Here is a 55,590-nt window from a genome sequence, read left to right on the forward strand (position 1 = left end):
GGGGCGGCTGGGGGGCGGCTGGGTAGAGTCGACTGTTAGTCGACTATCGCGCGCAGCGCGGGGATTTTCGCCGTCGGAACGAAGAGCAGTCGACTGACAGTCGACTCTACCCAGTCGACTATCGCGCGCAGCGCGGGGATTTTCGCCGTCGGAACGAAGAGCAGTCGACTGACGGTCGACTCTACCCAGGCGACGCCAACCCGCTTGCAGGGCGCCGGAATGGTCCGGCGCCCCACGCACCTGCCTACATCCAGCCCGGCACCACGAACACCAGCCACGCCAGCAACGGACCGAACACCACCACCAGCCCGCTGTAGACCAGAAAGCGGCGGAACAGGGTTTCGCGCTCTTCCTTCGCTGCCGAGGCCACCACCAGGGCGCCATTGGTCGAGAACGGGCTGACATCGACGATGGTGGACGACACCGCCAGTGCGCAGATCACACCGGCTGCACTGAGATGGCCCTGCATCAGGAACGGCACGGCCAGTGGAATCGTGGCGCCCAGTACCGCCGCCGACGAGGCGAAGGCAGACACGATGCCGCCGACGTAGCAGACCAGCAGCGCGCCCAGCAGCGGGATACCAATACTGGAAACCCCATGGCCGATGAAGTCCACCGCGCCGGCGTGTTCCAGCACACCGATGTAGGTCACCACGCCACAGATCAGCAGCACGGTGGACCAGCTGATGCCATCGACCGCGCCCTTCTGGCTCTGTGGCGACAGCAGCGCCAGCGCCACCGCCACGGTGATCGAGACTAGGCCGACGTTGAGGTTGTAGATCAGCGCGGCAACGCCCAGGCCCAGCAGGCCGATCAGGGTGAACAGCCGCTCACGGGTCAGGTTCACCGCATCCAGCGCCACCGGATCATTGGACAGGGTGCCTCCGCCAGCGGCAACCAGTGCGCCGTGGCCTTCGATGGCGAACTGGCGCAATGATGCCTGCGGGCCACCGGCCATTGCCAGCTCGGCATTGCCGATCGTTCCGGCCGCGGTGATCGAGCCGCGCCGCAGCAGAGCGATGCCACCGAAGGCGAAGAAGCAGATCGTGGCCATCATGAAGTTGAAGCCGAGACTGGTCAGGAACACCGCCATTTCAGTTACTTCCAGCCCGGCTTTCTGCACCACGCCGTTGGTGATGCTGCCGTACACGCTGATCGGCGAGAAACCGCCGGCCTGCGCACCGTGGATCACCAGCAGGCCCATCATCAGCGGGTTGATGTTGTATTGCTTGGCAAAGCGCAGCGCGACCGGCCCGATGATCGCCACCGCGGCAGGGCCGAGTGCGCCGAAGGCGGTGAGGACCGCGGTGATCACGAACATCACCCACGGAATGGCCACGATATGACCGCGCACCGCTTTCACTGCCCAGTGCACCAGCAGGTCGATGGTGCCGTTTTTCTGCGCGATGGCGAACAGGTAGGTGATGCCGACCAGGGTCAGGAACAGATCGCCGGGGAATCCGGCCAGGACCTCCTTGCCCCCCATGTCGACCCACAGGCCGCCAATGATGAAGGCCAGCGCGAAAGCGACAGCTCCCATGTTGATCGGCATCGCCGTGGCGACGATGAACATGATCACCAGACCGATGATCGTTGCGATTTGTGGACTCATGCGCCCTCCCAGACACGTGACTCACGTACAGCGCGGATGGAGACCCGCCATCCCGGGGTAAGGCGACGTACTGCGTGTTGCGTGATACGTACTGCTCGAACCCGTTACTGCAGCCGCTCCAGCGCGCTGCGGACCCATGCCGCGGCGCCTTCCAGGCTCTGGAACTCTTCCACCGCGCGAACTTCGCAGCACGGGTAGGACGGCGCGACCATGCGCGCCAGTGCATTGCCCGGGCCCAGCTGCAGGAACACCCGCGCGCCGCGCTCGAAGGCCTGGCGCATCACATGCGCCCATTCGATGGTCTGGGCCAGCTGTGCCGACAGGGTGTGCACCGCTGCCGCGCGATCACGTACCGGCCGTGCATCGATACCGGCCAGCAGCGTCAGGCGTGGGGCCTGCAGCGCAGAGGCATCGAGGGCCGCAGTGAACGGTTCGACTGCCGCTGCCAGCAGCGGTGTGTGCGCCGGCACGTGCACCGGCAGCGGACGGATGTCCGCACCCTGTGCACGTGCCGCATCGGCCAGGCCCCGCAGCGAGGCATGGGTGCCGCCCACGATGAAATGGTCCTGGCCGTTGGCAATGGCCACGTATGCGCCCTGTGCATCGCACAGTGGCTGCAGGCTGCGGCGGTCCAGGCCGAGCACCGCCTGCAGGCCTGCATCGGCGGGGCTGGCGTTGTCCATCAGCTGTGCGCGCCGAGCGGCGAGCGCCAGGCAGGTGGCGGCATCAACGCTGCCGGCGATCGCATGCGCGGCCAGTTCACCGATGCTGTAGCCGGCCACCAGCACCGGTGCAGGTACCACTTCGCGAAGTCCCTGCCAGTGTGCCAGCGTCGCGGCACACAGCAGGGGTTGCGCGAGTGCATTGTCGAAGCGCGATGCATCAGCGGCTGCCGCGAAGACGTCGCGTCCAAGCACCGCGCTGGCAGCCTCCAGTACGTCGCGCGTGGCCGGCAGGTCGCGCACGCGATCAAACATTGCTGCATGCTGCGCGCCTTGCCCGGGGCAGAGCAGGGCAAGGCTCATACGCCCTCCTGCTGCAGCAGGAACCAGCTGCAGGCGAGCAGATCGGCACTGCCACCGGGGCTGAGGCGGCGCGCGACGAAGCGCTCGCCGACGCTCTGCAGGCGTGCTTGCCAGCCGACTGCGAAGACGCCGCCGGTCCGCAGAAAACTGCGCGCCTGCTGCTGGGCCCAGTGCAGGCCATCGGCGCCGCCACGGTGCAGCAGGTTGAGGTCATCGATGTGCGCGACCAGCTGCATCAGGGTCTGGCACAGGGCCGCATCGCGCGGCAGGCCTTCTTCCAACGCTTGGCGCAGCGTGGGCACCGCCAGTTCGCGCAGCACAGGGTAACCGGCAGCGGCCTGTTCGCGGACACCCGGCACGCCATGGCGCACGCGTGCCCGCTGGCCCGGGCTCTGCGCATCCAGCGGTGCACCGGCGAAATCGTTGGCCCAGTGCTGCACGCCCAGGCAGACTCCCACAGCGGATACAGGCTGGCCCCGCTGGCGTCGGCAGCGGGCAGCGGACGCGACCAGCAGGCCGAGGCTGAAGATCGCACCCCGATGGGTATTGATGGCGCCGGTGGCGCGCAGCATCGCGGTTTCGGCGGCAATGCCGTGTGTGCGCAGCCGTGCGAATGGCGCATCGTTGGCACCGGCGTGGGCGATCGACGTGAAGTAGTGGCGCAGGGCAAACAGGCTGCGCAGGAATGTGCCGGCGTCCATGTCGTCATGGCTTCCGGTATCAAACGGAGTGACCAGGCCCGGTTTGGGAGCCAGTGCCAGTTCCACATGCAGGCTGGCGATGGCCAGGCGGCCCAGTCGCGCGCTGTCGACCGCATCTGCATCCGGCGGGTGGGAAGGCAAGACCGCACTCACGCTACCACTCCGTTTGCCTCGAACAGGCGCTCACGGACGTGCAGTGCAGCACCCTCCAAGCGCTTTACCAGTACCTGGCGGCTGTCACCGGCAAACTCGCGCCAGTTCACCGCGCCGCCATCAGGCAGACACAGTTCGCCATCGACGCGACGGGCATGCTCGTGCTCCCAGGCGTTCAGGTGTGCGGCAAGTGCATCGGCCTGCGTACGGCTCTCAACCTGCCACAGCAGGTCGATGTCCGAGCGTGCGTGCACATAGGGCAGGCCGCTGAGGTGCTGCCATGCGAAGGCGCCGAACACGCGTGCCGGTGCAATGCGCGCCACTGCGCGCAGGGCCCTTTGCCAATCGGTTGGCACACCCGTGGTGAGTACCGCGTCCAGTGCCGGTGGCAACTGCAGGCGCTGCACATCCTGCAGCGGCACACGCAGCGCAAGGCGCAGCTTGCCCTCGTTCGGCGGCAGCGGCACACCTAGGCGCAGGCGCGGGTCGGGGTCATCCGCGGCGCGGCGCGCCACCATCGCCGGCAGGCCCTGCGCGAACCACGCTGCCAGGCGCGGTTCCTGCGCAGCCACGTCGGCGCGCCAGTCGGCGTTGGCCGACAGCCAGGCCAGCGTATGGCGGGCGGGCTGCTCAGGCATCGCCGCGGGCCACGGCAGCGGAAACGCCCGCCGTCAGCACTCGGCCGCCACGAAGCGCCCCCAGCGCCGCACGCGCATCGCCTTCGGCAGGCGTGCGCAGCGCCTGCAGCAGGTGCTGGGCAAGATCGCCGTCCCACAGTGATTGCACCGCACCCATCGCAACGTAGTTGGCCACGCCCGGCGCGAATACCGGCGAGCTCTGGCTGAGCGCCTGCAGCTTTTCCAGCGGCTGCTTGGTCACTCGCGCCATCGCACGCAGGTCCATCACGCGTACCTGTGCATCGGGCAGGGCATGGATGTGGTCGGCCATCAGGCCGAAGGACAGGAAGCCACCACTCACCGATTCGCCGTACACCAGGGTGACCAGGCGCGCACCACGGCGGCGGGCCAGATCGAGGGTCTGCGCGAGGTGCGCGAAGTAGCCGTTGATGCCCAGCAGTTCATCGCGACGGGCCAGGCGCTGGCCGGCGGTGTCGGCCAGCATAACGATCGGCCGTTGCGGGTGGGTGGCGGTGCTGGCCAGCACGGTGTCGGCCAGCGCAAGCGCGTGGTCGACACCGACCTCGATGCGGTCGGTGGTGCCGATCACGGTCACCTCGCCATCGTCGGTGGTCGCGCTGCCGGTCAGCACCGAATCGTTCACGGCAATGGCGTGCCCACGCGGGAACAGGGCGTCGAGCAGGGTCTGCAGCGGGGCGGTCATGGCAGTCTCCTGTCGGCGGTGGCGGCAAGGAAGGCGTCGGTGTCCAGCAGAGGCAGTCGTTCGGGTCCGGCGATGCCCTGGCGGGCCCAGATCTCCAGGCCATCGCGGCAATCGCCCCAGGCCTGCACGCGGGCTTTCAGCGCGGCGTGGCGTGCCTGCAGGGCGGCCAATGCAGTCTCGGTATCGCTGCTGGCGGCATCGGGCTGCAGCGCATCGCTTGCGGCCTGTGCGAACGCTTCGATGGCGTCGGGCACCAGCACCTGCACCTGGTCGATCAGATAGCGGTGCTTGCCGCCGGTCACCCGCCAGACCAGCGCGCGGTCACGCGAGTCGAATTCCTCCACGCCGCGTACGGTCTCGATCACTTCCGGCCCGGACAGCGACAGCCGGCCTTCCTCGGACATGATCACCGTGGTGCAGCAGCGCGCGACGATGCCCATGCCGCCGAATGCACCGTTGCCGCTGCCGATCAGCGCGACGACCGGCACGCCGGCCGCGCGTGCGCCCAAGGTGGCACGCATGATTTCGGAAATGGCGATCAGCCCGGCGTTGGCTTCATGCAGGCGCACACCGCCGGTATCGAGCAGCAGCAGCACGCCATCGGGGCGGGTTTTCTCCGCGCGACGCAGCAGGCCGGTCAGCTTGGCGCCGTGCACTTCGCCCACGCCGCCGCCCATGAATTCACCCTGCTGTGCGGCCAGCAGCACGCGTCTGCGCTGCAGCGTGGCTTCGCCGACGACGATGCCATCGTCGAAGGCCGCCGGCTGGTCCAACTGGGCCAGGTGCGGGCTCATCATCCGCCGCGCTGGGCCGAGGAATTCACGGAACGAACCGGCGTCGACCAGGCCGGCGATACGCTTGCGCGCATCGGCTTCGTAGTAACTGTGGCGCTGCGCCCGGTTCATCGTGGATCTCCAGCAAGCAGGGTTTCCACGGCCTGGTCCAGGCGCAGGCTGACCACGGCCGGGGTCGCGCCGGCATCGTTGATGGATACGCGCACGTCGCGCAGCGGATGGCGCTGGGCGAAATCGCTGATCACTGCCTGCCAGATGGTGCCGAAACCCTGCGCGGCGGTGATGATGCGCACCGTCATCGCACCGTCCTGCGCTGCCGGTTCCAGCAGGATCTCCAGGTTGCCCGAGGCCAGCACGCCGACCAGCACCGCGTCGCGCGGGAACTGCACGGCGGTGCGGCCTTCGAAGCGATAGTCGAGGGTTTCCATGCTCTGTCCCTTACCAGTTGCGGAAGCGTTTGGGCGGTTCGTACAGGCCGCCGGACCAGCGCACCAGGTCCTTCACCGAGCGCGCTGCCAGCAGGTCGCGGCTGGCATCGCGCGGCGAAATGCCCAGGTCTTCCGGGCGGCGGATCACACCACGGTCGCGCAGGTTTTCCACCATTGCGCGGTCACGGCCAAGGCCGACGGCGGTGTAGCCGGACACGCCGCGTATCGCCTGTTCGCGTTCTTCCGGCGTGCGGCACAGCAGCAGGTTGGCGATGCCTTCCTCGGTCAGCACATGGCTGACGTCGTCGCCGTAGATCATCACCGGCGGCAGCGGCATCTGTGCGCGCTCGGCCAGTTCCCAGGCATCCAGGCGGTCGACGAAGGCCGGCGCCATGTGTTCGCGGAAGGTTTCCACCATCTGCACCACCAGCTTGCGCCCGCGCGGCATCTCGCCGGGCCGCGCGGCCTGCTGGCCGGCCTTGATCCAGGCCTCGCTGGCATGGCGGCGGCCGCGTGCGTCCGAGCCCATGTTCGGTGCGCCGCCGAAACCGGCGATGCGGTCGCGGGTGGCGGTGGAGCTGTTGCCCTGCAGGTCGATCTGCAATGTGGAACCGATGAACATGTCGCAGGCATACAGGCCGGCGGTCTGCGAGAAGGCGCGGTTGGAACGCATCGAGCCATCGGCGCCGGTGAAGAACACATCGCCTCGCGCGGCGATGTACTTCTCCATGCCCAGTTCCGAACCGAACGAATGCACTGATCTGACGAAGCCCGATTCGATGGCCGGAATCAGAGCCGGGTGTGGGTTCAACGCCCAGTGCTGGCAGATTTTTCCCTTCAGACCGAGTGACTCGGCGTAGGTAGGCAGCAGCAGTTCGATCGCCGCCGTGTCGAAGCCGATGCCATGGTTGAGCCGGTTCACGCCGTACTCGGCGTAGATGCCCTTGATCGCCATCATCGCCATCAACACCTGGATCTCGGAGATCTGCACCGGGTCGCGGGTGAACAACGGTTCGATATGGTTCGGCTTCGGTGCCTGCACCACGAAGTTGACCCAGTCGGCCGGGATATCGACGCGGGGGAGGGTATCGACGATCTCGTTGACCTGGGCGATGACGATGCCGCCGCCGAACGCGGTGGCTTCGACGATCACCGGGGTGTCCTCGGTGTTCGGGCCGGTGTAGAGGTTGCCGTGGCGGTCGGCGGCCTGTGCCGCCACCAGGGCCACGCGCGGAGTCAGGTCGATGAAGTAGCGGCCGAACAGTTCCAGGTAGGTGTGGATGGCGCCGATCTGGATGCGCCCTTCGGCCACCAGGTTGGCAAGCCGCACCGACTGCGGGCCGGAGAATGAGAAGTCCAGTTTCGAGGCGATGCCGCGCTCGAACACATCCAGGTGCGAGGGCAGCGACAGCACCGACTGCACCATGTGCAGGTCGTGCACGCGGGCCGGGTCAAGGTCGGCCAGGGCCTGGGCGAGAAAATCGGCCTGCTTCTGGTTGTTGCCCTCCAGGCAGACCTTGTCGCCTGGCTCCAGCAGTGCATGCAGCAGCTCGCCCACGTCGCCGGCAGCGACCTCGCGTCCTCGAGCCCACGGCGCGGCACGTTCCAGGCGCGCCTGCCGGCTGCGTTCCAACGTATCCCAGCTCGGGTTCATCGACCGGCTTCCGATTGGTGTCAATGTAATTACTGCATAATTATGAAGATGGCCGCAACCTGCAGTGCAGCAAAAAAAGAAGGGCCCGCGCGGAGGCGGGCCCATTCAGGTTGCAATGCAGGGTGACCCGCATCGATCCGGGTAGTTCCGGCCGCKGGCCGGCTCCACGCGATGCAGGGTGTTGKAACCGGCCWGCGGCCGGTTCTACCGTTTGCAGTTGCTCAGAACTTCCAGCGCAGGCTGGCCGACACGAAGCGCGGCTCGCCGAAGTTGTTGTAGTCCAGGTTGGCCCAGTAGGTCTTGTCCAGCGCGTTGCGCACGCTCAGCGTCGCCGTCCAGTTGTCGCTGATGCGGTAGTTGGCGTTGAACTGCACCAGCGAGTACGCCGGCTGGTTCACCGTGACCGTGCCGCCCAGCGGGTAGGCGATGTTGTAGCCCTGCACCTTGCTCTGCCACTGCACGCCGCCACCGATGCTCAGTCGCTCCAGCGCGCCGCGCAGCTGCAGTTGCGTGTTGAGCTGCAGCAGGTCCTTGGGCGGGTTGGCGTACAGCAGGTCGGTGGCGGCGCGGGTCACCTTGACGTGGGTGTAGCCGGCGTTGACCGTCCAGCCCGGCAGGATCTCGCCGTTGACGTCGATTTCCCAGCCACGCGCCTTGGTCCCGTTGACGCCGATGAAAGCCGAGGTGCCATCGCTCAGCGAGCCTTCCGGCACGCCCATGTCACGCACCGCGTAGTTGTCCTGCTTGGCTTCGAACACCGCTGCATTCGCGGTCAGGCGCCCATCGAACCACTGCGTCTTGACGCCTGCCTCCAGGTTCGAGCCCTGCACCGGTGCCAGCAGGTTCTCGTTGCGGTCCTTGTAGTTCTGCGGATTGAAGATCTCGGTGTAGCTGGCGTAGGCCGACACGTTGGGGGTGATGTCGTAGACCAGGCCCACGTACGGGGTGACTTCATCGCTCACCTTGTAGGCGCCGCTGGTACCGGTATAAGCGCCTGCCGCGTTGTAGGAGCGGCTGAGCGTTTCCCAGCGGCTCAGCCGCGCACCGGCAATGAGCGACAGCGGATCGGCCAGGCGCAGGCGGGTGGCCAGGTAGACGCCGCTCTGCGTGGTCTTGGCTACGCGGCGTGCGCCGGTACGGCGGTAGGTCACCTCGGAGATGTCACCGTTCCAGGTGTAGACGTTGGGAATGTAGTAGCAGCGTTCGCTGCCACAGCGCGCCCAGTCGGTCGGGAAGTTCAGTGCCAGGGTATTTGTCGTGCCTTCCAGGTCCGACCACTGCGCGCCCACGGTGAGGTCGTGCTCGCGGCCGAACAGGTCGAAGCTGCCGGTCAGGTAGGCATCGACGTTGCGGCGGGTATCCTTGGAATCACCGGCGGCTGCACGCAGGAAGATGCCCGAGCCGGTGACCGGGTCCGGGTTGCCGGTGCCGTACAGCCGCACGTTCTGCACGTTGCCGCGGGTGTAGGCGGTGTTGATCTTCAACAGCCAGTTGTCGCCGAAACGCTGTTCCAGGTTGGCGAAGGCGGTGTTGCTCTCGCGCTTCCAGTAGCTCCACTTCGGCGACAGGTTGGTCGAGCGCGGCAGGTGCGCGAAATTGCCGCGGTTGTCGAAGAACGGCACGGTGCCCCAGGTCGAGCCGGTCGGGTTGTTGTCCTGGCTCTGGTAACCCAGGGTGATCGTGGTGCTGTCGGTGACGTCGCCTTCCAGTACCGCCATGCCGGCCATCTTGTTCTCGTCGTAACGGTCGTAATACAGGCCACGATCGGTGTAGGCGGCGACCACGCGGCTGCGGAAGCGGCCGTCGGCGGTCAGCGGTGCGGTCACGTCGGCTTCCATGCGGCGGTAGTCCCAGCTGCCGGCGCTGACCGCAAACGACGCATCGAACTCCTTGCCCGGGCGCTTGCGCAGCAGGTTGACCGTGGCCGACGGCACGCCAGCGCCACTGAGCAGGCCGTTGGCGCCGCGGATCACTTCGATGCGGTCGTAGAAGGCGGTGTCGTACTCCTGGTTGGTCGAACCGCTGTAGGTAGGAATGCCGTCGACCTGGAAGTCGGTGATGGCAAAGCCACGTGCGTAGTACAGCGGTCGCTGGGTGTCATAGAAGGACACGCTGACGCCGGTCACATTGCGCATCACGTCATTGATGCTGAACAGCGATTCGTCCTGCAGGCGCTTCAGGCTGATCGCGGTGGCCGACTGCGGGGTCTCCTGCAGGGTGATCGGCAGGCGCGTAGTGCTGGATGGCGGAGCGGACTGCTCGGCACGGACGCTGACCCGGTCCAGGGTCTTGGCATCGGCGGCGCCATCGGCAGCGGCAAATGCGCTGGGCGCGGCCAGCAGGGACAGCGACGAAAGCAGGGCAGCGGGCAGCAGCGCGCGGCGGGGCAGGCGGTCATGCAGGGGCGGGGACATGGTGGGCTCGAGGCTCGGAAGCGGGGAAGGGCGGCAACAGTCGTCCAGCACCCGGGCGGCGGCTTCGGGCACATCAGGTCCATCTGGGAGGGGCGCGGTCACTGCGCAGGGTGCAAATGTAAATAATTCTTAACAACATTACAATTCGCGTCATTGTGCAGCGGCTTTCCGGCACCGAGCATCGCCTCCTGTAGAGCCGAGCCATGCTCGGCTGCTTTTTGCTGCAGCGGAGCATGGGCTCGGCTCTACAGCAGGGAGCGGCCCAGACGCGAACGGCCACCCGAAGGTGGCCGTCCGTCAGCATCGCAGGGAACGAACAGGCTTACAGCGCCTGCAGTTCCTCGTTGGCGTTGCGCTTTTCCTTGGCCGGCGCCGGAGCCGCTGCCGGCACCGTTGCCGGTGCCGCCGCATTGGCGTCCACCGGTACCTCCAGGTACGGCAGCTTCAGGGTCTGGCTGGTCAGCGTGCGGATCTCGTTGACCAGCGCTGCGTTGTCGTTGAGCTTGCGCCCGTACGACGGCACGATCTCGCGCAGGCGGGTTTCCCAGCCGGCCTTCATCTGGCCCGGGAAGGCCTTGGCCATCAGGTCCAGCATGATCGGCGGCGAGGTCGACGCGCCCGGCGAAGCGCCGAGCAGCGCGGCGATGGTGTGGTCCCTGTCAGTCACGATCTCGGTACCGAACTGCAGTACCGGGCCCTTCAGCGGATCACGCTTGATGATCTGCACGCGCTGGCCGGCGGTGACCAGCTTCCAGTCGCCCGGCTTGGCATTGGGGAAGTACTTGACCAGCTCGGCCTGGCGGTCGGCATCGTTCAGGCGCGCCTGGCCCATCAGGTACTGCACCAGGTCCAGATTGTCCTTGCCCACTTCCAGCATCGGACCGACGTTGTTGTGGTTCACCGACGAGTACAGGTCCCACCACGAGCCGTGCTTGAGGAACTTGGTGCTGTACAGCGCGAACGGCCCGAACAGGACCACCGGCTTGCCGTCCAGCTTGCGCGCATCCAGGTGCGGCACCGACATCGGCGGCGAACCGGTTTCGGCCATGCCGTAGGCCTTCACGCCGTGCCGCGAGGTCACGTCCTGGCCCTGGAACGCGAGGAACTGGCCACCGACCGGGAAGCCGGCGTAGTCCTTCGATTCCGGAATGCCGGACATCTGCAGCAGCTTCAGCGCGGCGCCACCGGCACCGATGAACACAAAGCGGGCGTGGGTGGTGGACTCGGTGCCGGCCTTGAGGTCCTTCACCGTCACGTTCCAGCTCTTGTCGGCGTTCTGCCGCAGCGCGCTCACCTCATGGTTCAGGTGCAGGCTGAAGTTCGGGCTGCGCTGCAGGCCGGTGGTCAGCTGGCGGGTGATCACGCCGAAGTTGACGTCGGTGCCCAGCGGCATCCAGGTCGCGGCCACCTTCTGCTTCGGGTCACGGCCTTCCATCAGCAGCGGTGCCCACTGCTTGATCTGCGCCGGATCCTCGGAGTACTGCATGCCGTAGAACAGCGGGTTCTTCACCAGAGCCTGCTGGCGCTTGTGCAGGTAAGCGATGTTGTCATCGCCCCAGACGAAGCTCATGTGCGGGGTCGGGTTGATGAAGTCGCTGGGCTGGCTGAGCCGGCCTTGCTTGACCTGGTGCGACCAGAACTGGCGCGAGACCTCGAACGATTCGGCGATGCCGACCGCGCGCTTGGTCTCGATGCTGCCATCGGGCAGTTCCGGGGTGTAGTTCAGTTCGGCGAACGCCGAGTGGCCGGTGCCGGCGTTGTTCCAGCCGTCGGAGCTTTCACCGGCGACGCCGTCGAGGCGTTCGTAGACCTGGATGTTCCAGTCCGGCTGCAGTTCCTGCAGGTAGGTGGCCAGGGTGATGCTCATGATGCCGGCGCCGACCAGCACCACATCGACGGGCTTGTCGTTGCTGGCGGCGGGCACCGAGCGCTGGGTCAGCGGCCAGTACAGGAACAGCGCGGCGGCCAGCAACAGCAGCACGAGCAGGGCGAGCAGGGCCTTGCCAAATTTCTTCATGGGGGCGGGATCGTTGGCGGAGGGGAGGAGTTCAGGATGCGCATGGAGCAGGGAAAGGGCGTGAAGAAACAACGCTTTGCAGCATCCCGGGGAAGATTCTAACCGGAACAGGTCCTGTTTTTGTGCAATGCACCATCCTGTGGCCGTGCTGGTCAAGGTAGACTTGTCGGCTGATTGCGGACAACCACAGGCCACGGAGGGGCCGCGCGACGATGTCACGGATGCTGATCGTGGTAGGAGACGCCCTGCAGACGGGCGGTTCGGTGCTGACAGGTTCCCCGCATACGGACATCGAAGGCCGCGCCGTCGCGCGCGTCGGTGACCGGGTGATCTGCGCCCGCCACGGACCGGGTTCCATCGTCTCCGGCGACAGTACCCTGATCATCGACGGCCAGCCGGTTGCCCGCGACGGCGACAAGGCCAGCTGTGGCTGCGCGCTGATGGCCGGCAAGCAACAGCGCGCGCACGTGGCGGGTGGCGGCGGTGGTAGTGGGAGCGGTGCCGTGATGACCGCGGTAGCCGCGGCAGCCAAGGCGTTGCTGAAGACGCCACAGCTGCAGACGCCGGGGTTTGCGCCGCCAGGTACCCAGGCGCCGCAGTGCTGGGTAGACGATCATTCGTTGCGCGTATCCTGTGACGCCGATGGACGCTACTTCGAGAGCTATGCGCCGGAGGGAGATCGCTACGAGTACGATCTGCCGGTGAATTACCAGCTGGAGGTTCCGTTGTCTGCTGGCGGCGACATCGTGGTGAGGCTGAAAATCCGGCTCGTTGCGCAGGAGCGGATCAGCGCTGCCGAGGTCGCGGCGACGAAGCGCCGCATGACCGAAGGACTTGATGGATTCTGGAATGGGCAGTTCCGCCTCCAGATCACTGACGCGCCCTGCGGTTCGCGCACCTTCCCACTCCGGTTCGTTGCCGAGTTCGTCCCCTCCGGCGAGGATGTCGTCATGGAGCTCTACCGGCATACCACGCGTGCAGAAGTCTTTGCTGGACGCATCGCGATCGGCCTGAATTCAAGCGCGTGGGTCCACGCCCATGAATTCGCGCATTGCCTGGGCCTTCCCGACGAATACATCGACGAAGGCACGGAAAGCGGCACGATCAAGTACTTCCGGCCCGACGGCATCCTGGACAGCGCGGTTGTCACCACCCAGGCAAGCCGCACCGAGGACGATCCGGAGGCGACGATCATGTTCGCCCTGGACAGTACGCTGACCAAGCCCCGTCATGCGTGGGGGATCGCGCGTGAAGTGCGGGAACTGCTCACCGAAGCGATCGGGAGAGAGATCGTATGCGCCGTTTCGTAATCATCGTTGCCCTCATCCTGGCCCTGTCGCCCATGGCCGCTCACTCCCGGGAAGTACCAAGCATGATCCAGCTGTCCGCCCACTGCGCCGGTGGAGTACCGTGCCGTTTCAACGGCGAGCGTCTTGAAATCGAACTGGTTGTGCGCAACGCCGGCGCTGCCCCCGTCCCGTTCCCGGTGGACTATTACCTTGACCGGGGGCCGGTGTTGAAGCTGGTGGACAACCATTCGGGGAAGGAGCGTTCGCTGAGCAGAGGCCCCTCCAATCTGGCACTGATGGAAAAGATGCAAGCGCTGCAGCCGGGGCAGTCGATACGGATTCCGTGCGAGATTTTCCCGGCGGACATCGAGCGGTTCGCGCTGCGGCCGATCGACGTGAACGCGGTGCTCAGCGTCACGCCGACGCCCTCGCTTCCTGCCGCGCAGCTGCAGATGCACAGCGTCCAGCTGCGGATCGTGGATGCAAGGTCGGAAGCCGCTCGTCCCTGAGGCCGGAACGGACGGGCTGACATTTCCTCATCCGGTCCCCGGCGTCATCCTGGCGTTCACGCCCGGGTCGCTTGCCGGTCAATGAGCTGGAGCCGTTGGCGCCGGAGCAGCCTGTCCGGACGACCTGCACGGTGATGCCGGACCTGCTGCGCCCGGGCTCTTTCAGGGACCCGGTTCAGCGCAGTTCGAGAATCTCATCGCCGGCCTCGTCGATTTCACCGGTGGGGCGCCAGCCCAGACGTCGGTAGAATCCATGCGAGCGGGAGCACGGATCGGCCGAGCAGGCCAGGAACAACCGCTGGTGACCGGCATCACGGGTCAGGCTGACCACCTCCTGCAGCAGCTGGCGACCGATGCCGCGGCCTTCGTAGTCCGGCAGCAGGGCCAGTACCAGCACCTCACCGCTGTCGCGGTCGGCGAAACAGTAGCCGGCCATGCGCTCGCCCTCCCAGGCGATGCGGCCAATCGAATCGCCCTGCGCGATGCCGGCTGCCCAGCTTTCCTCGGTGATGCCCAGCACCTCCAGCTGCGCGGCGCTGAAGGCGTTCTCGCGGGTGCGCCCGCGCAGGTCGATGCAGGCGGCGGCGTCTTCGGGACGCGCATCGCGGAGGGATACAGGCATGCAAGGCATCCTTGCAGTGATCGGCCGGCCAGTATCCGCATCCCGCATGGACCCTGTGTGGAGGCTGCGTGGAGATTGGATGGAGAAAAAGGGGACGGAGGGGATTAAGTCGTTTAAGGCCCAAACGTCATACAGGGCAGAGACGACTTAATCCCCTCCGTCCCCTTTTTCAGCGCTTGCGCCGGATCAGCGCGGAGGATGCGTCCAGCACCGCGCGGGTCAACAGCGCCATGGTCTGCACATCGCCCTTCCAGTGCTGCCAGTACAGCGGCACGTCTTCCCATGCGCGCTGACGCACGTAGACCAGGCGTCCTGCGTCCAGGTGTCGCTTGACCAGCGGCAGCGGGTTCATGGTCCAGCCCATGCCACCGAGGTTGGCCTGCACGAAGGCGCGGGTAGACGGAATCCACCAGGTCGGTGCGGTACTGGGCAGGTCGCCGCCGGCCATGCGCCGCGCAAAGCGCGACTGCATGTCGTCCTTGCGGTTGAACACCAGCACCGGTGCCTGCGCCAGCGCCTGCGCGGTCACGCCCTTGGCGAAATGACGCTCGCGGAACTCCGGGGTGCAGGTGGCTGCGTAGCGGATGCTACCCAGTGCATGGATCTGGCAGCCCTGCACCGGCTCGTCGAGCGTGGTCACCGCGCCCAGTACCGTGCCCTGGCGCAGCAGCTCCACGGTGTGGTCCTGGTCCTCCACGCGCAGGTCCAGCGTGGTGCCGGTGGTCTGCGCGAACTGGTACGCCGCCTGGGGGAACCAGGTTTCCAGGCTGTCGTGGTTCACTGCCACCGGGATGCTGGCCTGCGGCAGGTCCTCGTCGGCCAGGCCCATCCGGTGCAGCGCATCGTGCTCAAGAAGGGCCGTCTGCTCGGCCAGTTGCACCAGCAGCTGGCCTTCGGCGGTCGCCGTCGCCGGGGTGCCGCGCTTGACCAGCAACCGGCCGATCCGATCCTCCAGTGCCTTGACCCGTTGTGAGATGGCCGAGGGGGTGACATTCAGCGACTGTGCGGCGCGGTCAAAGCTGCCTTCGCGGATCACTGCGGCCAATGCGCGCAGCTGGGCGTGGTCGATACGCATCGAATTAAGTTCCGCTAATGTTGGTTTAGTAAGTTTAGCTCGTCTTTTCCATGTTGCGGCGCGACAATGGCGACCGTTCCGGTGCTGTCCGCCTTCGCGAGGCACCGTCCCCCCAAGCAAGACAAGGCAGTGAATCCCATGTTCTCGGTCATCTCCGCCAGCACCGGCCTCGGTGCCTGGTTCTCTGGTGCAGCTACCGGCATCGGCCTGTTCGCCGTGGTCGGCGCCCAGAGCGCCTTCATCCTGCGCCAGGGCATCCTGCGCAAGCACATCGTGCCGGTGGTCGCCACCTGTGCGGCCATCGATGCGATCTTCATTTTTGCCAGCGTGGCCGGCCTGCGTACACTCACCTCGGCACTGCCGTGGCTGACCACTGCGGTGCTGTGGACCGGCGTAGCGTTCCTGGCCTGGTACGCGATGAAGTCGGCGCGCCGCGCGATCGCCGGTGGCGGCGGCATGGGCGAGGCTGACAGCGATGACGGCAGCCGCCGCGCCGTGCTGATGGCCGCTGTCGGTTTCTCGCTGATCAACCCGCACTTCTGGCTGGACATGATGGTGATCGGCTCGATCGCCGAGAACTTCGGCAACGCCCGCATGGCCTTCGCCGCCGGCGTGGTCACTGCCAGCTGCCTGTGGTTGACCGCCCAGGGCCTGGGCGCACGCCTGCTGGCGCCGCTGTTCACCAAGCCCAGTACCTGGCGCGTGCTCGACGGCACCATCGCGGTGATCCTCAGCATCCTGGCCCTCACGTTGGCGGTGCGCGGGGTCCACTGACCCGGCGCACGCCCCCCGAACCCACGTCCTGACTCTCTCTCCAAGGTAGTGGTAACGACGGCACCGGCAACGGTGCCGTCGTTTTTTCTGCCCTGTGGCGCAGGCTGCCTTCACGTGCCTAGAATCGTGCATCCGGACAGGGTGTCCGGTTTTCCATGGGGGAAGGATGCGCAGGATTGTGCTGGCCGTGCTTGCGAGTGCGGCCATGGGAGCGGCGTCGGCCGCCACGCTGGACCTGGACCGCTATCTGCGGCAGGAATCGTTCACCGATATCAAGATTTCACCGGGGGGCGAGTACGTTGCCGCCACGGTACCGCTGGAGGCCGGGACGGCACTGGCGATCTATCGCATCGCCGACATGAAGATGGTCGGCAGCTTCCGTCCTCCCCGCAACGATCACGCCCATACGTTCGACTGGGTCAGCAACGAGCGCTTGCTGGTGGGCATGGCACAGAAGCTGGGCGTGCTGGACCGGCCGACGCCGACCGGCGAGCTGTTCGGCATCAATGCCAACGGCAAGGGCGGTGAACTGCTGGTGGGCTACCGGGTTGCCGACCAGAGCCTGGGCACCAACATCAAGGTCAAGCCGGCGGGCATGGTGGCTGCTTACCTCAGTGATGAACTGAAGGACGATGACCGCAATGCACTGGTGACGGTGATCCCGCTCGTGGGAAGTTCGCATGCACAGATCGAGCGCATGGATGTAATCACCGGTCGCCGCAATGCGGTGGCGCGGGCTCCCGTTCCTGATGCCGATTTCATGACCGATGAGCAGGGTGAGGTACGCTTCGCACGTGCTGTCGTCACCGATGGCACGCAGAAGCTCTATTACCGTGCGGGCAGCAGCAGCGAGTGGATCCTGCTCAACGATGAGTCCCTGAGCAGGCACATCGAAGTGCCTCTTGGCTTTTCGGCCGATGGCAGGCTCGCGTATCTGCAGGTAGAGCAGGACCAAGGGCCCGACGCCATTGTCAGCTGGGATCCGCGGAGCAATGAGCGGCGTATCGTACTGCGCGATGAGACCGCCGATCCGGCGCGCATCATCCGCCGCCCTGGCAGCCGCGTGCCGGTAGGCGCACTGTTCCTCGGTGCGGCCCCGCGAACCGCGTTCTTCGATGACGCCTCGGACGAAGCGCGCCTCTATCGCAGTCTGGAGGCAGGTCTGAAAGGGGCGGTCTACATCACCTCCAGCACGCGCGATGGCAGGACGGTGCTGGTGGAGAGCTGGTCCGGCCGGAACCCGGGTGACTTCTACCTGTACGACACCGTCGGCAAGCGTGCGCAGCATCTGATCAGCCGAAGCGACTGGATCGATCCGGATCAGGCAGCGGAGGTCCGCCCGATCAGCCTGAAAGCGCGCGATGGGCGTCCGCTGCATGGCTTCCTTACGGTCCCGCACGGACGCGAGGCCCGTGCGCTGCCGATGGTGGTGCTGCCGCATGGCGGTCCGATCGGTGTCGCCGACGATGGCGCCTATGGCACCGAGACGCAGATGCTGGCGGCGGCGGGCTACGCGGTGTTGCAGGTGAACTTCCGTGGATCGTCCGGCTATGGTCGTGCCCACACCCAGGCCGCGCGCAAGCAATGGGGGCTGTCGATGCAGGATGACGTCACCGATGCCACGCGCTGGGCGATCGAGCACGGCGTGGCCGACAAGGATCGCATCTGCATCTATGGGGCAAGCTATGGTGCCTATGCTGCAATGATGGGACCGGTGCGCGAACCCGGGCTCTATCAGTGCGCGGCAGGCTACGTCGGCATCTACGACCTGCCATTGATGTATGCCCGTGGGGATATCCAGAGTGACGAGTCAGGCCTGGCCTACCTGCGCAACTGGTTGGGGTCGCCCAAGGATCTGGCCGAGCGTTCCCCGGTGAACCTGGCCGCGCAGGTGCGGGTGCCGGTGTTCCTGGCTGCCGGTGGGCAGGACCAGCGTGCACCGATCGTGCACAGCGAGCGCATGGAGGCGGCGCTGAAGAAGGCCGGGTCGCCGGTGGAAAGCCTGTACGTCAAGAACGAAGGGCATGGCTTCTACAACCCTGCCAACCAGCGCGCGTATTACAGCCGGTTGCTGGCATTCCTTTCACGCAGCCTGGGTGGGCAGGTGGCCGGCCAGGCCACATCCGCCGAGAAGGCCAGCGCACCCTGAGGATACAGCGGGTGGCGGATGATCGATCCGCCGCCCGCTGTTGCCATCTGCAGGGGCTACTTCACCCCGTGCATCATCCGCTTCAGCAGCGGCGCAGCAATGAACGCCGCCAATGCACAGCCCAGGCCGATCCACATCAGCAACCAGAACAGGTGCGCATAGGCACCGGCGGCGGCGACCATGTCCAGCGATTCGCCTTCCGGTACCTCGATCGCGGCCAGCTTGCCGAACAGCGCGGCCAGCGTTTCCGAAAACGCGGTAGCAAGGAACCAGGTGCCCATCATCAGGCTCATCACCCGTGGCACCGCCAGCTGGGTCACCGCGGACAGACCAACCGGCGACAGGCACATCTCGCCGCTGGCCAACAGGAAGTAGGCCAGCACCAGCCACCACACGCTGGCCATCTCGCCGGTGGCACCGACCTGCTGCGCCGCCAATGCCAGCGGCACGAACGACAGTGCGCCGATCACCAGGCCCCAGGCTGACTTCACCGGCTTGCCCGGCTCCCAGCCACGGCGGTCCATCCAGGTCCACAGCGCGGCGAACGCCGGTGCCAGCAGCACCAGGAACAGGCCGCCGAGATAGGTCAGCGAACCGGCGGTCTGCGGAATCACCAGGCAGTCGCGCACCAGCAGCACCAGCATCAGCACGACGATGGCGGCGAAGAAGGTGCGCGGCGCAGATGAGCCTGGACGGCGGTCGGACAACCGCGCGCTGACTACGAAGCCCAGCGGTGCCAGCAGCAGCGAGAGGATCGACCACGGCAGCGGGGTGCCACCGGTGATCACCAGCGACGGCACGATGTCCTTGGTCAACAGGCGGTCGGTGAAGGTCACCCACGAGCCATAGGACTGCTCGTACATCGTGAAGAACACCAGCGCCATGAAGATCAGCACCATCAGCGCGACCATCTGCTGGCGCTGTACCGGCGTGCACTTAGTGCCGGTGAACCAGGCGAACCAGACCAGCACGCCGCCCAGCACCACCAGCATCAGCATCAGCGCCAGGCTGATTTCACCGCCCAGCGCGAACGCGCCGTTGCCGGCGGCCCACATCAGCCACGCCACCGGCAGCACACCGAGCATCGCGCACAGATAGATGAGCCATTCGCGGGGCAGGCCCAGCACCTTCTGCCTCAGTGCTGCCGGTTGCGGCGGCTCGGCGTGGCCCTGCAGGTACTTCTGGCCCCACAGGAACATCGCCAGGCCGGCCAGCATGCCGATGCCGGCAGCGCCGAAACCGTACTTCCAGCCGTAGGCCTCGCCGAGGAAACCACATACCAGCGACGAGAACAGCGCACCCAGGTTGATGCCAGCGTAGAACAGCGAGAAACCGGAATCGCGGCGCGGATCGTCCTTGGCATACAGCTTGCCGACGATGGTGGAGATGTTCGGCTTCAGGAAGCCCACGCCCATGATGATCAGCGCCAGCGACACGTAGGTCACTGCCAGTGCCGAGGTATCGCGCACCACTTCACCGTTGACCCGGTACGCCGCGTGGCCCTCGAACGCCATGCCCAGGTGGCCGAGCACCAGCAGGATGCCGCCGAACAGCACCGCCCGGCGCATGCCCAGCCAGCGATCGGCCAGCATGCCGCCGAACACCGGGATGCAGTACACCAGGCCGCCATAGGCACCGAGCAGATCCAGGCCGGCCTTGTCGCCGAACAGGTGGTACTTGGTCAGGTACAGCAGCAGCAGCGCCTTCATGCCGTAGAAGGAGAAGCGCTCCCACATTTCGGTGAAGAAGCAGACGTAGACGCCCTTGGGATGGCCCAGGAAGTCGTCGGAAGCAGGAGCGGCAACGGTCATCGACGGCGGGAACGACGGAAAGGGCGCGATTATAGGCCCCCGGGCCAGTGCTGGCGGGCCGGGGATTCCCCCCACGCGTGGAGCGTGCTCACCCGCCGCTGCCGCTTACAGGTAACGCAGCCACGCCAGGTCCCGCCGCCTCGCCTTCAACTGCGCGAACGCCAGGGTTGGCGGGTACAGCACAACGGCCAGTGCACAGGCCACCAGCAGCAGGCCGCTGACCGAATCCAGCGCGTACAGCTCGCCATGGGTCGGGCCCCAGGTCGCCAGTGCCGCCAGGTAGAGCCCTTTCAGGACATACAGGTGCAGCAGGTAGAAGAACATCGGTGCGGCACCGATGTCGGCCAGCGGCCGCAGGCCACGCGCCAGCGGCGGCCATTCGTACAGGCGCAGCAACAGCAGGCCAGCGCCGAGGGTCAGCAGCAGGAACTGCAGCGACGGCGGGTACTTGGTGACGTTGAAGATGCTGAGCCAGGTGCGCAGCGCGGAGGTCTGGTACTGCCAGGACGCATCGCCGTACTCGTTGGCGAAGCGCAGCAGGGCGAACAGGGCCAGCGCACCCAGGCCGGCCCACAGCAGCCTGCGCTGGCGCCGGGCAGGATCGCGGTCGCGGGCAAACCACGGACCCAGCAGGTAGCCCAGCGCGATCACTCCGATCCAAGGCAACACCGGATAGGACGTGCGCAGGCGCAGGGAGCCGGCCTCGATCCAGTCACGCTGGTGCAGTACCTTCCACAGCACCGCCAGCAGGCCGTTGCCTTCCACGCGCAGGCCGTCGAACAGGTTGTGCCCTGTCACCAGCGCGACTGCCAGCCCCAGCAGGGCAGCGCGCGGCAACCACAGCAGGCCAGCCAGCGCGATCATGCTCAGGCCAATGGCCCAGATCACCTGCAGGTACAACGTGTCCGGTGGGAACTGGAAGGTCCAGGCGAAGTTCACCAGGGTCAGCTCCAGTACCACCAGGAACAGCCCACGCTTCAGCAGGAAGGCGGCCGTGGCCCGGCGCGGGTCGGCCTGGCGCTGGCCATACAGCCACGCCGACAGACCGGTCAGCAGCACGAATACCGGGGCGCACAGATGGGCCAGCAGGCGGCAGGCGAACAGCGCAGGGGAGACCGTCGCCGCGTCCATCGGGTCGCTTACCTGTTGCTGCAGGAAGAAGGTTTCGCGCACGTGGTCCAGCAGCATGAGCAGCATCACGGTGCCGCGCAGCTGGTCGATGGAGGCCAGTCGATGGGAGGGGGAGGGGGCCACGTGAGATGCTCGACTGGCGTGACAGGATATAACATAACAATGACGCATTTCCATCACGCACCGAGAGGTCCCGTGAGCGCGCGTCGGCTCAGGGCAGGCAGACCGAGGGACTCCAGCCCAGCGCCTTGTCGTAGTGGACCTCGATCGCTCGCAGGCTTCCGTCGGCGTTGGCCTTCACGCAGAACCGGGCGTTGTAGAACTGGGTGGCGCCGGTCCTGGTGGCCGACATCGAGACGTCGTACAGGCGTCCAGGCTGCAGCGGCATGGCCGTTTGCCTTGCAATGGCGTTGGCCGGCACTTCTCCATAGAGCACGCAGGCTCCGGGAGGAAGCGGGAGTGAGGCGGGATGGGCAAACCCGAAAGACCATTGCCGCCGTAACGGTGGACTGATCGCGTCATGCACCTCCACACCAAACACTTGGGGAGTCCCACCGATACGCTTGCGCTCTTTCCTGGGGAGTCCGAAACAGGGCTTGCCGGCGTGATCGGTGACCTCGACCGCGCCAACGCGGCTCCAGGCCGATGCGTAATCGCACAGCGGCATCAGGCAGAACAGGGTCACGATGGCCGTGACTGGCGACTTGATCGTGCGGAACTGCAGTGGGTTGTTCATTGGGCAGCTCAATGACATGCGTTCAGTTCGTGAACACGATGCACGGGAGTTGAGGCACTTCAAAGCATGTTGCCCGGAGTGCTGCAGTGGTGGCGGGCCTGCTGCATGTAGACCGCGGCATCCGGCAGCCCCCTGGGATGTACCGGAAGGGTTTGATGCATTGGCCGAGTTTGGCTGAAAGCGGCTATCCCACCGGCTGCCCGGCCGCAACCCTCCCGAACCGCACTGGACTTGCCGCCCCCTGAACGCTAGCGTGACCAGGATTTTTTGCCAGCAGGGGCTTCCATGAACCACGACGCTGCGCCCAAGCAGCTCACCTTCCGCGCAGTGGCCCTGGCCATCGTGCTGGCGGTGGTGCTGTCGGCCGCAAACGCCTATCTCGGTCTGTTCGCAGGCCTGACCATCGCCACCGCCATTCCCGCCGCGGTGATCTCCATGGGCGTGCTGCGCCTGCTGGGCGGTGGTTCCATCCTCGAAAACAACATCGTCCAGACCGGTGCCTCGGCCGGCTCGTCGATCGCCGCCGGTGTGATCTTCACCATTCCCGCGCTGGTGATCATGGGCTACTGGCCGGACTTCAAGTACTGGTGGGTGCTGGGCATCGCTGGCCTCGGTGGCCTGCTGGGCGTGCTGTTCTCGGTGCCGCTGCGCCGTTCGATGATCGTTGAAGACCCGCTGCCGTTCCCGGAAGGCAAGGCCGCGGCCGAAGTGCTCAAGGCCGGTGAGAACCCGGGCCCGGGCCTGAAGATCCTCGGCCTGTCGGCGGTGATCGGCGCCTTCGTGAAGCTGGCCGCGGAAAGCGGCATGCGCCTGATTCCGGATGCCTGGGCCACCTCGGCCTATGTCGGCAGCTCCAAGGTCACCGCCTTCATCGGCACCAACCTGTCGCCGGCGCTGCTGGGCGTAGGCTACATCGTCGGCCTCAACGTCGGCATCGTGGTGGTGTCCGGTTCGATCCTGACCTGGCACATCGCCATCCCGATCTACCAGGCGTTCTTCATGAACACCGATCCGGCACTCGCCGCGTCGGTCGCCACCGCTTCGTCCACCGAAGCCGCGTTTGCCATCTGGGGCGCGAAAATGCGCTACCTGGGCGTCGGCGCGATGCTGATCGGTGGCATCTGGACCCTGATCTCGCTGCGCAAGTCGCTGCTGAACGGCGTCAAGAGTGGCTTTGCGGCTGCCCGCAAGAGTGGTGGCCCGGTGCTGGCGCACACCGAGCGCGACCTGCCGATGAAGTGGATGCTGGTGGCGCTGGTGGCCTTCGTGCTGCCGCTGCTGGCCCTGTACCAGGCCATCGTCGGCCAGTGGCACGTGTCGATCCCGATGACCCTCATCATGATCGTCGCCGGCTTCCTGTTCGTGTCGGTGTCGGCCTATCTGGCCGGCCTGATCGGCTCGTCCAACAACCCGGTCTCGGGCATCACCATCTCCACCATCCTGTTCGCCTCGGCGGTGCTGGTCGTGCTGCTGGGCGCCGATGGCCTGAAGCCGGTCGGTGCCGGCGGTGCGCCGCTGGGTGCGGTGGCCGCGATCATGATCGGCGCGGTGGTGTGCTGCGCCGCTGCGGTCGGCGGTGACAACCTGCAGGACCTCAAGGCCGGCTACATCGTCGGCGCCACGCCGTGGAAGCAGCAGCTGATGCTGGGCATCGGTGCGTTCTCGTGCGCGCTGATCATGGCCCCGGTGCTGAACCTGCTGGCCACCGCCTACGGCATCGGCGTGAAGTCCGAGCTGCATCCGAACGCACTGGCTGCGCCGCAGGCCAACCTGATGGCCTCGGTGGCCAAGGGCCTGTTCGGAGGCGAACTGCCGTGGACCTTCATCGGCATCGGTGCCGTGGTCGGCGCCGCCATCATCGCCTTCGACAGCTGGCTGAAGTCGCGCAACGCACGCTTCCGCGTGCCGGTGCTGGCGGCCGCCATCGGCATCTACCTGCCGCTGGAACTGATGGTGCCGATCTTCCTGGGCGGCCTGATCGCCCACCTGGTCGAGCGCTTCCACAAGGTGCGTGCCGACGATGAAGAAGGCCGCGACCGCGTGCACAAGCCGGGCGTGCTGTTCGCCGCTGGCCTGATCACCGGCGAAGCCCTGATGGGCATCGCCATCGCGATTCCGATCGTGGTCAGCAGCCGCGCCGACGTGCTGGCCGTGCCGTTCCACCTGCCGGGCGCACAGTGGATCGGCCTGGCCGTGCTGTTCCTGGTCGGCTGGCTGATCTACCGCACTGGCAAGTACGCCAAGGCGTAAGCAATGGGGGCCGATCCCTTCCCGTAGGGAAGGGATMGGCCCCCAGGTTCATTGGGTAGTGCCGGCCTCWGGCCGGCGGCCACGGAATGTCCAAGGGCCTTGGCGTTGCCGGCCAGCGGCCGGCACTACCGCAAACCGCGCTACGGCGCGGTTTGCTGTTTCTGGCGATTGCCCGCCCGCAGGCATGACCGATGGCCTTGGCAGCCCCGGCCGCACGGGCCTAACATCGGTTTTTTGCCGTCCTGCGGAGACCCCGATGAAACTGCGTCATGCCCTGCTGCCACTGAGCCTGCTGGCCGCCCTGCCCAGCGTTGCCGCTGCCCGTGGCCTGGAAGTCCGCGACATGGTGGCCATGGACCGCGTCTCCGCGCCGGTACTGACCGCTGACGGTGGCACCGTGGTGTTCGCCAAGCGCAGCGTCGACGCCAACCTGAAGGCCTCCACCGCGCTGTTCGCACGCAATCTGCGCACCCGCGACGCGGCGCCGCCGAAGCAGATCACTCCGGCTGGCTGGAGTGTCAATTCCGCTTCGCTGTCGACCGATGGCCAGACCGTGTACTTCCTCAGCGCCAAGAACGGCAGCCAGCAGCTTTACGCGCAGCCGCTCAGCGGCGGTGCTCCGCGCCAGCTGACCGACTTCCCGGTGGACGTGGACAGCTACCACGTGTCGCCGCAGGACGACCGCGTGCTGTTCAGCGCCGGCGTGTTCCAGACCTGCGCCTCGGACCTGGCCTGCACCGCAGCGAAGCTGAAGGAAAAGAAGGACGCCAAGGCCAGTGGTCAGGTGTGGGATTCGCTGTTCGTGCGCCACTGGGATACCTGGAACGACGGCCGTCGCAACACCCTGTTCGTGGCACCGCTGCCGGCGGCCAAGGCCGGTGCCGTCAAGGGCGCTTCGGCGCTGAGCGCCACCATCGACGGTGATGCGCCGTCAAAGCCGTTCGGTGGCAATGATGATTTCGTGTGGTCGCCGGATGGCGCCAGCGTGGTGGCCAGCATCCGCGTGGCCGGCAAGCAGGAACCGTGGTCGACCAACTTCGACCTGTACCGCTTCGACGCTGCCGGCAAGCAGGCGCCGGTCAATCTGACCGCGTCCAACCCGGCCTGGGATGCCGGCCCGGTGTTCAGTGCCGACGGCAAGACCCTGTTCTACCGTGCGATGAAGCGCCCGGGCTTCGAGGCCGACCGCTTCGGCCTGATGGCGATGGACCTGGCCAGCGGCAAGACCCGCGAGATCGCCCCGCAGTGGGATCGTTCGGCCGGTGGCATCGCCCTCTCCGCCGACGGCGCCAGCATCTACACCACCGCCGATGACCTGGGTGAGCACCCGTTGTTCCAGATCGACGTGGCCAGCGGCAAGGCCACCAAGCTGATCGGCGATGGCAGCGTCACTGCGGTCAACGTGGCCGGCAACAGCGTGGCCATCACCCGCAACAGCCTGAAGAGCAACGACCAGGTGCTGGTCGGCCTGCTGCCGGCCGCGGGCGAAGCCATCGGCGAGCTGCGCGCGCTGACCCCGGCTGCTGGCGACGTGCTGAAGGATGTGTCCTTCGGTGCCTACGAGCAGTTCGAGTTCAAGGGCTGGAACAACGACACCGTGCACGGCTACGTGGTCAAGCCGCACAACTACCAGGAAGGCAAGTCCTATCCGGTGGCGTTCCTGATCCACGGTGGCCCGCAGGGCAGTTTCGGCAATGGCTGGAGCTACCGCTGGAACCCGCAGACCTATGCGGGCCAGGGCTACGCGGTGGTCATGATCGACTTCCATGGTTCCACCGGCTACGGCCAGGCCTTCACCGATGCGATCAGCCAGCACTGGGGCGACCGCCCGCTGGAAGACCTGCAGAAGGGCTGGGACGCGGCGCTGAAGAAATATTCCTTCCTCAACGGCGACAAGGCCTGTGCGCTGGGCGCCAGCTACGGTGGTTTCATGGTCAACTGGATCGCCGGCAACTGGAACGGCCCGTTCAAGTGCCTGGTCAACCACGATGGCGTTTTCGACCAGCGCATGATGGGCTACGCCACTGAAGAACTGTGGTTCACCGAGTGGGAGCAGGGTGGCACGCCGTACCAGAAGGCCGCGAACTACGAGAAGTTCAACCCGGTCAACCACGTGGCGGACTGGAAGAAGCCGATCCTGGTGATCCACGGCCAGCAGGACTTCCGCATTCCGGTCGAGCAGGGCTTGGCTGCGTTCACCGCTGCACAGCGCCAGGGCATCGAATCGAAGTTCCTGTACTTCCCGGATGAAAACCACTGGGTGCTGAAGCCGAACAACAGCATCCTGTGGCATGACACCGTCAATGCCTGGCTGAAGCAGCACATCGGCAACTGATGGTTGCAGCGCCGCCCTTCGCGGCGGCGCTCTGCTTTCTGTAGAGCCGAGCCCTGCTCGGCTGCTTCTGCCTTCCTTCCGCCAACAGCAGCCGAGCATGGCTCGGCTCTACAAGAGCACCTGCATGATCCAGAACGACATCGTCGTGTTCGGTTTGATCGCCGCCACCCTGGGCGCCGTGTTCTGGACCGCCTCGCGCGAGCAGGGCCTGTGGAAGCGCTTCTACACCTTCGTGCCGGCGTTGCTGCTGTGCTACCTGATTCCCGGCATCTACAACACCGTCGGCCTGATCGACGGGCAGAACACCAAGCTCTACAACCCGATCGCGCGCGACATCCTGCTGCCGGCGGCGTTGATCCTGCTGACGCTGGCGGTGGACATCAAGGGCATCCTGCGGCTTGGCCCGAAGCTGGTGCTGATGTACCTGGGCGCGTCGGCCAGCATCATGCTCGGCGCGGTGGTTGCCTTCCTGCTGATGCGCGCCGTGCATCCTGAAACCGTGGCCGGCGACACCTGGGCGGGCATGGCCGCGCTGGCCGGCAGCTGGATCGGCGGTGGTGCCAACATGCTGGCGATGCGCGAGGTGTTCGACGTCAACGCCACCACCTTCGGCCAGTTTGCGGTGGTCGACGTGGGTGTCGGCTATGTCTGGATGGCCGCACTGATCTTCCTGGCCGGGCGCGCGGCGAAGATCGACGCGCGCAGCGGCGCTGATACCTCGGCCATCGATGAGCTGAAGGAGCGTATCGCACGCTTCCAGGCCGAACACGAGCGTATTCCCAGCCTCACCGACCTGATGTTGATCGTAGCGGTGGCCTTTGGTGGTGTCGGCCTGGCCCACGCCATTGGCGCGCCGCTGGCGGCCTGGTTCAAGGCCAATGTCGGCTGGGCTGCGCAGTTCAGCCTGGACGCACCGTTCGTGTGGGTGGTGGTGCTGTCGACCACGCTCGGACTGGGCCTGAGCTTCACCCGCGCACGCACGCTGGAAGGCGCCGGTGCGTCGCGGCTGGGCTCGCTGCTGCTGTACTTCCTGATTGCCTGCATTGGCATGCAGATGGATCTTCTGGCGCTGCTGGACCGCCCGTGGCTGTTCCTGCTTGGCCTGATCTGGATCAGCGTGCACATCGTGCTGCTGTGGTGCCTGGGCAAACTGCTGAAGGTGCCGTTCTTCTACTTCGCCATCGGCTCGCAGTCGAACATCGGTGGCCCGGCCTCGGCACCGGTGGTGGCTGCGGCGTTCCATCCGGCGCTGGCACCGGTGGGCGTGCTGCTCGGCACGATGGGCTATGCCACCGGTACGTATCTGGCCTACATCGTCGGCATTACCCTGCGCGCGCTGGCGGGGCAGGGCTGATCGCGCACGGGACGATAGGGTCAGATCCTGTAGAGCCGAGCCCGCGCTCGGCTGCATCTGTATTTGTGCAGGTAACAACGAAGAGCAGCCGAGCGTGGGCTCGGCTCTACAGCAGATCCACGCCATGCGTGGCTGGCGGCTACGCTGCCTGTAGCAACCCGCGTTCGATCAACCACGCCTTCGCGTCTTCGGCATCCTGCTCGAACCGCGCCGAGTGAAAAGAGGGGCGCCGCAAGGTCCGGCGCGTCGCCACGCGCCCATGGTCAACCGCGCCCGTGGCTTTACGCCACCGGCAGGCCGCGTTCGATCAACCAGGCTCTGGCGTCTTCCGCGTCCTGCTCGAACCAGGCTTTTGTAGACCCCAGCCGGTAGGTGTACCCCCACGCATCCATGTCGGCCATCAACCGCGCGCTGCCAACTCCCGGCAGCTGCCCGGCCAGCACAATCTGCAGGTAGCAGGTGGCATCTTCCTCGGCCACCGAGTCGGTGGCGTCGGTGTGCACCTGCGCGCGCCGCTCCGGCGGCAATACGATCAGGTGGCAGGCTTCGTGCAGCATCGAGTGCACGGGGGTGTCATCGCGCACATAGACATTGCTGGCGATGATGCCCGCCTCGGGCTCGCCCCAGTAGCTGCCGGGAATCGGTTCGCCGGCCACCACGTGGTGCAGCAGCAGGCCATGCGCGGCGAGCAGGCACTGCGCATCGGCGAAGGCGATGTCGCCCACGCAGGTGATGTCCACGGCGGTTGTCGTATCGGTCATGCAGGTCACGCAGCCCCGCCCATGCAGGCACGGGCGGGGCGGGGCATCAGGGTTTGTCCGGGCCTTCAGGCAGCGCCACGGAGATGTCCAGCACATCGTGCTGGCCATCCTTCACCAGGTCGACCTTCACCGCGTCGACGTCGATGTTCACGTACTTCTTGATCACTTCCAGCAGCTCGCGCTGCAGCAGCGGCAGGTAGTCCGGGCCACCGCGGTGGCTGCGTTCCTGCGCGATGATGATCTGCAGGCGGTTCTTCGCGGTTTCGGCGGTGGTCTTCTTCGCTTTGAGGAAATCGAACAGGCCCATGCTTACCCTCCGAACAGCTTGCTGAAGAAGCCCTTCTTCTCGACGTTGGTGAAGCGCATCGGGCGATCTTCGCCCAGGATGCGCGCGACGGCGTCGTCATACGCCTGGCCGGCTGCGGATTCGACATCCAGGATGACCGGCTCGCCCTTGTTGGAGGCGTTGAGCACGTCGCCCGATTCGGGGATCACGCCGATGGCCTTCAGCCCCAGCACTTCCTCGACGTCGGCGATGCTGAGCATCTCGCCGGTTTCCACGCGCAGCGGGGTGTAGCGCGTCAGCAGCAGGAACGCGGGCACGTTCTGGCCGGATTCGGCCTTGTGGGTCTTCGAGTCCAGCAGGCCGATGATGCGGTCGGAGTCGCGCACCGAGGACACTTCCGGGTTCACCACCACCACCGCGCGGTCGGCGAAGTACATCGCCAGGAAGGCGCCCTTCTCGATGCCGGCCGGCGAGTCGCAGATGATGTAGTCGAAGCCATCGGCCGCCAGGTCCTTCAGGACCTTGCCCACGCCTTCCTGGGTCAGTGCATCCTTGTCGCGGGTCTGCGAGGCGGCCAGCACGTACAGGTTGTCAAAGCGCTTGTCCTTGATCAGGGCCTGCTTGAGAGTGGCTTCGCCGTGCACGACGTTGACGAAGTCGTACACCACGCGGCGTTCGCAGCCCATGATCAGGTCGAGGTTGCGCAGGCCGACGTCGAAGTCGATCACCGCCACCTTCTTGCCGCGCCGCGCCAGGCCACAGGCCAGGCTCGCGCTGGAAGTGGTCTTGCCCACGCCGCCCTTGCCGGAGGTGACTACGATGATTTCAGCCAAAGGACTTCTCCTGGTTCTGCATATGTTTGGGTGCTGCGTCAGTCCAGCGCAGCGATCTTGATCTGGTCCTGTTCCAGCCAGACCTGCACGGCCTTGCCGCGCAGGTTGTCCGGAACATCGTCCAGTACCTTGTAGTGGCCTGCAATGGCCACCAGTTCCGCATGGAAATCACGGCAGAAGATGCGTGCCGCGGTGTTGCCCTGGGCACCTGCCAGCGCGCGGCCGCGCAGGGTGCCGTAGATATGGATGCTGCCATCGGCGATGACCTCGGCGCCGGCGCCGACAGTGGCCATCACGGTCAGGTCGCAGTTTTCCGCGTACAGCTGCTGGCCCGAGCGCACGTTGCCCAGCTGCATCCGGCCCGGCTGCGGAGCCGCAGCGTCGGCAACCTTGGCCACCGGCGTGGCGGGGGCCGGCTTCGGTTCGGCACGGACAGCGCGGCGCGGCTCCGGTGCGGGCGGCGGCGGCTCGGCGTCGGCGCGCTCGTACTGCGCGCGGAACTTGGCCAGCAGCGGCAGGCCGAGCTGCTGCGAGAGCAGGTCGATCGCACTGGTGCCATAGGCCAGCGCCACCGGCAGTACGCCGGCACTGCGCAGGCCATCGACCAGCGCCTGCGCGGTGGCCACGTCCGGCACCTGGCTCAGGCCGCCGAAATCGAGGATGACTGCGGCGCGGCCGAACAGCTTCGGCGCACGGGTGACGCGCTCGCGCATTTCCTGCACGAGCCGTTCGACATCCAGGGTACGGATGCGCAGGTTGGCGATGCCCACCTGGCCGATCTTCAGTTCACCGGCCTGTTCGTAATCGAAATTCACCGCCACGCTCAGGTCCCCGTCGGCCGCTGTGCCTGCGCCGGCAGCTGCCGGGCGCGTGTCCATGCCACATCCGGCAGCTTGCCGCCGTAGGTCTCCTGGACCCACGGGTAGCTGCACAGTTCCTTGGCCAGCATGCTGGCGCGCACATCCACCTGGGGCATGGTGTTCTGGCCCAGCTCGCGGAAGCCGAAGCTGCCGTGGAAGAGCAGGGCGGCATCGGCGCCATGGTCGAGGAAGACTTCGCAGGTCATCTGCGGGTAGCGCAGCTCGGCGAAGCTCTGCGCGTCGGCATAGAACGCACGGCCGACGCCACCGCCACGACGGCGGCTGGCGACCACGATGCGGTCGATATAGAAGAACGGGGTGTCCAGCTGCTGCTTGAACCAGGCGAAGTTGCTGCTGTCGTGCTGGCTGTCGCTGCCGAAGCCGATCAGGAAGCCGGCCAGGTTGCCGTCGCGCTCGGCGACGCGGAAATACTCAGCGGTTTCATAGAACAGGCGCAGGCGGGCCGCATCCAGGGGAAGGATGGCCAGGCCAGCGTTGTTGTTCAAAGCCAGGACGGAATCGAGCTCGTGCTCGCGCACGTCGCGGATGACAATCGACATTGTGACTCCGTGGGGTAACGCGGTTGGTCCGTCAAATTGGACCCTGCGCACGATTATTGCATGCCCTGGGTGGGCTGCGGCATGAACAGGGGACCGCAGATGCATGACTTCCGTGGGAGTGCGCGACGCAGGCCGGGCCCGTAGAGTGCTGGCATGTTGGGAGTCCTCAGCCATACCCGCGTCCTCCGTCTGGCCGGCCTGTTTACCTGGGTCATGGTCGGCCTGCCACTGGCGTACTCGCAGTTCGAGAACCTGCACAGCCGCAGCGATATGGGCAGCTGGGCGATCCTGCTGTTCGTCGCCTATCTGTCCTTCGGCGCCGCGTACTACTGGCTGACCCGCCTGCTGCGCAGCGACAGCGACAGTCACACCACCTGGCTGGACCGCGGCCTGCTGCTGCTGCTGACGGTTTCGGCGCTGGGCGTCAGCTACCTCAGTGGTTCCGGCCTTGGCAGCATCCTGATGATGGTGGCTGCCGGCGTCATTCCGTGGATGCTGTCGGCGCGCCTGTGCGTGCTGTGGCTGCTGGTCAGCCAGTTGGCGGTGGCCCCGGTCTATTACATGCTGCTGAACTTCCCGCTGTTCGAAGCGGTGATGCAATCGCTGCTGTATGGCGGCTTTTCCATGTTCATCTTCGTGACCAGCCTTGTCGCGCGGCAGCAGACCCAAGCCCGCGACGAGCAGCGCAGGCTCAATTCGGAGTTGCGCGCCACCCGCGCCCTGCTGGCCGAAAGCGCCCGGGTCAATGAGCGAACCCGCATTTCGCGTGAACTGCATGATCTTCTGGGGCATCAGCTGACCGCGCTGACCCTGAACCTGGAAGTGGCCGGCCATCTGGCCGAGGGCCAGGCGCTGGACCACGTGAAGCGCTCGCACGCCCTGGCCAAGCTGCTGCTGGGCAACGTGCGCGAGGTGGTCAGCCAGCTGCGGGAGACCGGCGCCATCGACCTGGCTGCCGCACTGCGGCCGCTGACCGAGAACGTGCCATCGCTGGACATCCAGCTGGACATCGAGGATCCGCTGAACGTGGAGGACCCGCAGCGGGCCCACGTGCTGCTGCGCTGTACCCAGGAGATCATCACCAACGCGGTGCGCCACGCCGGTGCCCGCCACCTGTGGATCAAGGTGTACCGTGAAGCCCCCGACCGGGTGGTGGTCGAGGCCCGCGACGACGGTGTCGGCGCGGATATGGTCAATGTGGGCAATGGCTTGCGCGGCATGCGCGAGCGCCTGCAACAATGTGGTGGCCAGCTGCAGGTCGAAACCCGGCCCGGCGAAGGCTTCCGCCTGCGGGCGACGGTGCCGGCAACGGTGCTGGTGGCAGCCCTTACCAAGGTTCCTGAAGGAGTGCGTTGATGATTCGCGTCTGCCTGGTCGACGATCAAACCCTGGTGCGGCAGGGAATCCGCTCCCTGCTGGCGCTCGACGGCGGTATCGAGGTGGTGGCCGAGGCCGGCGATGGCCGGCAGGCGGTCGAGCTGATACCGCAGGTACGCCCCGACGTGGTGCTGATGGACATGCGCATGCCGGTGATGTCCGGGCTGGAGGCGCTGCAGGTGCTGTCCCGGCAGGAGCAGCTGCCACCGACCATCATCCTCACCACCTTCGACGACGATCAGCTGGTCCTGGCCGGGCTCAAGGCCGGCGCCAAGGGCTACCTGCTCAAGGACGTGACCTTGGCACAGCTGGTGGGGGCCATCCGCACCGTGGCCGAGGGTGGTTCGCTGGTGCAGCCGGCGGTGACCCAGCGCCTGCTGTCCGGTCTGGAGCACATGCGCAACGAGTTCGTCAGCCTGGACCGACCGGACCCGCTGACCGACCGTGAAACCGAGATCCTGCGGCTGATGGCCAGCGGCTTCTCCAACAAGGAGATCGCCAACTCGCTGGGCGTGGCTGAAGGGACCATCAAGAACCACGTGTCCAACATCCTGTCCAAGCTGGGCGTGCGCGACCGTACGCGCGCCGTGCTGAAGGCGTTCGAGCTTCAGCTGGTCTAGGGAAAATCCTTTCAGGACAATGGTTTGGGGGCAGGGCCTGGCCCTCGGCCGGGGCTGCCCCCTACTTTGCGGGTATCGGTATGCGGTACCCTTCGAATTCTTTGTCCATACAAATACGCAGCCGGCAGGGAAACCGGTGCGCCAATCCCGATAAACAATGCCCGCGAAGCCTGCTAGGATTGGCGCTTCGCTTCAATCAACCCGGCCGTGGGATCGGCCCCGGAGACTCTCTGAATGACCCGTATTATCGAGTTCCTGATCGCCTTGGGGATCGTGGCTGGCCTGTTCGTCATCATTGGCGTATGTCTGCCGGGCGAGCGTCACATCACCGAAAGCATCGAGACCAACCGCAAGATGACGATCGTGTACGACACGGTCAGCAGCCTGCGCCGCTTCAAGGACTGGAACCCGCTGGTACTGCGCGATCCCGCCGTTGAACTGAAGCTGTCCGGCCCGGCCTCCGGCAAGGGTGCCACCCTCGACTTCACCTCCAAGGACCTGGGCACCGGTTCCTGGAAGATCACCGAAGCCGAAGAGAACAAGCGTGTTGCGATCGCCATCGAAGACGCCACCAAGGGTCACGACAAGATCACCACCTTCACCCTGGAGCCGACCGGCAAGGGTGGCCGTAACGTCAAGATCACCCAGGACTACTCGGTGAAGTACGGCTTCGACCTGTTCGGCCGCTACGCCGGCCTGTATGTCAGCCGCCAGATCGGCGACGACATCAAGATGGGTCTGTCGCGTATGGCCAACATGCTGGCCAGCGTTCCGAACGTGGATTACCGCACTCCGGAAGCCCCGCTGACCGACCTGGCCATCGTCGATGTGCCGGTTGAGGATCTGCTGGTCGTCAACGCCGGTAACGTGGACCGCGGCCAGGAGACCATCACCAAGTCCATCAAGGACAACCAGGAGTGGATCAAGCGCGTGATGGAGGCCAATGGCCTTGAAGCCGCTGGTCCGTTCCGCATCATCACCACCGACTTCGGCCAGGAGAAGTACGCCTTCGACATCGCCCAGCCGGTGAAGAAGAAGGGTGCCGAAGGTGCCACCGCTGAAGAGCTGACCGTCAAGATCGACGGCGGCGCTCCGGTCAAGTATGTGCACGTGGCTGCACATCGTTCGGCGCACGCTGCCTACACCGGCCACATGGCGGGTCTGGACGTTGCCCGCAACGGCCTGCGTGCCTGGGCGGTAACCTCCGGGAACGAAGTGATCGACCGTCCGTACGAATCCTGGAAGGACGGCATCGATAAGTCGTTCACCCCGGAAGGTACCTACGACATCTACTGGGCCGTCAAGTAAGCCTCGGCTGCCCCATGTAGTGTTGGGCACGAAAACGCGCCGCTTATTGCGGCGCGTTTTTTTTCATCCGGCGCCCGGCGTGGGCGCAGCGCAAGGAGCCCTCATGTTCAATCTGGAACGCCGCGCACGTAAGCCTTCCCTGCTGGCCTGCCTCGGCGCGCTGCTGGCCGCTGCCTCGATCGGCTTGTCAGCCTATGCTTCGCACGGCGTGGCCGATCCGCTGGCGCAGCAGCATCTGAACATGGCAGCGCTGTATGCGTTCGCGCATGGCGCGGTGCTGGTGGCGTTGGGGCCGCGTGCGCAGGGGGCAATCGCGCACCTGGCGCTGTATGTGCTGCTGCTGGGCGTGCTGCTGTTCTCCGGCAGCCTGGTGGGCGGTGCGTTGTGGCAGTGGCCGACGCGCATGGCGCCGATCGGTGGCACCAGCATGATGGCCGGTTGGGTCCTGCTGGCGATCAATGCGCTGCGGCGGTGACGATGTGATGACGCAACGACTGTAGAGCCGAGCCCGTGCTCGGCTTCGAGTGAAGCGATCCGCGCCTGCATCGGGGCCAGGAGCAGGCGACTGACAGTCGACTCTACCGGGCGCGTGATGCGGATTCAGCCGTTGGCCGGCTTCCAGCACCAATGCCAGGGTTCGTAGACGATGCCGTGCGGGTTGTCGCGCGGGTAGCTCAGCTCGAAGCCATGTCCGCCGGCGTGGGCCTGCAACCACGTGAACGCCTCGGTGGCCTCGAACGCTTCCTCGGCCGGGGCGTCGCCCGGTTTGCCGATATCCAGCGCGTGGCCGCTGTGGTGTTCGCTGAAGCCCGGTGCGGCGTTGACCTTCAGGATGTCCGCCACGCTCAGTCCGCGTGCGCGCTTTCGTTCGAAGATGCCCAACTGGTAGGCATGGCTGCGGAAGCCGGAGATGGCGTCCAGCGCAATTCCGTCCTGCGCGGCGTGCAGTCGCATCCGCCGCCAGCCCTGTGCAGCGCCACGGCGCAGCCACAACGGGCGGGCGAAACGGTCGCGACCGGCGAAGTGCAGCAGGCACGGCTCGGGTTCCAGTGGCAGGCCGCTTTCATCGGCATAGCGCCGTGCATCCAGGCCAAGCTGCTGCAGGCGTTGCTGCAGTCCGGCCAGCGGCAGCCATTGCTCTTCCAGTGGTGCAGCGGACGGCCGTGCCAGTGGCGTGTCCAGCAGCGCCAGGGCTTCCTCAACGCCGGGCTCGCGCGCCAGGCGTGGCACCATGGCGTGTACGCCGTGCGCCACCACGGCTGCCAGGTAGCGGCCATCGCGCTTGCGCCGCAGCACCCAGCGCGCCTGCGACAGCAGGCGAGCGTCCGGGTTGCTGCGCGCGCGCAGCAGCTGGGCCGGCCATAGCTCGATGGTCTCAGTGTTGATCAGCAGAGGGGGGTGTCGTTGCATCGCCGCAGCTTACTGCCGTGGCGCGGGCACGGCCACCTTGCGCAGTGCATCCAGCAGTGCCTGCGGCCGGTCCAGGCTGAGCAGCAGGGTGCTGCCATCATTGACCGGCAACGCGAGGACACGTCTGCGATCAGTAACCAGGGCGAAGCCCTTGCCGCCCCCCAGCAGGCGGAAATGACCCGAGTAGAAGCCCGGCATCGCATAGCCGTTGGTCTTGAAGCGGATGCCAAAGCGGCGGTCACGCTGCAGGTCGACCACTTCGGCCTGGTCCAGCCGCAGCTGTGCCACTGGCACGCGGCGCCGGTACATCGTCGAGCGCACGTCCAGCACGTCGGCGGCCAGTTCCACGCGGCGGCGGAAGAACGCGGCCCCCAGCCCCGCAGCGAGTACAGCGATTACGGCCAGGCTCCATGCCGCACTGCCGCCCATCCGGAACCAGGGCGGGGACAGTGTTACTTCGATCCAGGGCGCGCTCGCCGGTGCGTTGTACAGCTGCGCATACACGCAGGCCACAAAGGCAGCCAGCAGGGGCAGCACGATCCACAGCACACGCAGCGGCGAGCTTTCGGCCACGTCGAACGGTTTCGGGTCGCTTGCGCCCATGGCTCAGCTCTCCTTCTTGAACACCAGCATGGCCGGGCGCATCGGCGCAGGAATGATGATATTGACCAGTTCCCAGCCGAGCTGGCCCTGGCGGGTCAGCTCGCTCTGGATGTCCTCGGCCTTGAGCAGACCCATCATGGACGTCTTGACCTCGATCGTCTGGTAGCTCCAACGCTTGCTCATTCCTTTTCCTCTTGCGGTGGCGTGGGTCTCGGCAGGCGTCCTGCCTTGCGCAGGGCGTCGCGTAGCACGTATTCGATCTGCGCATTGAGGCTGCGCAGTTCGTCGTCAGCCCAGCGCTGCGCCGCGGCCAGGACCTCGGCATTGATACGCAGCGGGTAGGCTTTCTTCTCACTCATGAAAACTCCTGGCGGGGCGGCGGGACGCCCCGTTGCGAGAGTGGTTCAGTACAGTGAACCAGCATTGACGATCGGCTGGGTGCCGCGGTCCGAGCACAGCACGGTCAGCAGGTTGCTGACCATATGTGCCTTGCGTTCCTCGTCCAGCTGCACGACGCCGTTCTTCTGCAGTTCGGCCAGGGCCATTTCCACCATGCCGACCGCGCCGGCCACGATGCGCGTGCGCGCGGCGATCACGGCGTTGGCCTGCTGCCGTTGCAGCATCGCCTGTGCGATCTCGGCGGCGTAGGCGAGGTGGCTGATGCGTGCGTCGATCACCTGCACGCCGGCATCGGCCAGGCGTTCGGCCAGCTCGTTCTTCAGGTGCTGGGAGATCTCGCTGGCGTGGCTGCGCAGGGCCAGCTGTCCATCCTCGTGCTGGTCGTACGGATAGCTGGTGGCCATCGCGCGCAGCGCTGACTCCGACTGGATGTGCACGAAGCTCTCGTAATCGTCCACGTTGTAGACCGCCTCGGAGGCATCGACCACCTGCCAGACGATCACCGCGGCGATCTCGATGGGACTGCCATCCAGCTCGTTGACCTTCAGCTTCCCGCTCTCGAAGTTGCGCACGCGCTGGCTGACCCGGCGCTTGGCATAGAAGGGGTTGTTCCAGCGCAGGCCGTTGTCCTTCACCGTGCCGACGTACTTTCCGAACAGGCTCAGGACTGCTGCCTGGTTGGGCTGGACGGTGTACAGGCCGGCCAGGATGAAGACCGCAGCGAAGATCACCAGCATGCCGGCCAGCATCAGCAGCAGGTTCGGTGAGCCGGAGCCGGTCCTGGTCGTCGCCCCGAGCACGAACAGTGCGGTGCCAGCCAGCGCGGCCAGCAGGGATCCGGCCAGGGTGCCCAGGCCGTTGAGGGAGGCAAGCGACTTCTCTTTCATGGCAGTACGTCCTTGAGGGTTCGGATTGAAGATATCAAAGTGATATCACGTGTTGACTACCGTTCGTCGGATGCCATGGCCAGGGTGCGCGGCCAGCTAGAATGCCCACCCGCCTTCACATCGCTGCTGGAACCGCCATGGCCAAGCTTGGAACTCCGTTGTCCCCCTCCGCCACCCGCGTGCTGCTGCTGGGCTCTGGCGAACTCGGCAAGGAGGTGGCCATCGAGCTGCAGCGGCTGGGTGTGGAAGTGATCGCTGCCGATCGCTATGCCGATGCGCCGGCCATGCAGGTCGCGCACCGCTCGCACGTGATCGACATGCTCGATGCCATGGCGCTGCGTGCGCTGATCGCCCAGGAGCAGCCGCATCTGGTGGTGCCGGAAATCGAGGCGATCCACACTGAGACCCTCGTTCAGCTGGAACAGGAGCAGGGGCTGCGGGTGATCCCGACCGCGCGTGCCGCGCGCCTGACCATGGACCGCGAAGGCATCCGTCGACTCGCCGCCGAGACCCTGGGCCTGCCGACCTCGCCGTACCGCTTCGTCGATACCGAAGCCGAATACCGCGCTGCGGTGGCAGCCATCGGCCTGCCGTGCGTGGTCAAGCCGGTGATGTCGTCATCCGGCAAGGGCCAGAGCACCCTGCGCAGCGAGGCGGACATTGCTCCGGCCTGGGAGTACGCGCAGACCGGTGGCCGTGCCGGTGCCGGCCGCTGCATCGTCGAAGGCTTCATCGACTTCGATTACGAGATCACCCTGCTGACCGTGCGCCATGCCGGTGGCACCTCGTTCTGTGCGCCGATCGGCCATCTGCAGAAGGATGGCGACTACCGCGAAAGCTGGCAGCCGCAGCCGATGTCGAGCGCCGCGCTGGCGCGTGCCGAAGAGATTTCGCGCGCGATCACCGACGACCTTGGCGGCTGGGGCCTGTTCGGTGTCGAGCTGTTCGTGAAGGGTGATGAGGTGTGGTTCAGCGAAGTGTCGCCGCGCCCGCACGACACCGGCCTGGTGACGCTGGTATCGCAGGAACTGAGCGAGTTCGCGCTGCATGCGCGCGCCATCCTTGGCCTGCCGATCCCGGTGATCCGCCAGAGCGGCCCGTCGGCATCGTGCGCGCTGCTGGCCCACGGCGAGGGCGTGCCGTACTTCAACAACGTCGCCGCCGCGCTGCAGGTGCCGGATACCGCCGTGCGCCTGTTCGGCAAGCCGAGCGTGCACGGCCATCGCCGCGTCGGCGTGACCCTGGCGCGCGCTGAAACCATCGACGAAGCGCGAGCCATCGCGCGTGATGCCGCCGAAGCCATCGGCGTCGAACTGCGCCCGTAAAGCGAAAAGGGGACGGAGGGGATTAAGTCGTTTGTGGCACAAACGACTTAATCCCCTCCGTCCCCTTTTCCCGGTGGGTACCGACCGTTGGTCGGTACGAATTTCCATGCAGTCGACTAACAGTCGACTCTACCCAGTCGACGCTACCGCACATCCACCCACACCAGGTGGTGGTCGCTGCCGTCGGCGATCTTCGCTTCCGGACTTTCATTGGCCGGCCAGAAGATGCCGCTGTCCACGTATTCGAAACCGGTCGAGGGCAGCACGTAGTCCAGGCGCATTGTGCCGGACTTCGGGCCGAAATCGCCGGTGGCGTGGAACGGTGCGCCCTTGCGCGCGATGCCCTTGGCCGCATAGGCCAAGCTGGTCTGTTCACCGCCGACGCTGCGCGGGGTGGGGTAGCGCAGCACGCGGGCGTTCTCTATCAGCTCGACGATCGCCTCATGGCGGCCATCGCCATCGACCGGGTCGTTGTTGAGGTCGCCCAGGATCACGAAGCGCGCGTCCTGCGCCAGCCCCTCGCACTGGCCCTTGTCGTCGCACAGCCACGGCTTGTCACCCTGGGACAGGTATTCCTGCCACAGGCGCAGTTCGTCGTGGTTGCGCGCGGCATTGCGCTTTTCCGGGCCGTCGAACACCGGCGGGGTCGGGTGCGAAATCAGCGCGTGGACCACGCCGGCCGGGGTCTTCACCGGCACGTCCCAATGCGACTTCGACGACAGGCGCAGCTGCGACCACACGTGGTCGTTGTAGAAGCTCTTGCCGGTGCGCGGGTCAACCGGGCGGATCGCACCGGGCATCGCACTCCACTTCAGCAGCTGGAAGCTGCGCACCTTGGCTTCGTCGATCGGGTAGCGCGACAGCACCAGCATGCCGTACTGGCCCGGGTGCAGGCCGTAGCTCCACGCATCGTTGCCACGGCTGCGGCCTTCGCCGCCGACCACGCCGTTGTTGTCCAGGTCCAGTCCGCTCGGCACGCCGGTGTTGACCGGGGCGAGGTAGCGGTAGGCGAAGTGCAGCGGTTTACCGCCGCCGGGCTGGGCCACTTCCAGGTAGCGTTTCTGGAACAGCTCGGCGGCGCGATGGGCGTCGTCGAAATCGAATTCGTTCAGCAGCACCAGGTCCGGGCGCACCTGCTGCAGCACTGCGGCGATCTTGCGTGCGTGTTCGCTGTCGCCTTCCAGTTCCTTGATCAGGCCGCCGGCGTCGTCGGAGTACAGCGAAGTGTTGTAGGTGGCCAGGCGCAGCGCAGTGGACGGCTTTTCGGTCATCGCGGGGGACTTGGCGAAGGCGGGGGCGGTGGCGCCGCAGAGCAGGGCCAGGGCGAAGATCAGGGGTTTGGCGTTCATCCCCCTATTCTGCACCCGGCCCGGTGTCAGCGGTTTGTCAGCGCCCGTCCAGATCATTGTCGAAATCGTGCCAGCGGCGGCCATCGTAGGCTTCCAGCGGATGGAAGCGGCGCTTGTAGTCCATCTTCTGGTGACCGCGGATCCAGTAGCCCAGATACACGTGCGGCAGGCCCTCGCGGCGCGCCCACTCGATCTGCTGCAGGATCGCGAAGGTGCCCAGCCCGCGCGCGGCGTGGTCCGGGTCGAAGAACGTGTAGACCGCCGACAGGCCGTGCTCGGTTACGTCGGTCACCGCCACCCCCAGCAGTTGGCTGGGCTGGCCGTCGTGGCCGGGCAGGCGCATTTCCATGAAACGGGTGTGCGACCAGCTGCCGATCAGGAACTGCTCGAACTCGTGTGGGCCATGGTCATCCATGCCGCCGTTGGCGTGGCGGTGGGTGAGATAACGGTGGTACAGCGCGAACAGGTCGTCGCGGGCGGTGGCGGCGGTGATCCGCACCTCCAGGTCGTCATTGCGGGTGGCGCAGCGGCGCTGGCTGCGGTCCGGGGAGAAACGCGCCACCGGGATGCGCACCGCCACGCAGGCCTGGCAGTGCGCGCAGTGCGGCCGGTAGACCAGGTCGCCGCTGCGACGGAAGCCCCAACTCAGCGCCAGTGGATAGAGCGCACCGAGGCGGCGGTCGTTCGGGTCCAGCACCAGGTCGCGTGCCACCCGGTCCGACCAGTACCCGCAGGGGTGCTCGCCGGTCTGGAAAAGTCGCAGTTCGTCGTCTCTGTCGCCATGCATCGCCATGGGCACAGCATAGCCCCAGGTTGTCGCAGTGGCGGCGACTGTCCGCCGGATGAATGGAACCGGCAGCGGCGTCAACCGATGTCGCGCCCGGGCGTTGTTGTCCCCCGAGGGTGAAGTGATCACCCCGACGCTGTTCCCATCCCCAGGAGTGACCTCATGATCCGTACCCCCCTGCTGCTGGCCCTGCTGCTCGGCACCTCCGCTTCCGGTATCGCGCTCGCTTCCGACACCCCGACCACGCCCGCGCAGCGCCCGGCCAAGCTGGACACCAACGGCGACGGTGTCATCGACCGCAGCGAGGCCGCTGCCAACCCGCGCCTGGCCGCGAAGTTCGACGAGCTGGACAAGAACAAGGACGGCAAGCTCTCGCGCGATGAGCTGCCGCGCTGGAAGCATGGTCGACGTAGCCACGGAGGTGAGCGCTGGGCCAAGCTGGACGTCAACAAGGACGGCCGCATCAGCCGCGAGGAAGCCAAGGCCGATCCGCGCCTGGCCGCGCGCTTCGACCAGCTTGATCTGAACAAGGACGACTACCTGGACAAGGCCGACCGCGAGCTGCGCATGAAGCAGCATCGTGATGCCTGGTTCGCTGCAGCCGACACCAACAAGGACGGCCAGCTGAGCAAGGCCGAGTTCGACGCCGCCAAGGGCCCGATGCACGGCGGCCCGCGCCATGGTGGTCCGCGTGACGGCGCTGCGCCGAAGCCGCAGCGCTGAGCTTCAACGCAGTGATTGACGACAACACCGGCGCACTGCCGGCGTTGTCCGTTACAGGCGGCCGCTGCGCATCAGCGAGTACACCACAAGCGCGATGACCATCAGGTTCATGGCGATGATGCCGGTGCGGCCGTACATCGATTCGAACTTCCAGTTGATGCCGGTTCGCCCGCGGCGGGCCGAATCGCGCGCGATCATTGGCGCCATTACCCGCTGCAGCGGCACCAGGCACTGGTAATTGACCACGCCCAGGCCTACCGCCAGCACCGTCAGCTGTCCCCAGACCGGCGCCTGCAGCATGACCGCCAGCAGGATCGCCAGGCACCAGAACATGCCAGTGATGATGTTGAGATAGAGGAAACGGCGCACGTCGGCGCGCTCGGACGCCGTTTCGGTGTACGACATCAGGAAGCGCCCGCCCAGGTAGCTGCCGATCGCACCACCGACCACGCCGCCGATGACCGCCCCCCAGCTTTCGGCCGGCAATACATGCAGCTGGCCCAGCGTGGCGGTCAACGAGCCCATCGCAGTGCCTCCGGCAACACTGGCGCCGCCAAGGCCCAGCTTGCTGCCGCCGATGCCGACGCCGGTGCCAAGCAGGATCGCGGCACTGGCCGTGCCGGGGGCGGCCACCAGCACCATCGACACCACAGCGGTGGCGAACGCGGCGCTCGGCGCGCTGCTGCGGGCGAACTCACCGAAGCGCTGCAGCAGGCCGTCACGCACCAGGGCGCGGGCGCGCGACAGGCGCTTGCGCACCGCCGCGTCGCTGAGGCCGAGCAGGTCGGCCACCTGCTGCGAACGCTGGCCTTCACGGTAGTACAGCAGCAGCACTTCGCGGCTGTCGGCAGGCAGGGCGGAGATGATGTCCTCGGCAGCGATCTCTTCTTCCACCCGCTGCAGGCGGTCGGCTGCGCCCGGCGACGGGTCGGCGGCCATGCCCATCGCCACCTCGGCCGCCTCGCCGGTCAGCGGCCGGCCACGTTGTGCACGCAGCCAGTCGCGGGCCAGGTTGCGGGTGATCTGCCGCAGCCAGGGCAGGAAACTGGTCGAGCTGCGCAGCTGATGCAGCTGCTGCCAGCCCTTCACGAAGGCCTCCTGGGCGATGTCCTCGCTGGCCTGGCGGTCGCGGGTGATGGCCAGCGCGATGGCGGTGACGGTGTTCTGGCAGGCCAGCACGATACGGCCATAGGCGTGCTGGCAACCGCCGGCGGCGGCCGGCAGTTCGCGTTCCAGGGTCTGGTCGATCGATGCGGCGAACGTCGTCATGGCGGCGGCTCTCCTGCTGGGATTGTGTCCCAAGACGGAGCCGCGCGCCCAATGTGACCGACTTTCTGTGCGGTAGTGCCGGCCGKTGGCCGGCAACCSCAGCCCGCCGGACGGGTTCACGAGGTTGCCGGCCWGCGGCCGGCACTACCCGTGCGCTATTTGGACGGCTGGATGCGGACCCGCACTTCTTCCTCTTCCGGCGCGGCCTGCGGGGCCGGTTGCGCCTGCTGCGGCTGGGCCTGCGGGGCAGGGGCCGGTGCCGCAGGCGCCGGTGCGCCGCGGTGGCGCAGGCCGATCACAAGTGCCACGCCGGCGATCACCACAAGCAGCGCGATGCGGATGCGCCAGGCCCAGCTGCGGCCGCCGCTGCCCGCTTCCGGCGCGTCGCGGAAGGCGAACTCGGCGGTGGGGTGGTCGCGACGGGTGGTGTCGAGCAGGCGCGCCTCGCGCAGGATTTCACGCGCGCGTGGCTGGTCGTCGGCGCGCACGATCCACACCGCCGGATAGGCGTTGGCGTTGCCGAGGTCGGTATAGCTGAACTGGCCGCGGCGGCGGGTCTTGTACGAGCGCCCGTTGGTCACCTTGACGTCGATGCCATGCTCACGCAGGAGCTCGGCCACGCCTTCGACGGTTTCCACGCGCTGGCTGCTGAATATCTGACGCATCGGTTTACTCCTTGGCCGGCACGGCGGACGCCGCTGCCTGGTCGGGAACCACGCGGATCAGGCCTTCCTGCGCGGTGCTGGCCACCAGCACGCCGTTGCGGGTGAAGAACTGGCCACGGGCCAGGCCGCGCGAATCCTGCGCGCTGGGGCTGTCCAGCGAGTACAGCAGCCAGTCGTCGGCGCGGAACGGGCGATGGAACCAGATGGCGTGGTCGAGCGAGGCCATCTGCACGTGCGGGTGGTAGTAGCTGATGCCGTGCGGGAAGGTCGCCGTGCCCAGCAGGTGGAAGTCGGAGGCGTAGGCCAGCAGCGCCTGGTGCAGCTCCGGCGCATCGCCAACTGGTTCGCTCAGGCGCAGCCACACCTGGTGGTAGGGCGGGCGCTTGGGCGGGTTCAGTTCGTCGCGAGGGTAGACGTGGCGGAACTCGAACGGGCCGCCGCGCGACAGCCAGCGCTGCACCTTGATCGGCAGCCGCTCCAGCACTTCGGCCGGCAGCGGACGGTTCGGCTCGATGTCTTCCGGCTGCGGCACTTCGGGCATCTTGTGCTGGTGCTCGGCACCGGTCTCGGCCTGCTGGAACGAGGCCGCGCAGAAAAAGATCACCTTGCCGTGCTGGATCGCGGTGATACGGCGCACCGAGAAGCTGCCGCCATCACGGGTGCGGTCCACGTCGTAGACGATCGGGTGGTCGATGTTGCCCGCGCGCAGGAAATAGGCGTGCAGCGAGTGCACGTGGCGGCCGTTGTCGACCGTGGCCTGTGCCGCGGCCAATGCCTGGCCCAGTACCTGCCCGCCGAACACGTACTTGGTGCCGATGTCGCGGCTCTGCCCGCGGAACAGGTTGTCCTCCAGCCGCTCCAGGGTGAGCAGGTCGATCAGCTCGGAGACGACGGGTTCGGGCGTGTCGTTCAAGGGGGCGGCCACAGCAGTGAAAGAGGGCCTGATTATACCGGTGCAGGCCGGCACTACCGTTTACTTGCCCAGGCGCGCCACCAGCGCCTGCAGTGCATTCTGCGCATCCGGGGCGAACCAGGCCTCGACAAAGCGGTCCAGCTGGATCAGGTCCGGGTGCAGCGCCTCGTGCAGGTCGGCGCGGGCAATCGCGCGGGTCAGCAGCATCGGCTGGCGCGGCTGCTTGAGCAGGTTCTGCAGCCAGGCCACGGCACGTGCCACCACCAGGTCACCTTCGGCCAGCTCATCGACCAGGCCGATCTGCACCGCCTGTTCGGCGGGCACCAGCGAACCGGTGGTCAGCAGGACGCCAGCGCGGTGCATGCCCACTGCGCGGCGCAACAGGCGCTGGATGCCCTCCGGCGCGATCAGGCCGACCTGCACTTCGTTCAGGCCGATGGCATACGGCCGCGACGGATCAGCGCTGCGTGCCATCACCCGGTAGTCGCAGCACAGGGCCAGCACGCAACCACCGGCCGGGGCGTGGCCGGTGATCGCCGCCACCACCGGGATGCGGCTCTCGGCCAACGTGCGCACGGCGCCGAAAAATGCGTTCCAGGTGTCCAGCAGCTTGTGCTTGTCATCGCCATGCGAAAGCAGGTGCGGCACGTCCATGCCGCCGGTGAAGATGCGCTCGCTGCCCGACAGCACGATGCCGTGTGCGTCTTCGGCCATGGCCAGCTCGATGGCGTGGATCAACTGCCGGCACAGTTCGGTGTCCAGTGCGTTGACCGGCGGCCGCGCCAGGCGCAGTTCGCGGATGGGGCCATGGTTGATCACCTCGATGAGCGTCGTCATGCTGCGGTCTCGTTGCGAAGAAGGAACCTGGGCGATGATAACCAAACCATTCGTTGGCGTATTGTTGGTTCTGTGTGCGGCTGCAGCATCGGCCTCGGCCGCAGAACCGGCCTGCGTCACGGTGGAGCAGGGGTGGGCGCGGCTGCCACCGAACCCGGCGATGCCGATGACCGCCGGCTATGGCGTGATCCACAACGGCTGCAGCAAGGCGGTGGCGATCACCGGCGCAAGCAGCGCGGTGTTTGGCGATGTGTCGCTGCACGAGACCACGATCGTCGATGGCATCAGCCGCATGCGCGCGATCGAGCGCATGCCGCTGGCACCGGGTGCGCGCGCCGAACTCAAGCCCGGTGGCCTGCACCTGATGCTGATGCAGGGCAAGGGTGCGTTGAAGGAAGGCCAGGCGCTGCCGCTGCGGCTGCAGCTGGAAGGCGGTGGCGAAGCGAGTGCGACGTTGACCGTGCGCAAGGCTGCGCCGTAGCGGGATGGTAGTGCCGGCCGCTGGCCCGGCAGCACAGGAAATGCCGGCCAGCGGCCGGCACTACCGCGGGGTTTTACGTCCAGTCGTACGAGAACAGCACCGTGCGGCTCACCGGTTCGTACAGCATCACGATGGCGTCGGCACCGGTGGCGCACCAGTTGTAGCCGGCTACGTCGGCGACGGCGAAGAATTTGTTGCCATTACGGGTGATGATCACCGTTTCAGCATCGTCCGTAGCGTTGGGGTCATCGGCAGCCTCGGTGAAGCCCAGTTCGAAGGCCGCGGGAATCTCCGCGGTCTCGGTCCAGTTGCCGAAGCCGATCGGGCCACCCAGCGTATCCAGGTAATCGCGCTCGCTGGCTTCACCCTTGCCATAGCGCGAATAGCAGGCCAGACGGCCATGCGTGGCATGGTAGTCACGCGCCTTGGCATAGCTCTCGCGCATCTGCGCGATGTGTTCCCGCGCGTGCTTGTCCTGCACCGCGTCGCCGATGAAGTAGCCCTCATTGCCGAGGAAATGCATCTCGTTGGCGGCAGTCAGTTCGAAGGCGATCCAGTTGGTGCCGGTGAATTCATTGTGGTGTTCTTCGGTGGTCTCGCCGATGCAGCCGTCATAAGGCTCGATCGGGCACAGCATCGTTGCCATCTGGCCAGCCAGCTCCGGCCGCAGCACACCCAGGTCGATCTTCAGCAGTGGCAGCAGGTGCTGGCCGAGCCAGGCCTGGTCGGCAGGGAAGACGTCGGTAGGGAAGGGAACCATGCCGGGCAGCAGCTCGCGCAGTTCGGTCTGGTGAATCATGTCAGTCCTTTGATCAGTGTCGGCGGTGCCGGCCGTTGGCCGGCAACTTCATTACCGCTGAAGCGTGCCGACCAAGGTCGGCACCTGCCAGGGCATTTCAGGTAGACGCGTTGCGGATCGCATCCGGCAACGGCGCGCTCTTGCCGGTCTGCGTGTCCATCCAGACCACCACCACGTTGCCGTCCGAATACAGCTTCGACTCGTCCTGTTGGTCGACGATGCGGTGGCCGATGGTCACGCTGCTGTTGCCCAGGCGCTCGACGAACAGTTCGACCAGGATGTCGTTGGGCCACACGATCGGCAGCCGGTAGTTGACGTTGGTCGCAGCCACCACCGGTGCGATGCGGTCGGTCATCGACACACCTTCAACGCCCAGCATCCAGCGCACACGCGCTTCTTCCAGGTAGGAAATGTACTTGGCGTTGTTGACGTGCCCCATGCTGTCCATGTCACGCCAGCGCACGCTGATCGGGATGCGGGCCAGGATCTTGTGTTCGCTGCTCATCAGGCGTCCTTCTTCTTGCTTGCAGTAGCGGTCTTGCTTGCTTTGCCGGTGCTCTTCGCGGCCACCGCCTTCTTCGCCGGCTTGGCGGCCTTCTCGGGCTTCACCTTGCGCGGCGGGCGGGCGTCGGGCTTGTTGGCCACGGCGGCGGGCTGCTCGGGACGCGCGCTGGTGGAAGGCAGCATCCGCGCCAGGAACTGGCCGGTGTACGACTGCGGGCAGGCCGCCACGTCTTCCGGCGTGCCGGTCACCAGGATGGTGCCGCCGCGGTGACCACCTTCCGGACCCAGATCGACGATCCAGTCGGCGGTCTTGATCACGTCCAGATTGTGTTCGATCACCACCACCGTGTTGCCTTCGTCGCGCAGCTTGTGCAGCACGCCCAGCAGCGCTTCGATGTCATGGAAGTGCAGGCCGGTGGTCGGCTCGTCGAGAATGTACAGGGTGCGGCCGGTATCGCGGCGCGACAGTTCCTTGGACAGCTTCACGCGCTGTGCTTCACCACCGGACAGCGTGGTCGCGCTCTGGCCCAGCTTGATGTAGCTCAGGCCCACGTCCACCAGCGTTTCCAGCTTGCGCGCGATCGACGGTACCGGTTCGAACAACTTCAGTGCATCCTCGACGGTCATTTCCAGCACGTCGTTGATGTTGAAGCCCTTGTACAGGATCTCCAGCGTCTCGCGGTTGTAGCGCTTGCCGTGGCAGACATCGCAGGGCACGTACACGTCCGGCAGGAAGTGCATCTCGACCTTGATCAGGCCGTCGCCCTGGCAGGCCTCGCAGCGGCCGCCGCGCACGTTGAAGCTGAAGCGTCCCGGCGAATAGCCGCGCGCGCGCGCTTCGGGCACCTGGGCGAACAGTTCGCGCAGCGGCGTGAACAGACCGGTGTAGGTGGCCGGGTTCGAGCGTGGCGTGCGGCCGATCGGCGACTGGTCGATGTCCACCACCTTGTCGAACAGGTCCAGGCCATCGATCTCCTTGTAGGGCGCGATCGGATGCGAGGCGCCGTTGATCTCGTTGGCGGCCAGCGAGAACAGGGTGTCGTTGATCAAGGTCGACTTGCCCGAGCCGGACACGCCGGTCACGCAGGTCAGCAGGCCCGACGGGATCGCCAGATCCACGCCCTTCAGGTTGTTGCCGGTGGCCCCGCGCAGGTGCAGGGTCATCTTCGGGTTCGGCGTGTGACGGCGCGCCGGAATCTCGATCGCGCGCTTGCCCGACAGGTACTGGCCGGTCAGCGAGCGCGGTGCCTCCAGGATGTCCTGCAGGGTGCCCTGGCCGACGATCTCGCCGCCGTGCACGCCCGCGCCCGGGCCGATGTCCAGCACGTAGTCGGCCAGGCGGATCGCATCCTCGTCGTGCTCGACCACGATCACCGTGTTGCCCAGGTCGCGCAGGCGGGTGAGGGTGCCGAGCAGGCGTTCGTTGTCGCGCTGGTGCAGGCCGATCGACGGCTCGTCGAGCACGTACATCACCCCGACCAGGCCGGCACCGATCTGGCTGGCCAGGCGGATGCGCTGTGCCTCGCCACCGGACAGTGTGTCGGCCTTGCGTTCCAGGGTCAGGTAATCCAGGCCGACGTCGACCAGGAAGCCGAGGCGTTCACCGATCTCCTTGACGATCTTCGCGGCGATCTCGCCACGCCAGCCCGGCAGGCTCAGCTCGCTGAAGAACTTCAGCGCCTCGTCGATCGGCAGCACCACCAGCTCCGGCAGCGGGCGGTCGGCGACGAACACGTTGCGCGCGGCCTTGTTCAGGCGTGCACCATGGCATTCCGGGCACGGCTGTTCGCTGATGTACTTGGACAGCTCCTCGCGCACCGCCGGCGACTCGGTTTCCTTGTAGCGGCGCTCGAGGTTGGGAATGATGCCCTCGAAGCGATGCTTGCGCTGGGTGCGGCCACCAGCTTCGGTGAAGTAGGTGAAGGTGATCGTTTCGTCGCCGCTGCCGTACAGCACGGCCTGCTGCACCTTGGCCGACAGCGAGTTCCACGCGGCGTCCACGTCGAACTTGTAGTGCTTGGCCAGCGAGGCGATCAGCTGGAAGTAGTAGGCGTTGCGACGGTCCCAGCCACGCACCGCGCCAGCGGCCAGCGACAGCTCCGGGTGCACCACCACGCGCGAAGGGTCGAAGAACTCGGCGATGCCCAGTCCATCGCAGCCGGGGCAGGCGCCCATCGGTGCGTTGAACGAGAACAGGCGCGGTTCCAGCTCCGGCAGCGAGTAGTCGCAGACTGGGCAGGAGTACTTGGAGGAGAACAGCGCCGGCGTGGCGTCGGCGGTGTCCAGGCTCTGCACCGAGGCCATGCCATCGCCCAGCTTCAGCGCGGTCTCGAAGCTCTCGGCCAGGCGCTGCTTGATGTCCTCGCGCGGGCGGAAGCGGTCGATCACCGCCTCGATGGTGTGCTTCTGGCGCAGCGCCAGCGGCGGCACCGCATCGATTTCATGCAGCTCGCCGTCCACGCGCACGCGCACGAAGCCCTGCGCACGCAGCTGGTCGAACACCTGGGCGTGTTCGCCCTTGCGGTCGCGGATGACCGGGGCCAGCAACATGTAGCGCTGTTCCGGGTCCAGGGTCAGCACCTGATCGACCATCTGGCTGACCGTCTGCGCTTCCAGCGGATAGCCGTGGTCCGGGCAGCGCGGGGTGCCGACGCGGGCGTACAGCAGGCGCAGGTAGTCGTAGATCTCGGTGATGGTGCCGACCGTCGAGCGCGGGTTGTGCGAGGTCGACTTCTGTTCGATCGAAATGGCCGGGGACAGGCCTTCGATGTGGTCCAGGTCCGGCTTTTCCATCACGCTCAGGAACTGGCGCGCATAGGCCGACAGCGACTCGACGTAGCGGCGCTGGCCTTCTGCATAGATGGTGTCGAACGCCAGCGAGGACTTGCCCGAACCGGACAGGCCGGTGATCACGATCAGCTTGTCGCGGGGCAGGTCGAGGTCGAGGTTCTTCAGATTGTGCGTCCGCGCGCCGCGGATGCGGATGAAATCCATCGCCATGGGGGATCCGGTTGTGGGGGCGTTGGCTGGGTGCCGGGCCAGCAGGGAACGGCAATCGGTCAGCCTACCGAGGTGACCAGATGGGGGCAATGGGCGACAATGCCAGCCCGATGTCTCATCTGATGAGATAGGCCGACAGCTTTGTGTAGAGCCGAGCCACGCTCGGCTGCCTGGACCCCGAACCGTTCAGCCGGGCATGGCTCGGCTCTGCAGGATCGGCCCCCCGGGCCGTTCAGGGGTTGACTTGACCCGAGCCCGTTGATCTGCGTACAATTCCGCTCCTGTCCGCCCTCGATGGCGGCAGCTCAGACCACAATAACTACAGAGGAAGGCCTGGTCATGTACGCAGTACTGGTCACCGGCGGTAAGCAATACCGCGTGGCGCAGGGCGAAAAGCTCCGCATTGAAAAGCTCGAAGTCGAAGTCGGCAGCGAGATCAAGTTTGACAACATCCTGATGCTGGGTGACAGCGACGGCGTGAAGCTGGGTGATGCGCTGAAGGGCGCTGCCGTCACCGCCAAGGTCCTGTCCCAGGGTCGTGCTGACAAGGTCCGGATCATCAAGTTCCGTCGCCGCAAGCACCACATGAAGCGTCAGGGTCACCGTCAGTACTACACCGAAATCGAGATCACCGGCATCGCCGGCTAAGCATCAGGAGAAGCAGTCATGGCACATAAAAAGGGCGTAGGCTCCTCGCGCAACGGTCGCGACTCCAACCCGAAGTACCTGGGCGTCAAGATCTTCGGCGGCCAGGCCATCGAAGCCGGCAACATCATCGTGCGTCAGCGCGGCACCCAGTTCCACCCGGGTTCCGGCGTTGGCCTGGGCCGTGACCACACCCTGTTCGCCCTCGTGGACGGCAAGGTGGAGTTCTCGGTCAAGGGCGCCAAGAAGCGTCGTACCGTCAGCATCGTCTCGGCCGACGCCTGATCCAGGCATCGCTGGCGCCCATGCCTCGGCATGGTTGTGCTGGATGAAGAGCACGCTGCATGGAGAGCCCCGCTTCGGCGGGGCTTTTCGTTAGAGTGAGCGCAAGACCGGCCATGCCGGGTTGCCGGCCCGCGGCCGGCATGACATTCAAGGCGGCGGCCWGCAGGCCGCGCCCATCGCAGGCATCGAAACAATGAAACTGGTAGACGAAGCAGAAATCGAAGTGTTCGCCGGCAACGGCGGCAACGGCTGCATTGGCTTCCGTCGCGAGAAGTTCATTCCGCTCGGCGGCCCGGACGGCGGCGACGGCGGTGCCGGCGGCAGCGTGTACATCCGCGCCGACGAAAACCTGAACACCCTGGTCGACTTTCGCCATGACCGCATCTTCAAGGCGCAGCGCGGCGAGAACGGCATGGGCCGTCAGGCCTATGGCAAGGGCGGCGAAGACCTGACCATCACCGTGCCTGTCGGTACCGTGGTGATCAACGTTGCCACCGACGAAATCATCGGCGACCTGACCCAGCACAACGACCGCCTGCTGGTGGCCAAGGGCGGCCGCGGCGGGCTGGGCAACATGCACTTCAAGAGCTCGACCAATCGCTCGCCGCGCCAGGCGCTGCCGGGCGAGCCGGGCGAAGAGCGCACGCTGAAGCTGGAGTTGAAGCTGCTGGCCGACGTCGGCCTGCTGGGCTTCCCCAATGCTGGCAAGAGCACGCTGATCCGCGCCGTCTCGGCGGCGACGCCGAAGGTGGCTGATTACCCGTTCACCACGCTGTACCCGAACCTGGGTGTGGTGAAGGTGGAGAACTACCGCAGCTTCGTGATCGCCGATATTCCGGGCCTGATCGAGGGCGCGGCCGACGGTGCCGGCCTGGGCGCGCAGTTCCTGCGCCACCTGCAGCGCACCCGCCTGCTGCTGCACCTGGTGGACATCTCGCCGATGGAAGGTGGCGTGGAGGGCATCTCGCCGGTGGAGCAGGTGCGTGCCATCGAGCGCGAGCTGGAAAAGCACGATCCGGAGCTGCTGCAGAAACCGCGCTGGCTGGTGCTGAACAAGGCCGACCTGATGTTCGAGGACGAAGCGAAGGCTGCGGCCGAGCAGATCGTGGCCGAGCTGGGCTGGAAGGAGCCGTGGTTCCTGGTTTCCGCGCTGGGTCGTGAAGGTACCTTCCCGATCATGAGCCGGATCATGGCCTTCTTCGATCGCCAGAAGGAAGACGAGCTGGAAGCCCGCAACGCGCAGTAGAGTCGACTGTTATTCGACTGGCGTGGATAGAAACCCGGCWTCGGCCGGGTTTTTTGTTGGCTGCCGCTCTTCTGTAGGGCCGAGCATGGGCTCGGCTGCTGTTCGCGCGGCCAGCCGAGCATGGGCTCGGCTCTACAGGGTGGAAACCGCAGGCAACAAAAAACCCGGCCGGGGCCGGGCTTTTGTCTGCTGCCCAGCCCCGAAGGGCAGGGCGGCAACGCCGGATCAGGCGGCCTTGAGGGCCTTGATGCGGTCGTTCAGGCGGCTCTTATGACGAGCAGCCTTGTTCTTGTGGATCAGGCCACGCGCGCTGAAGCGATCCAGGATCGGCTGGGCAACGGCGAAGGCGGCTTCGGCGCCGGCGGCATCGTTGGCGTCCAGCGCCTTGATCACTTTCTTGACAGCGGTGCGCAGCATCGAGCGCTGAGCCACGTTGCGCGCGTTGCGCACGACGGTCTGCTTGGCGCGCTTCTTGGCGGACTTGATATTGGCCACGGTGGTGGTTTCCTGAAAAAATCGGTGTTATGGGAACAGCAAGCTAGCTAGTATGATGGCCCGAGAAATGCACGTCAAGTCGATTGTCAAGAGGGACGCTGAGTGAGTTCACCGAAGATGTTGCGAGGCCTGCTGTCGTTCAGCAGCATGACCATGGTCTCGCGGGTGCTCGGACTTGTCCGGGACCAGGTGATCACCACCACGTTCGGCACCAATGCGGTTACGGATGCGTTCTGGGTTGCCTTCAGGGTACCCAATTTCCTGCGGCGTTTGTTCGCCGAGGGCTCGTTCGCCACCGCTTTCGTGCCGGTGTTCACGGAAGTGAAGGAAACCCGCAGCCACGCCGAACTGCGTGAACTGATGGCCCGCACCGCCGGCACCCTGGGAGGGGTGCTGATGCTGGTCACCGCGCTGGCGCTGATCTTCGCGCCGCAGTTGGCCTCGGTCTTCTCCAGTGGCGTGGATACCGACCCGGTCAAGCAGGGCCTGCTGGTCGACCTGTTCCGCCTGACCTTCCCCTTCCTGCTGTTCGTCTCGCTCACCGCCCTGGCCGGCGGCGCGCTGAACAGCTTCCAGCGCTTCGCGATGCCGGCGCTGACCCCGGTCATCCTCAACCTGTGCATGATCGCCGGTGCGCTGTGGCTGGCCCCGCGGCTGGGCGGCACTCCAGAAAAGCAGATTCTGGCGCTGGGCTGGGCGGTATTGGCCGCCGGCATCCTGCAGCTGCTGTTCCAGCTGCCCTCGCTGAAGGGCATCAACCTGCTGACCCTGCCGCGCTGGGGCTGGCGCCACCCAGGGGTGCGCAAGGTGATGACGCTGATGGTGCCGACCCTGTTCGGCTCGTCGGTGGCGCAGATCAACCTGCTGCTGGACACGGTCATCGCGGCCAAGCTGACCGACGGCTCGCAGTCCTGGCTGTCGCTGGCCGACCGCTTCCTGGAACTGCCGCTGGGCGTGTTCGGCGTGGCGCTGGGCACGGTGATCCTGCCGGCGCTGGCCCGTCACCATGTCAGCACCGACCGTGAAGGCTTCTCGCGTTCGCTGGACTGGGGCCTGCGCATGACCCTGCTGATCTCGGTGCCGGCCATGCTGGGCCTGCTGTTCCTGGCCGAACCGCTGATCGCCACCATCTTCCAGCACGGCCAGTTCACCGCCTTCGACACCCGCATGACCGCGCTGTCGGTGTACGGCCTGAGCTTCGGCCTGCCGGCGTTCGCTCTGTTGAAAGTGGTGCTGCCGGCGTTCTACGCCCGCCAGGACACCAGGACTCCGGTACGCGCCGGTGTGGCCGCGCTGGTGGCCAACATGGTGTTCAACTTCGCCCTGCTGGCGGTGCTGTACCAGGTGATGGTGCCCGATGAGCTGAAAGCGCAGGGCGTGATGGCGGCCATCGGCAAGCAGCCGGGCCTGCATCTGGCGCTGGGCATTGCCAGTGCACTGTCCAGTTACCTGAACCTGAGCCTGCTGTGGTACTGGCTGGGCAAGACCGACGTCTACCAGCGCCGGCCGGGCTGGGGCGGCTATCTGCTGCGCCTGCTGCTGGCCTGTGCGGCCATGGTGGGTGTGCTGCTGGCCCTGCTGCACTGGCTGCCGGCGTTCTCCGCGATGGGTGTCTGGGAGCGGATCGGCAGCCTGGCGCTGCTGGTCGGCGGTGGCGGTGCCACCTACGCGGTGGCCATGGTGGCGATGGGCTTCCGTCCGCGCGATCTGCGCGGGCATTGATCACGGCTTGTGGCGGCTATACTTCAGGGTTACACCATTGAAGCGGCGGCCCGGGTCGGGCCGGAACGAGAGTTGATGAGCAGGCTGTTCAGAAGCGTCGAGGGCGGGGAGCTGTTCCCCAACGGAAGCGTGGTCTGTATCGGTGCATTCGACGGCCTCCACCTGGGGCATCGTGCGCTGGTCCGCCACGCGGTCGCCCGCGCGCGCGCCTTGGGCGTGGCCGCGGTGGCGGTGGCGTTCGAGCCGCTGCCGCGTGAGTTCTTCGCCCAGGGCACACCACCGCCGCGGCTGACCCTGGCGCGCAGCAAGGTCGAGATCCTGCGCGAGCTCGGCGTCGATGCGGTCGGCCTGCTGCGTTTCGACGCAGCGATGGCAGCGATGCCGGCCGAGACCTTCGTGCGCCAGCTGCTGGTCAAGCGCCTGGGTGCGCGTGAGGTCTGGATCGGCCCGGAGTTCTGCTTCGGCAA

The 55,590-nt window shown here is 66.3% G+C and carries 54 protein-coding genes (1 of these 54 only partly in view); 19 read left to right on the top strand and 35 right to left on the bottom strand.

Going from position 1 to position 55,590, the window contains the following annotated elements; translation table 11 throughout:
• Positions 1–244: 244 nt before the first annotated feature.
• The 10 genes from D7Y61_RS01710 to mqo all read right to left on the bottom strand — a co-directional run bounded on the left by D7Y61_RS01710 (position 245) and on the right by mqo (position 12,139).
• The gene (locus tag D7Y61_RS01710; protein WP_180864735.1) at positions 245–1,612 is read right to left on the bottom strand and encodes an SLC13 family permease; all 1,368 of its coding nucleotides are present in this window, start codon (positions 1,610–1,612) and stop codon (positions 245–247) included.
• A 104-nt stretch (positions 1,613–1,716) separates the two neighbouring features.
• The gene (mdcH, locus tag D7Y61_RS01715) at positions 1,717–2,637 is read right to left on the bottom strand and encodes a malonate decarboxylase subunit epsilon (protein ID WP_180864736.1); all 921 of its coding nucleotides are present in this window, start codon (positions 2,635–2,637) and stop codon (positions 1,717–1,719) included.
• Positions 2,634–3,491 (bottom strand): triphosphoribosyl-dephospho-CoA synthase MdcB, encoded by an 858-nt coding sequence (gene mdcB / locus D7Y61_RS01720; RefSeq protein ID WP_180864737.1) that lies wholly within the window; start codon positions 3,489–3,491, stop codon positions 2,634–2,636. The genes mdcH and mdcB overlap by 4 nt, the downstream gene beginning before the upstream one ends.
• On the bottom strand, positions 3,488–4,129 hold the full coding sequence (gene mdcG, locus D7Y61_RS01725; protein WP_180864738.1) for a malonate decarboxylase holo-[acyl-carrier-protein] synthase: 642 nt from the start codon (positions 4,127–4,129) through the stop codon (positions 3,488–3,490). Before mdcG ends, mdcB begins: the two co-directional genes overlap by 4 nt.
• Positions 4,122–4,832 (bottom strand): biotin-independent malonate decarboxylase subunit gamma, encoded by a 711-nt coding sequence (gene mdcE / locus D7Y61_RS01730; RefSeq protein WP_180864739.1) that lies wholly within the window; start codon positions 4,830–4,832, stop codon positions 4,122–4,124. Before mdcE ends, mdcG begins: the two co-directional genes overlap by 8 nt.
• A complete protein-coding gene (locus D7Y61_RS01735; protein WP_180864740.1) occupies positions 4,829–5,737 on the bottom strand; it encodes a biotin-independent malonate decarboxylase subunit beta in 909 nt (302 codons plus the stop codon). The genes mdcE and D7Y61_RS01735 overlap by 4 nt, the downstream gene beginning before the upstream one ends.
• Positions 5,734–6,054, bottom strand: a complete 321-nt coding sequence (gene mdcC / locus D7Y61_RS01740; protein WP_180864741.1) for a malonate decarboxylase acyl carrier protein — start codon at positions 6,052–6,054, stop codon at positions 5,734–5,736. The genes D7Y61_RS01735 and mdcC overlap by 4 nt, the downstream gene beginning before the upstream one ends.
• A gap of 10 nt (positions 6,055–6,064) precedes the next feature.
• Positions 6,065–7,708 (bottom strand): malonate decarboxylase subunit alpha, encoded by a 1,644-nt coding sequence (mdcA, locus tag D7Y61_RS01745; RefSeq protein ID WP_180864742.1) that lies wholly within the window; start codon positions 7,706–7,708, stop codon positions 6,065–6,067.
• A gap of 221 nt (positions 7,709–7,929) precedes the next feature.
• Positions 7,930–10,122 carry a TonB-dependent siderophore receptor gene (locus D7Y61_RS01750; protein ID WP_180864743.1) on the bottom strand — a complete coding sequence of 731 codons (2,193 nt, stop codon included), beginning with the start codon at positions 10,120–10,122 and terminating at the stop codon, positions 7,930–7,932.
• A gap of 322 nt (positions 10,123–10,444) precedes the next feature.
• Entirely contained in the window at positions 10,445–12,139 is a 1,695-nt protein-coding gene (gene mqo / locus D7Y61_RS01755) for a malate dehydrogenase (quinone) (RefSeq protein WP_180864744.1), read from the bottom strand.
• 221 nt (positions 12,140–12,360) lie between these two features.
• Here mqo and D7Y61_RS01760 point away from each other — a divergent pair, with 221 nt between their 5' ends.
• Positions 12,361–13,449 carry a PAAR domain-containing protein gene (locus D7Y61_RS01760; protein ID WP_258010185.1) on the top strand — a complete coding sequence of 363 codons (1,089 nt, stop codon included), beginning with the start codon at positions 12,361–12,363 and terminating at the stop codon, positions 13,447–13,449.
• A gap of 62 nt (positions 13,450–13,511) precedes the next feature.
• A complete protein-coding gene (locus D7Y61_RS01765; RefSeq protein ID WP_180864746.1) occupies positions 13,512–13,937 on the top strand; it encodes a hypothetical protein in 426 nt (141 codons plus the stop codon).
• A gap of 175 nt (positions 13,938–14,112) precedes the next feature.
• Here the strand turns inward: D7Y61_RS01765 and D7Y61_RS01770 are convergent, their stop codons facing one another.
• Both D7Y61_RS01770 and D7Y61_RS01775 read right to left on the bottom strand, forming a co-directional pair.
• A complete protein-coding gene (locus D7Y61_RS01770; RefSeq protein ID WP_180864747.1) occupies positions 14,113–14,559 on the bottom strand; it encodes a GNAT family N-acetyltransferase in 447 nt (148 codons plus the stop codon).
• Between the two features lie 169 nt (positions 14,560–14,728).
• Positions 14,729–15,634 (bottom strand): LysR family transcriptional regulator ArgP, encoded by a 906-nt coding sequence (locus D7Y61_RS01775; RefSeq protein ID WP_180864748.1) that lies wholly within the window; start codon positions 15,632–15,634, stop codon positions 14,729–14,731.
• A gap of 138 nt (positions 15,635–15,772) precedes the next feature.
• On the opposite strand from D7Y61_RS01775, the gene D7Y61_RS01780 reads away from it, so the two are divergent.
• Both D7Y61_RS01780 and D7Y61_RS01785 read left to right on the top strand, forming a co-directional pair.
• Positions 15,773–16,408, top strand: coding sequence for a LysE/ArgO family amino acid transporter (locus D7Y61_RS01780; protein ID WP_005408523.1), 636 nt, complete (start codon positions 15,773–15,775; stop codon positions 16,406–16,408).
• 166 nt (positions 16,409–16,574) lie between these two features.
• Positions 16,575–18,557: an alpha/beta hydrolase family protein gene (locus tag D7Y61_RS01785; protein WP_180864749.1), complete on the top strand. Its 1,983-nt coding sequence runs from the start codon at positions 16,575–16,577 to the stop codon at positions 18,555–18,557.
• 56 nt (positions 18,558–18,613) lie between these two features.
• Here the strand turns inward: D7Y61_RS01785 and D7Y61_RS01790 are convergent, their stop codons facing one another.
• From D7Y61_RS01790 to D7Y61_RS01800, 3 genes are all read right to left on the bottom strand, one after another.
• A complete protein-coding gene (locus tag D7Y61_RS01790) occupies positions 18,614–20,368 on the bottom strand; it encodes a peptide MFS transporter (protein WP_180864750.1) in 1,755 nt (584 codons plus the stop codon).
• A gap of 105 nt (positions 20,369–20,473) precedes the next feature.
• Positions 20,474–21,622 (bottom strand): heparan-alpha-glucosaminide N-acetyltransferase domain-containing protein, encoded by a 1,149-nt coding sequence (locus D7Y61_RS01795; protein WP_180864751.1) that lies wholly within the window; start codon positions 21,620–21,622, stop codon positions 20,474–20,476.
• Positions 21,623–21,710: 88 nt separating this feature from the next.
• The gene (locus D7Y61_RS01800; RefSeq protein ID WP_258010186.1) at positions 21,711–22,235 is read right to left on the bottom strand and encodes a hypothetical protein; all 525 of its coding nucleotides are present in this window, start codon (positions 22,233–22,235) and stop codon (positions 21,711–21,713) included.
• A 285-nt stretch (positions 22,236–22,520) separates the two neighbouring features.
• Here D7Y61_RS01800 and D7Y61_RS01805 point away from each other — a divergent pair, with 285 nt between their 5' ends.
• From D7Y61_RS01805 to D7Y61_RS01815, 3 genes are all read left to right on the top strand, one after another.
• A complete protein-coding gene (locus D7Y61_RS01805; RefSeq protein ID WP_024956290.1) occupies positions 22,521–24,485 on the top strand; it encodes an OPT family oligopeptide transporter in 1,965 nt (654 codons plus the stop codon).
• 256 nt (positions 24,486–24,741) lie between these two features.
• Positions 24,742–26,820 carry an alpha/beta hydrolase family protein gene (locus tag D7Y61_RS01810; RefSeq protein WP_180864752.1) on the top strand — a complete coding sequence of 693 codons (2,079 nt, stop codon included), beginning with the start codon at positions 24,742–24,744 and terminating at the stop codon, positions 26,818–26,820.
• 97 nt (positions 26,821–26,917) lie between these two features.
• Positions 26,918–28,174: a DUF819 domain-containing protein gene (locus D7Y61_RS01815; RefSeq protein WP_430543689.1), complete on the top strand. Its 1,257-nt coding sequence runs from the start codon at positions 26,918–26,920 to the stop codon at positions 28,172–28,174.
• Positions 28,175–28,455: 281 nt separating this feature from the next.
• Here the strand turns inward: D7Y61_RS01815 and D7Y61_RS01820 are convergent, their stop codons facing one another.
• The 5 genes from D7Y61_RS01820 to D7Y61_RS01840 are packed head-to-tail and all read right to left on the bottom strand — an operon-like array spanning position 28,456 to position 31,474.
• Positions 28,456–28,935 carry a hypothetical protein gene (locus D7Y61_RS01820; RefSeq protein ID WP_180864754.1) on the bottom strand — a complete coding sequence of 160 codons (480 nt, stop codon included), beginning with the start codon at positions 28,933–28,935 and terminating at the stop codon, positions 28,456–28,458.
• 46 nt (positions 28,936–28,981) lie between these two features.
• Entirely contained in the window at positions 28,982–29,242 is a 261-nt protein-coding gene (gene minE, locus D7Y61_RS01825) for a cell division topological specificity factor MinE (protein ID WP_005408532.1), read from the bottom strand.
• A 2-nt stretch (positions 29,243–29,244) separates the two neighbouring features.
• Positions 29,245–30,054 (bottom strand): septum site-determining protein MinD, encoded by an 810-nt coding sequence (minD, locus tag D7Y61_RS01830; RefSeq protein WP_057496225.1) that lies wholly within the window; start codon positions 30,052–30,054, stop codon positions 29,245–29,247.
• A 38-nt stretch (positions 30,055–30,092) separates the two neighbouring features.
• A complete protein-coding gene (gene minC / locus D7Y61_RS01835; RefSeq protein WP_180864755.1) occupies positions 30,093–30,932 on the bottom strand; it encodes a septum site-determining protein MinC in 840 nt (279 codons plus the stop codon).
• Complete coding sequence (locus D7Y61_RS01840; protein WP_010483371.1) at positions 30,878–31,474, bottom strand: GNAT family N-acetyltransferase; 597 nt, start codon at positions 31,472–31,474, stop codon at positions 30,878–30,880. Before D7Y61_RS01840 ends, minC begins: the two co-directional genes overlap by 55 nt.
• A 153-nt stretch (positions 31,475–31,627) precedes the next feature.
• Between D7Y61_RS01840 and D7Y61_RS01845 the strand changes: the two genes are divergently transcribed.
• From D7Y61_RS01845 to D7Y61_RS01860, 4 genes are all read left to right on the top strand, one after another.
• Complete coding sequence (locus D7Y61_RS01845) at positions 31,628–32,830, top strand: sensor histidine kinase (RefSeq protein WP_126927898.1); 1,203 nt, start codon at positions 31,628–31,630, stop codon at positions 32,828–32,830.
• The gene (locus D7Y61_RS01850) at positions 32,830–33,471 is read left to right on the top strand and encodes a response regulator (RefSeq protein ID WP_180864756.1); all 642 of its coding nucleotides are present in this window, start codon (positions 32,830–32,832) and stop codon (positions 33,469–33,471) included. The genes D7Y61_RS01845 and D7Y61_RS01850 overlap by 1 nt, the downstream gene beginning before the upstream one ends.
• 234 nt (positions 33,472–33,705) lie before the next feature.
• On the top strand, positions 33,706–34,779 hold the full coding sequence (locus D7Y61_RS01855; RefSeq protein WP_180864757.1) for an SRPBCC family protein: 1,074 nt from the start codon (positions 33,706–33,708) through the stop codon (positions 34,777–34,779).
• Between the two features lie 103 nt (positions 34,780–34,882).
• Positions 34,883–35,254, top strand: coding sequence for a DUF423 domain-containing protein (locus D7Y61_RS01860; RefSeq protein ID WP_019659313.1), 372 nt, complete (start codon positions 34,883–34,885; stop codon positions 35,252–35,254).
• Positions 35,255–35,379: 125 nt separating this feature from the next.
• Here the strand turns inward: D7Y61_RS01860 and D7Y61_RS01865 are convergent, their stop codons facing one another.
• The 5 genes from D7Y61_RS01865 to D7Y61_RS01885 are packed head-to-tail and all read right to left on the bottom strand — an operon-like array spanning position 35,380 to position 38,078.
• A complete protein-coding gene (locus D7Y61_RS01865; RefSeq protein WP_180864758.1) occupies positions 35,380–36,189 on the bottom strand; it encodes a M15 family metallopeptidase in 810 nt (269 codons plus the stop codon).
• Between the two features lie 9 nt (positions 36,190–36,198).
• Entirely contained in the window at positions 36,199–36,792 is a 594-nt protein-coding gene (locus tag D7Y61_RS01870) for a PH domain-containing protein (protein WP_180864759.1), read from the bottom strand.
• Between the two features lie 3 nt (positions 36,793–36,795).
• Positions 36,796–36,975 carry a DUF4177 domain-containing protein gene (locus D7Y61_RS01875; RefSeq protein WP_180864760.1) on the bottom strand — a complete coding sequence of 60 codons (180 nt, stop codon included), beginning with the start codon at positions 36,973–36,975 and terminating at the stop codon, positions 36,796–36,798.
• Positions 36,972–37,151 carry an Arc family DNA binding domain-containing protein gene (locus D7Y61_RS01880; RefSeq protein ID WP_180864761.1) on the bottom strand — a complete coding sequence of 60 codons (180 nt, stop codon included), beginning with the start codon at positions 37,149–37,151 and terminating at the stop codon, positions 36,972–36,974. The genes D7Y61_RS01875 and D7Y61_RS01880 overlap by 4 nt, the downstream gene beginning before the upstream one ends.
• A 45-nt stretch (positions 37,152–37,196) precedes the next feature.
• A complete protein-coding gene (locus D7Y61_RS01885) occupies positions 37,197–38,078 on the bottom strand; it encodes an SPFH domain-containing protein (RefSeq protein ID WP_180864762.1) in 882 nt (293 codons plus the stop codon).
• Positions 38,079–38,215: 137 nt separating this feature from the next.
• On the opposite strand from D7Y61_RS01885, the gene purT reads away from it, so the two are divergent.
• Positions 38,216–39,403 (top strand): formate-dependent phosphoribosylglycinamide formyltransferase, encoded by a 1,188-nt coding sequence (gene purT, locus D7Y61_RS01890; RefSeq protein WP_005412617.1) that lies wholly within the window; start codon positions 38,216–38,218, stop codon positions 39,401–39,403.
• A 143-nt stretch (positions 39,404–39,546) separates the two neighbouring features.
• Here purT and D7Y61_RS01895 read toward each other — a convergent pair whose 3' ends face one another.
• Positions 39,547–40,752, bottom strand: coding sequence for an endonuclease/exonuclease/phosphatase family protein (locus D7Y61_RS01895; RefSeq protein ID WP_180864763.1), 1,206 nt, complete (start codon positions 40,750–40,752; stop codon positions 39,547–39,549).
• A gap of 37 nt (positions 40,753–40,789) precedes the next feature.
• Complete coding sequence (locus D7Y61_RS01900; RefSeq protein WP_180864764.1) at positions 40,790–41,545, bottom strand: arginyltransferase; 756 nt, start codon at positions 41,543–41,545, stop codon at positions 40,790–40,792.
• Between the two features lie 156 nt (positions 41,546–41,701).
• Between D7Y61_RS01900 and D7Y61_RS01905 the strand changes: the two genes are divergently transcribed.
• Positions 41,702–42,262 (top strand): EF-hand domain-containing protein, encoded by a 561-nt coding sequence (locus tag D7Y61_RS01905; protein ID WP_180864765.1) that lies wholly within the window; start codon positions 41,702–41,704, stop codon positions 42,260–42,262.
• Between the two features lie 51 nt (positions 42,263–42,313).
• On the opposite strand, the gene D7Y61_RS01910 is transcribed toward D7Y61_RS01905, so the two are convergent.
• From D7Y61_RS01910 to D7Y61_RS01925, 4 genes are all read right to left on the bottom strand, one after another.
• Entirely contained in the window at positions 42,314–43,531 is a 1,218-nt protein-coding gene (locus tag D7Y61_RS01910; protein ID WP_180864766.1) for an RNA polymerase sigma factor, read from the bottom strand.
• Positions 43,532–43,686: 155 nt separating this feature from the next.
• The gene (locus D7Y61_RS01915) at positions 43,687–44,196 is read right to left on the bottom strand and encodes a pathogenicity-like protein (protein WP_111112965.1); all 510 of its coding nucleotides are present in this window, start codon (positions 44,194–44,196) and stop codon (positions 43,687–43,689) included.
• Positions 44,197–44,200: 4 nt separating this feature from the next.
• Positions 44,201–45,121 carry an acyl-CoA thioesterase II gene (gene tesB, locus D7Y61_RS01920; protein ID WP_430543690.1) on the bottom strand — a complete coding sequence of 307 codons (921 nt, stop codon included), beginning with the start codon at positions 45,119–45,121 and terminating at the stop codon, positions 44,201–44,203.
• Between the two features lie 48 nt (positions 45,122–45,169).
• Entirely contained in the window at positions 45,170–45,946 is a 777-nt protein-coding gene (locus D7Y61_RS01925) for an enoyl-CoA hydratase/isomerase family protein (RefSeq protein ID WP_180864768.1), read from the bottom strand.
• Between the two features lie 34 nt (positions 45,947–45,980).
• Here D7Y61_RS01925 and D7Y61_RS01930 point away from each other — a divergent pair, with 34 nt between their 5' ends.
• Positions 45,981–46,427 (top strand): copper chaperone PCu(A)C, encoded by a 447-nt coding sequence (locus D7Y61_RS01930; protein ID WP_180864769.1) that lies wholly within the window; start codon positions 45,981–45,983, stop codon positions 46,425–46,427.
• 73 nt (positions 46,428–46,500) lie between these two features.
• On the opposite strand, the gene D7Y61_RS01935 is transcribed toward D7Y61_RS01930, so the two are convergent.
• From D7Y61_RS01935 to uvrA, 3 genes are all read right to left on the bottom strand, one after another.
• A complete protein-coding gene (locus D7Y61_RS01935; protein ID WP_180864770.1) occupies positions 46,501–47,226 on the bottom strand; it encodes an enolase in 726 nt (241 codons plus the stop codon).
• A 97-nt stretch (positions 47,227–47,323) separates the two neighbouring features.
• Positions 47,324–47,731 (bottom strand): acyl-CoA thioesterase, encoded by a 408-nt coding sequence (locus tag D7Y61_RS01940; protein ID WP_059063469.1) that lies wholly within the window; start codon positions 47,729–47,731, stop codon positions 47,324–47,326.
• The gene (uvrA, locus tag D7Y61_RS01945) at positions 47,731–50,730 is read right to left on the bottom strand and encodes an excinuclease ABC subunit UvrA (RefSeq protein WP_180864771.1); all 3,000 of its coding nucleotides are present in this window, start codon (positions 50,728–50,730) and stop codon (positions 47,731–47,733) included. The genes D7Y61_RS01940 and uvrA overlap by 1 nt, the downstream gene beginning before the upstream one ends.
• Before the next feature lie 339 nt (positions 50,731–51,069).
• Here uvrA and rplU point away from each other — a divergent pair, with 339 nt between their 5' ends.
• From rplU to cgtA, 3 genes are all read left to right on the top strand, one after another.
• Entirely contained in the window at positions 51,070–51,378 is a 309-nt protein-coding gene (gene rplU, locus D7Y61_RS01950; RefSeq protein ID WP_005408557.1) for a 50S ribosomal protein L21, read from the top strand.
• Between the two features lie 18 nt (positions 51,379–51,396).
• On the top strand, positions 51,397–51,660 hold the full coding sequence (rpmA, locus tag D7Y61_RS01955; protein WP_005415704.1) for a 50S ribosomal protein L27: 264 nt from the start codon (positions 51,397–51,399) through the stop codon (positions 51,658–51,660).
• Positions 51,661–51,853: 193 nt separating this feature from the next.
• On the top strand, positions 51,854–52,906 hold the full coding sequence (gene cgtA / locus D7Y61_RS01960) for an Obg family GTPase CgtA (protein WP_180864772.1): 1,053 nt from the start codon (positions 51,854–51,856) through the stop codon (positions 52,904–52,906).
• 225 nt (positions 52,907–53,131) lie between these two features.
• On the opposite strand, the gene rpsT is transcribed toward cgtA, so the two are convergent.
• The gene (gene rpsT / locus D7Y61_RS01965; protein ID WP_005408560.1) at positions 53,132–53,401 is read right to left on the bottom strand and encodes a 30S ribosomal protein S20; all 270 of its coding nucleotides are present in this window, start codon (positions 53,399–53,401) and stop codon (positions 53,132–53,134) included.
• Between the two features lie 117 nt (positions 53,402–53,518).
• Here rpsT and murJ point away from each other — a divergent pair, with 117 nt between their 5' ends.
• Both murJ and D7Y61_RS01975 read left to right on the top strand, forming a co-directional pair.
• Complete coding sequence (murJ, locus tag D7Y61_RS01970) at positions 53,519–55,123, top strand: murein biosynthesis integral membrane protein MurJ (protein ID WP_180864773.1); 1,605 nt, start codon at positions 53,519–53,521, stop codon at positions 55,121–55,123.
• 75 nt (positions 55,124–55,198) lie between these two features.
• Positions 55,199–55,590 carry the beginning of a bifunctional riboflavin kinase/FAD synthetase gene (locus D7Y61_RS01975; protein ID WP_180864774.1) on the top strand. Its footprint extends 556 nt past the window's final position, so the window shows 392 of its 948 coding nt (coding positions 1–392); it begins with the start codon at positions 55,199–55,201; its stop codon lies beyond the right edge, outside the window.

The sequence above is a fragment of the Stenotrophomonas maltophilia genome (assembly GCF_013464485.1).
Taxonomy (GTDB): domain Bacteria; phylum Pseudomonadota; class Gammaproteobacteria; order Xanthomonadales; family Xanthomonadaceae; genus Stenotrophomonas; species Stenotrophomonas maltophilia_AW.

Bases quoted from the DNA above. Each gene is read 5' to 3' on its own strand.
- D7Y61_RS01710 (WP_180864735.1), bottom strand. From the start codon at position 1,612: ATGAGTCCACAAATCGCAACGATCATCGGTCTGGTGATCATGTTCATC.
- mdcH (WP_180864736.1), bottom strand. From the start codon at position 2,637: ATGAGCCTTGCCCTGCTCTGCCCCGGGCAAGGCGCGCAGCATGCAGCA.
- mdcG (WP_180864738.1), bottom strand. From the start codon at position 4,129: ATGCCTGAGCAGCCCGCCCGCCATACGCTGGCCTGGCTGTCGGCCAAC.
- mdcE (WP_180864739.1), bottom strand. From the start codon at position 4,832: ATGACCGCCCCGCTGCAGACCCTGCTCGACGCCCTGTTCCCGCGTGGG.
- D7Y61_RS01735 (WP_180864740.1), bottom strand. From the start codon at position 5,737: ATGAACCGGGCGCAGCGCCACAGTTACTACGAAGCCGATGCGCGCAAG.
- mdcC (WP_180864741.1), bottom strand. From the start codon at position 6,054: ATGGAAACCCTCGACTATCGCTTCGAAGGCCGCACCGCCGTGCAGTTC.
- mdcA (WP_180864742.1), bottom strand. From the start codon at position 7,708: ATGAACCCGAGCTGGGATACGTTGGAACGCAGCCGGCAGGCGCGCCTG.
- D7Y61_RS01750 (WP_180864743.1), bottom strand. From the start codon at position 10,122: ATGTCCCCGCCCCTGCATGACCGCCTGCCCCGCCGCGCGCTGCTGCCC.
- mqo (WP_180864744.1), bottom strand. From the start codon at position 12,139: ATGAAGAAATTTGGCAAGGCCCTGCTCGCCCTGCTCGTGCTGCTGTTG.
- D7Y61_RS01760 (WP_258010185.1), top strand. From the start codon at position 12,361: ATGCTGATCGTGGTAGGAGACGCCCTGCAGACGGGCGGTTCGGTGCTG.
- D7Y61_RS01765 (WP_180864746.1), top strand. From the start codon at position 13,512: ATGATCCAGCTGTCCGCCCACTGCGCCGGTGGAGTACCGTGCCGTTTC.
- D7Y61_RS01770 (WP_180864747.1), bottom strand. From the start codon at position 14,559: ATGCCTGTATCCCTCCGCGATGCGCGTCCCGAAGACGCCGCCGCCTGC.
- D7Y61_RS01775 (WP_180864748.1), bottom strand. From the start codon at position 15,634: ATGCGTATCGACCACGCCCAGCTGCGCGCATTGGCCGCAGTGATCCGC.
- D7Y61_RS01780 (WP_005408523.1), top strand. From the start codon at position 15,773: ATGTTCTCGGTCATCTCCGCCAGCACCGGCCTCGGTGCCTGGTTCTCT.
- D7Y61_RS01785 (WP_180864749.1), top strand. From the start codon at position 16,575: ATGCGCAGGATTGTGCTGGCCGTGCTTGCGAGTGCGGCCATGGGAGCG.
- D7Y61_RS01790 (WP_180864750.1), bottom strand. From the start codon at position 20,368: ATGACCGTTGCCGCTCCTGCTTCCGACGACTTCCTGGGCCATCCCAAG.
- D7Y61_RS01800 (WP_258010186.1), bottom strand. From the start codon at position 22,235: ATGAACAACCCACTGCAGTTCCGCACGATCAAGTCGCCAGTCACGGCC.
- D7Y61_RS01805 (WP_024956290.1), top strand. From the start codon at position 22,521: ATGAACCACGACGCTGCGCCCAAGCAGCTCACCTTCCGCGCAGTGGCC.
- D7Y61_RS01810 (WP_180864752.1), top strand. From the start codon at position 24,742: ATGAAACTGCGTCATGCCCTGCTGCCACTGAGCCTGCTGGCCGCCCTG.
- D7Y61_RS01815 (WP_430543689.1), top strand. From the start codon at position 26,918: ATGGCTCGGCTCTACAAGAGCACCTGCATGATCCAGAACGACATCGTC.
- D7Y61_RS01820 (WP_180864754.1), bottom strand. From the start codon at position 28,935: ATGACCGATACGACAACCGCCGTGGACATCACCTGCGTGGGCGACATC.
- minE (WP_005408532.1), bottom strand. From the start codon at position 29,242: ATGGGCCTGTTCGATTTCCTCAAAGCGAAGAAGACCACCGCCGAAACC.
- minC (WP_180864755.1), bottom strand. From the start codon at position 30,932: ATGGACACGCGCCCGGCAGCTGCCGGCGCAGGCACAGCGGCCGACGGG.
- D7Y61_RS01840 (WP_010483371.1), bottom strand. From the start codon at position 31,474: ATGTCGATTGTCATCCGCGACGTGCGCGAGCACGAGCTCGATTCCGTC.
- D7Y61_RS01845 (WP_126927898.1), top strand. From the start codon at position 31,628: ATGTTGGGAGTCCTCAGCCATACCCGCGTCCTCCGTCTGGCCGGCCTG.
- D7Y61_RS01850 (WP_180864756.1), top strand. From the start codon at position 32,830: ATGATTCGCGTCTGCCTGGTCGACGATCAAACCCTGGTGCGGCAGGGA.
- D7Y61_RS01855 (WP_180864757.1), top strand. From the start codon at position 33,706: ATGACCCGTATTATCGAGTTCCTGATCGCCTTGGGGATCGTGGCTGGC.
- D7Y61_RS01860 (WP_019659313.1), top strand. From the start codon at position 34,883: ATGTTCAATCTGGAACGCCGCGCACGTAAGCCTTCCCTGCTGGCCTGC.
- D7Y61_RS01865 (WP_180864758.1), bottom strand. From the start codon at position 36,189: ATGCAACGACACCCCCCTCTGCTGATCAACACTGAGACCATCGAGCTA.
- D7Y61_RS01870 (WP_180864759.1), bottom strand. From the start codon at position 36,792: ATGGGCGCAAGCGACCCGAAACCGTTCGACGTGGCCGAAAGCTCGCCG.
- D7Y61_RS01875 (WP_180864760.1), bottom strand. From the start codon at position 36,975: ATGAGCAAGCGTTGGAGCTACCAGACGATCGAGGTCAAGACGTCCATG.
- D7Y61_RS01880 (WP_180864761.1), bottom strand. From the start codon at position 37,151: ATGAGTGAGAAGAAAGCCTACCCGCTGCGTATCAATGCCGAGGTCCTG.
- D7Y61_RS01885 (WP_180864762.1), bottom strand. From the start codon at position 38,078: ATGAAAGAGAAGTCGCTTGCCTCCCTCAACGGCCTGGGCACCCTGGCC.
- purT (WP_005412617.1), top strand. From the start codon at position 38,216: ATGGCCAAGCTTGGAACTCCGTTGTCCCCCTCCGCCACCCGCGTGCTG.
- D7Y61_RS01895 (WP_180864763.1), bottom strand. From the start codon at position 40,752: ATGAACGCCAAACCCCTGATCTTCGCCCTGGCCCTGCTCTGCGGCGCC.
- D7Y61_RS01900 (WP_180864764.1), bottom strand. From the start codon at position 41,545: ATGGCGATGCATGGCGACAGAGACGACGAACTGCGACTTTTCCAGACC.
- D7Y61_RS01905 (WP_180864765.1), top strand. From the start codon at position 41,702: ATGATCCGTACCCCCCTGCTGCTGGCCCTGCTGCTCGGCACCTCCGCT.
- D7Y61_RS01910 (WP_180864766.1), bottom strand. From the start codon at position 43,531: ATGACGACGTTCGCCGCATCGATCGACCAGACCCTGGAACGCGAACTG.
- D7Y61_RS01915 (WP_111112965.1), bottom strand. From the start codon at position 44,196: ATGCGTCAGATATTCAGCAGCCAGCGCGTGGAAACCGTCGAAGGCGTG.
- D7Y61_RS01925 (WP_180864768.1), bottom strand. From the start codon at position 45,946: ATGACGACGCTCATCGAGGTGATCAACCATGGCCCCATCCGCGAACTG.
- D7Y61_RS01930 (WP_180864769.1), top strand. From the start codon at position 45,981: ATGATAACCAAACCATTCGTTGGCGTATTGTTGGTTCTGTGTGCGGCT.
- D7Y61_RS01935 (WP_180864770.1), bottom strand. From the start codon at position 47,226: ATGATTCACCAGACCGAACTGCGCGAGCTGCTGCCCGGCATGGTTCCC.
- D7Y61_RS01940 (WP_059063469.1), bottom strand. From the start codon at position 47,731: ATGAGCAGCGAACACAAGATCCTGGCCCGCATCCCGATCAGCGTGCGC.
- uvrA (WP_180864771.1), bottom strand. From the start codon at position 50,730: ATGGCGATGGATTTCATCCGCATCCGCGGCGCGCGGACGCACAATCTG.
- rplU (WP_005408557.1), top strand. From the start codon at position 51,070: ATGTACGCAGTACTGGTCACCGGCGGTAAGCAATACCGCGTGGCGCAG.
- rpmA (WP_005415704.1), top strand. From the start codon at position 51,397: ATGGCACATAAAAAGGGCGTAGGCTCCTCGCGCAACGGTCGCGACTCC.
- cgtA (WP_180864772.1), top strand. From the start codon at position 51,854: ATGAAACTGGTAGACGAAGCAGAAATCGAAGTGTTCGCCGGCAACGGC.
- murJ (WP_180864773.1), top strand. From the start codon at position 53,519: ATGTTGCGAGGCCTGCTGTCGTTCAGCAGCATGACCATGGTCTCGCGG.